Here is a 57,671-nt window from a genome sequence, read left to right as displayed (position 1 = left end):
AATCCATTTTTGCAGCAAAAGTAATGCGCAAGGCTTAATATAGATAGATGAGAACGGCCTGATTATTTTTCCCATTCCTCTGGTAAGTAATGCTTCATTCATTGAGTATGTATATATTTTTTTTGGATGAGGCAGGTTTCCCGACAGGATTTCGAACATACTGTCAACTGAATTTTTGTATGATAAAGGGGGAAGGACTGAAAGTGACTTTTTATGAACATCGCAATACTTAGTTTTACCCCATTGACGTTTTAAATAACCGACACCATGATGATGGTAACTTTCTTCGATACACATATCACAGTACGTGAATGACTCACAACTATTTTGGTAAACATGACAAAACCCTAAATTAAGAAATTCCTTAACCATTTTCAAATCATTGTATGGATGTGAAAATGAAGTTTGCTCATGTTCGTAGTCATTAAGTATTGAGTATAATAGCCCTTCATTAAATCTCTGATATAAGGGCAACAGTTCTTTCTTGGCTTTTAAGTGACTCCTTATCCTGCCTCCAAAAGTAAATAAGTTGGAAAAATCTATGCCGCTATAGAGCAATTGGGTTCTAAACAAAAAACTAAACAGACTTTCATCTTTAAAATACATATCCCCTCCATATCGTATATAGGCATTATAAATGTCATTCTTTTCAAAACATACAGGTTGGATCACTTTTTTGATAACAGAAATTACTATCGATCGTAATTATATCTTAAATATTTATACTTATACTATAAAGCTTAGAAACATTCCGATTTTGGCTAAAGAAGCATAAGTGTAAAACACACGCTCTTTGCACCTAGTTTGACCTGCCCACAGGATTAGATACAGCGCTCAGTTAGTAACGTCGAAATCTTCATTCTCAGAATGACCCTTTCTCCAGCCCGCCGCCAATTCAGACGGCGTCTGATAATTCAGCGCGGAGTGCGGGCGGCACTCGTTATAATCCTGACGCCATTCACTGATGATTTTCATAGCGTAAACGAAATCGCTGAACCAGTGCTCATTCAGACATTCAAGGCGAAATCGTCCGTTAAAGCTCTCAATAAATCCGTTCTGCGCTGGCTTTCCCGGCTGGATTATGCGCAACTCAACACCATGCTCAAAGGCTTATTGCTCCAGTGCGCGGCAGGTGAACTCCGGCCCTTGGTCAATTCTTATAGTCGCCGGATAGCCTCGAAACAGTGCAATGCTGTCCAGAAGACGCGTGACCTGCACGCCTGAAATCCCGAATGCGATAGTAATTGTCAGGCACTTCTTCGTGAAGTCGTCCACACAGGTCAGGCACTTGATCCTGCGACCGGTGGCGAGCGCGTCCATGACAAAATCCATCGACCAGGTCAGGTCGGACGCCGCCGGGCGGAGCAGCGGCAGACGTTCTGTTGCCAGCACTTTACGACGTCGTCTGCGTTTTACGCCCCGCCCTCTCAGATGGTAAAGACGTTAGAAAAGAAGGGGTTTCGTGTGTTGACCAAAGAGATTCTTATCAATCCACTGCCTGGCTCTCCTGCAAAGCGATGAATTACTTCTCTTTGTTTTTCTATAAGGTTCTACATCCGCTGACTGCGATGATACAGTTCGGTAATCCAAGGCGAATGTTTACCTTTTTCATAAACCAAGTGCAGCTCTTTTCGAGGGCGGGTGACGCCTACATAAAAGAGGCGTCGTGCTTCGCGGAGTGCATTACCTGAAGCCATATCTCGCTTACTTGGGAAATCATATTTATTTACTCCAAACATTATGGCTACATCAAATTCTCGACCTTTTGCACTATGAAAAGTACTAAGGGCAATGCGCCCGCTTCCTTCTACTTTCCCAGCGAAAACATCCAGAGACACATCCAATCCCCTGAGGGGATCGGTTCGTTTCAGTAACTCAGCGATGACATCCCATTCCTGCTGAGTGTTCTGTGAGATACCCATCCAGCCGGTGATGATTTCATCATTTAAACGTCTCAGCCACTCGTGAGCACTTTCCGCTTTATCGATTCCGTTTCGTAAAAAAGTGATGAGCTGTACGGTCTGTAATTGTTCTTCAGCACGGCTTGCGCGGCGGCCATAAACAAGAAAGAGCGCCTGACCCAGTAATAGGTTAAATGGCGGAGAGGCTTCTTTCCATCCCCCTGTAACCCACTGACTGCATGCTTCGATGAAACGTGAAAGACGAGAATTACGCTTAATGAGAGCATTACTGTCAGCACGTATTATGGCAATATTTCTGGCCTTGAACTCATCCGCAACTTTATCGCCAAGCCAGGCTGCCCGGTAAAGAACCCCAATGCGTTCAGGCTGAAACCCTCTTTCAAACAACGAGGGAATTAGATCATGAGCGATAAAATGCGCCTGTGCGTCATAATCCCCATTAATCCCATGGAATCCTAACTCTCCCTCTGGATTACCATCGGGGCCAGTATAATCGCGGTCTTCTCCCAAGGCTCCTAATGATGCCCTGATAATTTTAGCGCCAGATCGATAGTTAAAGCGAAGACGGAACGGTCTAACATCTGCCCGTGAAACAAGACTGTCCAGTAGCCCTGGATTTGCACCATTAAATCCGTAAATGGACTGATCTGCATCCCCGACCGCAAATAATCGTATTCCACCGTTAAAGCACAGCAGCAGTACCAGCTCATGAAGAGCGTGCCCCAGATCCTGATATTCATCTACAAACAAGACAGGATAACGCGACCGGATAGCATTACGTACCCATTCATGCTCACTAATAATACGAAAAGCAATGAGTGGCATATCATCGAAGTCAATCAGTCCTAAGCGCCGAAGTTCTGCCTCATAACCTTCAATAAAATCTGCCAGCTCCGGATTGTTATTTCGCCAAGCCGGTAGGAGTCGATTCACATCCCGGCGTCGTTTCTCTTCTGCAAATTTCCACCGTGCATGAGGATCTCCGTCAGTTCCGAATCTAGCCTGGTAAGCCATTTCAACAGCCGCGCGACTCTCATCTCTGGTCGCCACACGAAAATCATCCGGCAGCAAACCCGGTATACATCGTGAGTAGGGGATTAGAACCTGATTTAATGCAAAGCTATGTACGGTACCAATAAAGTTCCGATCATCGCCAATGACCTTAAAGCATGCCAGACGTCCTTCAAGTTCAGAAGCGCATTCATTGTTGTAAGTAATACAGGCCACGCCTCGGGGGTCAGCGACCTCTTCAATCAGGACACGTGCCATGGCGGTCGTAAGTGTTTTGGTTTTCCCGCTGCCTGGCCCAGCAATAACTACGCAGTGGCCAGGGTATGTGGCCGCAGCGTACTGCTCTCTGTTCGGCAATAGCTCATTAAGAGCATCTGAAAGTGCGCGCCAGTCAGACATTCGACACCACATATTGAATAGCTGAAGCAATATACTCCGGCGGCGCAAGCTCAGGTGCCTTTTGCTTCAGCTTGGCAGCCAAACGTCCTTTACCTATGTCTGATATCATCGCGAGAAGTTGCGTCGGGTCTGGAACAATACCAGCACGCCATGAAGCAATCCTTGATGAACGTAACGCACCAAATCCCTGTTCATCGAGGATATCAAGCAGCGCTTCTTTGAGGCCTGTCGTATTGGCCACAGCGACTTCAAATGTCTGATCGTTTAAAAAAATGCCAATCCTTTCAAATACAGCCTTACAAGCTTCATAAGAACTTCTATTCAACCAAATCATATTTTCAGGGGTTAGTTTTTTCAGTTTCGCCGACACATCGCTATATGCCTGCCAGATACTAATTGAACGTGTTTTACCCATCGGTTGTTTCGTACCATCCAGTGGATCCCAGTCGGTTATGACGGAAAAAGGTAGTCCGAGGCTGGCTGCCAGCTTCACGTATGGTTCAAAATTAACTCCCGCTACGTTACATACCGTAATCCCAAGCTGGTCGAGATTGATCCCCATGGCCTGTGCGAAACCTGGAAGTAAAACCTCCTCAGCATCGCCTTCAACAAATATTACTCCATTAGCAAAAAGCAGCTCCGATCTGGTTGCTGTTAAATATCGTTCAATGTCGTCGAGTTCTTCACTGTTTACTGGCAGCTCGGCTAGGGAAAAAGCTCGTGAACGCCCTTTAGGATCCCTGCAAATGCGAACGACAGAACGAAGAGGAGCAATGGTTGCCAAGGTGGGAGAATGGCTCGTTACAATCAAAGACTGATCTTTGTCAGCATTATTGAAAAGTTTGTGAAAAACAGCACGCTGAAGCTGTGGGTGAAGGTGTGCTTCGGGTTCTTCAATACAAAGCAGAGAGAAATTACGTTCATTCTTTTCACGTCGCCATGCAAACTCTGCTAGCTTGAGTGATATCAGAGCCACGTTCGCAGAACCCAGGCTCGCTTCAATAATGCCTCTCTTTCCATCATCGATGAACATAGAGATAGAACGCATCAATCTAAGCGGGTCAGTAGGTGCAAAACGGAGGCGGGCATCTAAATCGTGAGCAGTTCCAGCCAGGTCAAGAATGCCACCACGCAGAGAATTTTCGAGAACCTTAATTGATGGGAACTTCTCCATGGTTTCCGTTGCTGCCTGAAGCTCAGTTGCTACGCGATCCAAATCGGCTCGGCTCAGTGTAGAGAATGCATCTTCCAATAAGGGACGTAGCGGGGAGTTTCGCCAGGAAGCAAGTTGAGCTTCTGCATCGCGTAACGCGTCCAGCATATCAATGGCGATCCGCCGCCTGACGCGTCCAGGAATGGCTCGCGATTCCAGACCTCCGCCAAAAACAATAAACTCACAGTCTTCACCCGAACGTGGAGCCCCATCGACTTCTTCCTTTTTTCGAAAAATGTAGCTCAACCTTGCTACGGTAGGATCCTCTGCGATGCGAAAATCGGTCAACAGAGCTGAGAGGCAAGGGTCACTGTCGAAATCGGCGAATTCAAGGTGCACCTCAATTTGAGGGTTTGATTCAAGGTCGCAGCCATCCCAGAAATCTGACAGCTTAAGCTGCCTGGCTGAATCAGGAAGAGTAGGATCAATAACCAGTCGAATTGCGAAAAGCAGATTACTTTTACCGACACGATTTTCCCCCAATAACACAACATTACCTGCCAGTGGAATGTGAGCAGCCTCAAAGTTTCTAAAATTACGGATTCCAAGTTTTGATAAATACATAAAACTCCCTCTAAATGTATTACAAAGGCTACGGAAATGGGGCCTTCCACCAAAAAAATTAAATACTTTAATAGCGAAGGTTTTAACGATTGTATTTCAAGTTTTTCTTATCATCGTCCGTTAATGGTAAGAGTTCAACACTTGATTTTGAACTTAATGTCGTGAATCCCGCAACGTCAGTTTATGGTACAAAACAGATTGCTATATGACTCACGCTCTACTCGGAGCGAAGAGCGGACGTAGAAAAATTCTGCCCGACAAAGCATTGATGAACATATCCGAAACCCTCTTTGTTAATTTTGGGCTTAATAGAGTTTTACATGAATAGGATGAGTGCTCCGTCAGCAAAGCAACCTTTATCGGGATGATAATTTACTCTGACCTTTTGCCTGCAGTTCTTTTACGATACCTATAAATGCAAGACCGACAGGCACAAGTGCCCCCCACAAGACGGCGTTCCAGCCGTAGAAACTGAGCAGCGCGCCTGAAGAAAATGATCCCACGATCATTACCCCGAACACCACAAAATCGTTCAAAGACTGGACCTGGGTTTTCTCTTCGGGACGGTGATATTCAATGATTTTCGCCGATGCGCCGGTGAAGCCAAAATTCCAGCCAAGGCCCAGTAATATCAGCGACAGCCAGTAATGGAAAATATCGGTTCCGTCGAGACCGGCCAGGACCGCACATGCAGTGATAAGCAGACCCGTCGCGGCGATACGCATGGCACCAAAACGGTTGATTAACTTGCCGGTGAAAAATCCCGGGCCGTACATGGCAATAACGTGCCACTGAATCCCCAGGTTGGACGCCTGCTGAGAAATACCGTGCATGTGCATCGAAAGCGGTGCAGCCGTCATCAGGAAGTTCATCACCATATAGGTGACCGCACCGCTAAATACGGTTCTGGCAAAGCCCGGCTGACGCACTATTTCGCGCAAAGGCCGCCCACCCGCTTTGGCTGCACTGACAGGTTCGGCTGTTTTCACGCCGTTGAGGATAAACGCCGAGATGACGGCCACGAACGCCTGGGCAAGGAAGGTGACAGCGAAGGTGTGAGGTGGCCAGAGGTGCATCGTTGCGGAAACCAGCATCGGGCCCACCACACCGGCGATCACGCCTCCTCCCATCACCAGCGACAAAGCGCGAGCCCGTCGTTCCGGTGTGACGCCATCGGTGGCGGCAAAACGAAAGCTGAGCGCCACGGCTGCATATGCCCCCCCGATAAAAGCGGCAACGCAGAAGAGGATGAATGAACCAACAAGGACGGCTAGGGCAGCTATCAGTCCGGTAATAACCCCCGCCCCGGTGCCGACCATAAAGGCAGCCTTACGGCCATTTTTTCGCGCCAGTGAACCTAACGGCAGGATGCAGGCCGCCATGCCCAGAACAAACATGGTGATGGGCAGCGTAGCCAGAGAACTACTGGGCGCGATAGCGTTACCTACAATGGCCCCCGTGGCATAAAAAACCACCGAGTTAGCACCAGCGAGAGCCTGGGCGGCCGAGAGGCGGATGATATTATTGTTCTGGTCTGCAACAGGCAGGAACTGTTCTGTGGACATGTGATTAATTATCCTGATTCATTGTGAGCACCATCCGGTAGCGTGCATGACCCATCTTCAGCCTGTTGAGCGCCTCATTGGCCTGCTCAAGCGGCAGTTGTTCTGTGACGGGCAACGTCTGAAAGAGGTGACTGAAACGCAGCGCACGTTCGGTTTGAGCGGGTGTGCTGACAAAGGAACCTGACAGCGAGCGTTCCGCGCCAATCATCATGCCCGGCATAATCTGCAGGGGCGTTCGTCCGGTCCCCAACAGGATCGCTTTCCCCTGGGGGGCAAGAGCAGACAGCAGGCCTGAGACCGTTTCTGAATCTGAAGCCGTGGCCAGAATAAAATCCCCCCCGCCGTCAGCTTTCAGGCGCGCTGCTGCGTCTTCACTGAGCGCATCGATGTAGTGATGCGCGCCCAGTTGAAAGGCCGCACGTTCTTTTTCATGACCACGCGCCACTACCGTCACCTCAAAACCCATTTTACGGGCGTACTGAACGGCCATGTGACCCAGTCCCCCCATCCCGAGAACAGCGACTCTGTCGCCTGCCCTGGCGCCGGAATGACGCAGCGCGTTAAAGGTAGCAGTACCGGCGCAGAGGATTGGGGCGGCATGTACGGAAGAGAGTTCTGCGGGAATAGCGATCAGCGCGGTATAACGCATGACAACGTACTCGGCATAGCCGCCATCGCAGCTGAGACCTGGCGTCAGCTGGTTTTCGCAAAGATGAAAAAGCCCGCTGCGACAGGGGTTGCAGTGCTGACAGTAACCGCCCAGACGCCCGACACCGACTCGCTGGCCGGTTTGCCAGATATCGGGCACCCTGCCGCCCTTGCGCGCAATGTATCCGACGATTTCATGTCCCGGGATGCGCCCGGGCTGGCCCTCCTGCGGCGCTTTTTCCGCGTCCCGGAGATCGGCACCGCATACTCCGCATGCTTCAATTTTGATAAGCACCTCATCCGGGCCGGGAACGGGTATCGGTCGCTCTGTCATTTCCAGCACACCGGGGGCAACAATCTGCATAGCGCGATATTTTTTATTCATAAATTGCACCGGTAAAAAGGGGGATTATCAGATGGCAAGGGCGACAAGGAAACGCGACACCATGTTATAGGTCGCGACGGTCGCAACAGCTTCCACGGTCTCTTTTTCACCAAGCCGGCGTTTCAATTCGTCGATGATATTTTCATCCACGAACACTCCTTGTGTTGACTGGTCATTAAGCCTGATGAGCAGGGTTTCGGTTTCATTAAACAGGGATGACACTGAGGCAGGCTCAAGCGCAGCCGCTTTTTCAGCCGTTCCGCCTGCATCCAGATAAGCAGGGTAATGCACGTTCCATTCAAATTCTGCTTTGTTGAGTGAGGCTACACGCAACATGATCAGTTCCCGGTATTCAAGGCTGAGGGAAAATTGCTGACGAACCCGGATCATCAGTTCATTCCAGCCTGTGGCCAGCGGAAAGCTTTTAATCAATATGCGGTCAATGCCAATCAGTTCCCCACCGGGACGTCGGGCTTTCATCGCATTAAGAAGGTCCGCATCGACAGGCTCACCATCCTGCCAGGGGGTAACTCGTGGTGTGGTCATCGTATTTTCTCGAGGAGAAACAGGGTATCCAGACCGCGTCAGATAAGAATTAAATCACCCTCTACCGTCATGTTCTGAGCCAGTAACCACCGGTGAAGGGAGGCGTTAATGACCAGTTGATGGATGCATTCGAACTGATGGGCAGTCCCTTCCCCGCTGACGTGAATGACATACTGCAGCCAGCCAGGCGAAACATCTGTGATTTTTTCACAGAGCCGGGATATTCCCGTCAGGAGTTCACCGCGGGTCTCGATATCAAGATGGGTCAGCGTGATGCCCGCACTAATGGCTTCCTGAACAAAGGCGGCCGTCATGCAGGCGTTAAAAGCTGCCAGCATCAGATCCTGAGGGCCGGGCGCCCGCCCTTCGCCACCCAGCGCGACAGGTTCATCTGAATCGATAACGTGGCTTTGACGCTTGTCCCCCGTCATAGACTGGCAGCGCGTGCGGCTGGCCATGCCCCCCTGCCATGTGGTGACAAGGTCATAGTTTGCGGTCTGGATTTGCATAAGTACTCCAGTGCCGCACGCGGTCGCCCACGTGCGGCAGAGTCATCAGGCGTTACGGCCAGCCATCACGCCACCATCTATATCCCAGATGGCGCCGGTGACCCAGCCAGTCTTGTCAGAAAGCAGGAAGGCAACGGTCTCCGCGATATCGACCGGGGTACCCACACGGCCAATCGGGTGGAAGCTGTCGAAGCTGTTCATCACGTCCTTCACGTCGTCTTTCGGAATGAAGCCTTCGTAAATCGGCGTGTGAACAACGGCCGGAGAAACGGCATTCACGCGGATCCCTTTTTCGCCAAGCTCAATCGCCAGGTTTTTGGTCAGTGCGTGCAGACCGGCTTTCGCCATGGAATAAGCAGCAGAAGGAGTGGCACCGATGGCCTGCTGCGCCCACATTGAACCGATATTAACGATTGAACCTTTAATACCGGCTTCTACCATATTGCGCACCACGTCGCGGGTAATGAAGAAGGTCGCACGGTTAATGTCCATATACATGTCGTAGTCAGACGTTTCATTGTCGACGAAGGGTTTCGGGAAGAACACACCCGCTGCATTCACCAGCAGGCTAATGTCTTTATGTTCAGCGTTGATAGTATTAATAACGTGCTGCATGCCTTCTTCTTTCATCAGGTCAGCAACGATGATGGAGACCTGACCATCAGCAGAAAGCGCCTGACGGGCCTGTTCAGCCTTGTCCTGACGATTGCCAACCAGCACCACGCTGCCACCATTTTTCAGAACCAGTTTCGCCGTTTCGAAACCCATACCACTCGTACCGCCGACCACTAACAGTTTTTTACCGGAGAAAGATGCGTTCATCGCTAACCTCTTTACATTCATTGGATTGTCATTGATGAGAAGGCAGCCCCCTCATCCTGTGAAATCAGAATGCCACCCTCTCCCGGTATTAACGACTGAGAAGAAATTGCGACGCAGGAAAGAAAATCTTTCTCGTTAACTTATACTGAAGAAAATAATGAGTCAGGAAATATGAAATGAGATCGCTAAATCGCCTGAAATGGCTGCATGCTTTTGAAGCTACAGCCCGGCATGGAAGTTTTACTGGCGCGGCACAGGAGCTGGGCGTCACGCCAGCCGCAGTAGGCCAGCTTGTCCGCGCACTGGAAGACTGGGTGGGACATCCGCTTCTTCACCGCACCCGTTCAGGGAAGGAGCGCCTGACGCTGGTTGATGAAGCACAGGAAGCCCTGCTGGACATCACCCAAGGATTGGACAAACTGGAATCTGGACTGAACAAACTACGCGGACGTCGCGCGCGTTCGGTCGTCGTAGTAACCGCCTCTCAGGTACTGATGATGAACTGGCTAATGGAACGACTGAACCGGTTCTCAGAAACCCATGAAAGTATTGACCTGCGGCTTAACGTTACGGAAAAACTAATGGACGTGTCGCACGGGGAGGCGGATATCGGTATCCGTTGTGGACAGGGGGATTGGCCGGGCGTCAATAAAACCTGGCTGATGGATGAAGAAGCCGTACTGGTTTGCAGTCCGCGTCTTGTTCCGGAAGGCAAAATAACCTGTGGCGAGTGGCTCGCCACGCAAAAGCTTATTTATGATGATACCCCTCACCCCGGCGCAGATTTTCCATCGTGGGACGAGGTGCTCCAGACTGTGAATGCCCCCGAGGCACTTGAAAGCGGACTTCATATCAATTCCACCTCAGCGGTGATTCTGTCCGCTCTGAGCGGTCGTGGTGTAGCTATCGTACGATATGCTCTGGTGAAGAAACTTATCGAAACCGGACAGCTTGCGCAGCTGCAGCCCGATTATCGCTGGCCGCTAAAATGGTCGTATTATCTGGTGACCCCGCAGCAGCAGGTTATGCGTAGTGAAGTTAATATTTTTCACGACTGGCTACTTCAGGACGTCCTGTCGGAAAGTGAATAATATCCAGGTACAGGCATTACTCGACCGCGTGATGCCCCTTCCGCTACCAACCTCACGACATAGAATTTCTTCACCGCTTCGCAAGAATATCTGATTTGTTGAAGTTACCGGGCTTTCTGATAATCGTCCCCAGTGAATGATATACACCCTTGCTAATGCGCCAGAGACGTTGGCAAGGGACGTCATTTTTATCTGAAACCTATTCCAACCGGAGCCCAACATGTTTTTAAACTGGAATGAATATCGCAGCGGCCTGCTCGCAACCATCGGTAAATTTGCCAAATTACAGCCAGAATTTATGAAAGGCTTTCAGCAGATGGACAAAGGCGCATCTGAGAATAAACATCTCGATCCCAAGACCCACGAACTGATCGCGCTGGCCGTCGCCGTCACCACGCGCTGCGATGGTTGTCTGGCCGTGCATGTAGATGCTGCGGTTAAGCACGGAGCCACCCGAGAAGAGATTGCAGAGGCACTGGCCGTCGCCATTAACCTGAACACTGGTGCAGCGCTGACATACACTGCACGTGCCCTAGATGTTTACGACAGCCTGCCGAACAAATAACCCCTAAAGGGCACCTGCAAGGGTGCCATATTATGAATATGATGTTACTGAATTCAGATTTTTCACAGCGTGCTGTAATGACGCCTGACCGCTACAAGTGGGTAGCTTCCCCTCAGCCTAGTGTCGAACGAGTGATGCTCGACAGAATCGGCCGCGAGCAGGCCCGCGCGACCAGTCTTGTCAGGTATGCCCCTGACTCTATGTTTCCCGTACACAATCACCCTGGTGGAGAAGAAATTCTTGTCCTGAGCGGCATCTTTACTGAGAACGGGACAAATTATCCGGCAGGCTGGTACCTGCGCAGCCCGGATGGTTCTTCTCACCAACCTTCGAGTCATGGCGGTACGACTATTTTCGTGAAGCTGCGCCAGATGAATCCTGAAGAACGGCAGCCTTTAAGAATCAATACGAAGGATATGTCGAACTGGCACGGTCGTCCGGGAAGACAAGTATGCCCTCTTTTCTCCAGCACATCTGAAACCGTCATGCTACTGAAAATCGCGCCTGGAGAGCGTCTTTTTTGTACTCCCCTGACTGGAGGAGCAGAGCTGATGATACTGGAAGGGACTCTCACAGATCCGCAAGGCGAATATGAGAAAGGTAGTTGGTTACGGCTGCCGCCAAGAGATATGCCCGCATTGCTGGCCGCTGGGACGGATACTCTTCTCTATTTGAAAACGGGACATCTTAGCCCAGAAACCCTGTTCGGAGTCACTTCATGAGCGGCAAAGTTGTTATTATCGGCGCAGGCGTGAGTGGTTTATACGCCGCGACATTACTTCAAAAGGCGGGTGTGGCCTGTACGATACTCGAGGCAAGAGAAAGAACCGGCGGGCGTGTCCTTTCAAGCCAGATGTTAGCAAACACCCCTGACGGACTTCATGTCGATATGGGTGCTACATGGTTCTGGCCTGATATGCAGCCCGAACTCGCGCGCCTTGTTAATGCGCTCGATCTCTCTCTTATCCCGCAGACTCGCCCGGGAGAAATGATGTTTGAACGCCATCGCCATTCTGCACCACAACGTTATCCATCGTATGAAACATCACCACCATCATTCAGGCTAAAAGGCGGTATGCAGGCCCTGACATCTGCGTTGAAAAGTCAGATCCCGTCCGGGAAAATTATGCTCGGCCAGCAGGTTATGGCAGTCTCCAGTAAGGGTGAAGAAGTACTGGTGCATAGCCGAGCGGAAAATGGTAAAAGCATGGCCTACGCCTGTGATCACCTCCTGCTGGCTCTGCCACCCGCACAGGCGGCAAGAATTGACTTCAAACCGGCGTTGCCAGATGGGCTGCTTACAGGCTGGAGTAAGATCCCAACATGGATGGCTCCCCATGCTAAATATGTCGCCTTATATAATAAAGATTTCCTGCAGCAACAAAATCTCTCTGGTGATGCAAGCAGTCAGATTGGGCCTATGGTAGAAATTCACGATGTGTCCGAGCCAGAATCAGGTATCACCGCGATATTTGGTTTTATCGGTGTGCCAGCACAAGCGAGAAGGAAAATCTCTGAAGCTGTACTTATGCAGATGTGCCGGGAACAGCTTGTACGATTGTTTGGCCAGTCTGCGGCAGACCCACTAAGAGAATTTATAAAAGACTGGGCAGCCGATCCTTTTACGGCGACAAAACAGGATTTGCGGCAGGAGTTTGGGCATTCATTACCTGAACAGACGCCAGTGAACGGAGTTTGGGCAGGTAAAATGACGGGGATTGCCAGTGAATGGTCGCCACAATTTTCAGGTTATCTTGCGGGCGCAGTTGATGCTGCATCAGAAGGAGTTAATCATTTACTGCAGCGATTATAAATTATGATAGGCTCCAGTGCCGCCTGACCTCAAGTGCAGCCACAAGGGCTGCCCGTTTCCTAAGCCATGTTCTGGCAATAAAGTTGTATCGAAAAAACTATCTGGCGTAAGCAAGCTCTATCATGGAATCTGTCAGCACTTCGGAAAACGGCGCAGTATCTAACTGTACGAACTCCCAGGACTGTTGATTTTGTAGAACACTTCTGATGAGGAGATTGTTAAGAGCATGACCGGATTTATATGCGGTGAACGCGCCCAAAATGTTATAGCCGCAGACAAAAAGATCTCCTATTGCATCGAGTGTTTTATGTCGGACAAACTCATCTTCGTATCGCAGCCCGTCTTTATTCAGCACCCGGAACTCATCAAGGCCAATTGCATTGTCTAAACTCGCACCCAGACCCAAGCCCTTCGACTGAAGATACTCAACGTCGCGCAAGAAACCGAACGTACGGGCCCGGGAGATTTCAGCGATATAAACTTCAGGATTCAAGGTGGTTGTATATCTTTTATTGTCCGAACTTATCGCTGGATGATTAAAATCAATAGTAAAATCCAGGTGAAAACCGTTAAAGGGGGCTAAGGTTGCCCATTTATCGTCAAGCTCTACACGTATTTCTTCGTTAATTTTTAGGAATTTCTTAGGGGCACTCTGCTCAATGACACCTGCATCATTGAGCAGTAAATATACAAATGGCGCAGAACTTCCATCTACAATGGGAATTTCACCTGCGTTAAGTTCGATCAAAAGATTATCGATTCCTAACCCAGATATTGCCGAGAGTAAATGTTCGATTGTTGAAACTCGTACACCATCATCATTGAAGATAGTAGTAGCAAGCGTCGTTTCATTAATACTTTCGGCACGTAAAGGAATATCGACTGCTGGGTGCAGATCAACACGACGAAAAACGATCCCCGTATTGATTCCTGCAGGAATGACATTCATTTGGACTTTTAATCCACTATGTAACCCTATGCCTGTCATTGAAACAGAGGTTCTGATAGTTTTTTGCTTAATCATATCAAGGCCTGTAATCGAAACTAATTCTCTTTGCAAATGTATTCGAGTAGTAAATTAAATCAATAGCAACGCAGTCAGCGACTCGCTTAGCTCTCGCTGACTGAATCTATTTCCTACAAAGTTGATTTCTCAGGTGCGCGAGTGATGTCTGTGTCGTAAACGATGGGAGCGCCCAAAAAATCCACATGCTCTCTTTTAGGCCCAAAAGGACTCATAAGGAACTGCATGAGCTTCGTCTTTTCTAGTCGCTTCCACCTATAAAATAGCGCAATACCCAGTTTGGTTGAAGGTTGTTCGAGTCGTATAGTCCAGGGTTTTATCGACTGAGCTTGTTGCACATAGGGTCGCATTTTTTGCTCGTACGCTTTGTATGCAGCATGATGATCCTCACTGGTCAACAGTGACTTGGCCAAAATATATGCACCTACGATTGAAAGAGTGGTACCCATACCACTTACAGGCGTCGCGCAATAAGCCGCATCCCCAAGCAATACGACTCTTCCCCTGGACCATGAGTCCATTCGTATCTGCCCAAGATCTTCAAAGAAGATATCGTCAGTTTTATCAAGTTCTTCAAGTATGCGTGGTGCTTCCCAGCCATCGTTCCTGAAAGTGCTTTTTATGAAGCTATTAACGGCACTTCGGCCTGTAAGGTCAATGCCTCGCTTACTGCTTCTGATGTACAGATATGCCCGGGTTGAGCGTCCCTGGTCCGGGCGTAACAGAATAGACTTTCCACCCGTACAATTGCTCCAGCGCACCCATGTCCCATCCTGAGGCTGATAAGGCATCGCAAAATAGGCAGTGTATAGACCAATGTGATGAACAGGAACCTTACCAAAAACGAGTTCGCGCGTGGATGACCGCATACCTTCAGCAATAACCATAAGGTCAAAAGTTCTTTGAGCATGATTTTTGAAGTTAACAATGACTTCAGCTTCATTCTCGTGACAGGAAGTGACGTAATCTCCAAAAATATACTCAACATCATCTTGTGTCGATTTCAGCAGAAGCGTCGATAAGTCGGCTCTGAGTATTTCTATATCTGTAACAAATGACTTCTTCCCACCTGCACTTGGATATTCAGCCTGAATGATATTTTTGCTGTCAACGAAACGCAAACCCTCTTCATTTGTCATTAATTCTGAAATGTCTTTAAGAAGCCCCATGCGCTCAACCACATCACGGCCTTCATCGCGAATGTCTACAGTTTGCCCCGTTAAGCGTAAGCTTGATGCTCGCTCAACGACAGTGACCTTATGCCCTTGCTTAGCTAACCAAAATGCCAGTGTTGGTCCGGCAATACCTGATCCACAAATGAGAATGTTCTTTTTTTGACCTGTCTGTTTCATATTTAAACCATCGTTATCTAATTTTCAATTCCACGCAGAGCGCCAGGAATGATGCAGAGAATGTGTAGACTGCTTCAAACAGAGCTCAGTAAAAACGAGCAAAACCAGCGTTAGCGTTAAAAAAACCATCTGAGCGGCAACGTTTTCTTTGATTTAATGGAGTCAAAACAGAGTGAATAACTGATTTAAATATTACACAGAAACCTGACAGTTGAATTTTCATGAGTATCCTCACATTGCTAATGATTCGACTGAATCATTTAAGGAATGTGCTGAACTATCAGTTCACCTGCACAATAAGTTAATACTATGTTAAGGCTCCATCTTTATTGGGTCAATCACAAATTGAATGCCCAAATAAAGATTGCCAGACATAACCAATTGATTTGGAGCATATTTATCAATTAATTACTTGTGTCGCTGGCGACAATTAAACATATGATGTCGTAAAACCTACATTCTTAAGCGCTAATTTCTCATTTAACGCCTATTGTACTAAGGTGAAACACTCCCTCTTATCATATAAATCCTTCATCTTTCGTTTTAAAGTTCAGCATGGCGAGATAGCAATGTTATTTGTCGCTTTATCAATATTCTCTGCCAGAACAAAATAATACTGTATCCACGATCAAACCGGGGCCACTCCGCCCTGCGATGTGAATAAAAATCACTCTCATTGGCATTCAGGTTGTTTATACCAGGAACAAAATATGTATCGCTCTTCTGTCAACGCGTCTCGCAAAGTATCTGGACTAAGCCCCCTTTTTGTAACCCTGAAAATTGCCTTACTGTCAGCCCTTACAGCAAACACCGTATACGCAGAAGATAGCATTCTGGTCAGCGCTGATGCTGAAAAAAACAGCAGCGAAGACCCCTGGGGAGCAACTCCTGGGCTGGTATCCAAAAAGTCGGCTACGGGTACAAAAACCAGTTCTGATATAAAAAATATCCCCCAGTCCATTTCCGTGATCACGCGAAAAGAAATCGATATTTTGCAGCCTAAATCGTTAAAGGACGCGCTCGGATATACGCCAGGAGTAACCGTATCTGACAGAGGTAGCTCTAACGCTTTTGATATGGTTAAGATTCGTGGTTTTTCATCCGGACAGGGACAAAACAACTATCTGGATGGCCTCAAACTCACTGGCGACAACTGGAACGAGATGTCGACCGAACCCTATTTGCTCGAACGGATTGAGGTACTTCGAGGCCCCGCCTCAGTTCTGTATGGAATGAGTAATCCCGGTGGCATTGTTTCGATGGTAAGCAAGCGCCCGGTCTACACTCCAGTACGCGAAGTGCAGTTTAAAATGGGATCGAATAACCTCATGCAAACTGGTTTCGATTTCGGTGACACGCTGGATGACCTGGGGATTTACGCTTTCAGGATTACAGGGATGGCCCGTTCTTCCGATGAGGAACAAAGCCTTTCAAGGCAGCGGCGTTTCGCAATAGCGCCTTCTTTTACCTGGCGTCCGGACGAAAACACAACGTTTACATTCTTGTCCAACATTCAGAACGAACCTGAGGTGGGATATTATGGATGGATGCCAAGACAAGGTACTTTAGATCCGTTGCCTGACGGGGCTAGACTGCCTGACGATTTTGACGACAGCGCACCCAATAATACCTGGTCACGTTACCAGCGATCCGTAGGATATAGCTTCGAACAGGTATTGTCTGACAACTATACGTTCAGGCAGAACCTGCGTTATTCCAGAGTCAAAACGTCACAGCAAAGTGTCTATGGAAGAGGAATTTGCTCCACGACTGATTGCCCTGATGTACCTTCTGCCGATTTAAATCACACGATCTCGCGCGGGCAATTTATTGATAACGAGCGGATGAATAGTTTCTCTGTGGATACTCAGCTTGAGAGTGATTTTCACACAGCGAATATTGACCACACTCTTTTATCAGGTATCGATTACAGAAATTTAAACAATGACATCAGTAACCTGTATGGTTCTGCGACACCTCTGGATTTGTATAACCCAGAGCAGAATGATTTTGCTTTTGGTGACGCAGAACCTTATGCGCATGACAAGACTCGTCAGACAGGTATTTATGTACAGGATCAAGCGCAGTATGAAAACTGGTTGCTCACGCTGGGGGGACGCTATGACTGGTCACGTCAGGAAACCTATCTTCGCCAGACAAATACCGGTATCTCCCGAAACGATCATCAGTTTACCTGGCGGAGTGGATTAAATTACCTGTTTGATAATGGCATCACACCTTACATCAGCTACAGCCAGTCATTTGAACCTAACAGCTTCGGGTTATCTTCAACTCCTCCGGTCTCCTATGCACCATCACGAGGTGAACAGTACGAAGCGGGCGTGCGCTATGTGCCACATGGACGTTCTGCCATGCTCAGTGCAGCAGTATATCAACTCACCAAAACGCATAATCTGACAACAGACCCAGATAACCCTCTGTTTAAAGTGGCCGCTGGTGAAATTGAAGTCCAGGGTATTGAACTCGAAGCGAAAGCCGGATTAACGGATAATCTGAACTTAATTTCCTCATACAGCTATACACACGCTGAATATACCAAAGACACACAACTGAAGGGAAAGACGCCTGATCAGGTTCCTGAACATCAGGCTTCCCTCTGGCTCGACTACACCTTCAGTCAGGGAGCACTGAATGGGTTGACCCTTGGAAGCGGAGGGCGTTTTATTGGCTCCAGTTGGGGGGATTCAGAGAATACGTTCAAAGTGGGTAGTGTTGCCGTCTGGAACGGACTGGTTAGCTATGAACTTAGCCAGCTCGGACTGAGAGGGGCAAACATTGCTCTTAACGTTACTAATATTCTGGACCGAAAATACGTTTCAAGCTGTTTTGCCGACTATGGCTGTTTCCGTGGCGCTGGGCGCCAGATGACAGCCACTGCCACGTTCCATTTCTGAGGGTAAACGGGCAGGCACCTGCCCGCTTTACAGGGTCTGATGAACAATACGATAAAACATAATGCGCTATTTCTATTGTCAGAAGCAGCATTTCAAATTAACGGACAACAATTATTATATCCATCCTCGGTCACTATCCCAGGCGGGGAATTTAACGCCCTGATAGGACATAATGGCTCGGGTAAATCAACGCTGCTCAGGCTATTTGGCAAACATCTTTCTCCTTCAACGGGTAGTCTTATATTTCAGGGACGTCCTGTCGAGCAATGGGGACATGCTGAATTTGCGCGCGAAGTTGCATACCTACCTCAGCACCTCCCTTCCGCACAGGGCATGACAGTCAGGGAGTTGGTTTCATTAGGACGCTATCCCTGGCATGGCGCACTGGGCCGATTTACCCAATACGATATGCAGAAAGTTGATGAAGCAATCGCTGACACAGGACTGTCACGACTCTCTAAGAGGCTGGTTGACTCTTTGTCCGGCGGTGAAAGGCAAAGAGCATGGATTGCGATGACTCTTGCACAAGACACTAAATGTCTTTTACTTGATGAGCCGACCTCAGCGTTGGATATTGCCCAGCAGTCTGAAATATTGTGTCTGCTAAAAAAATTATGCCATCTAAAGGAAATCACAATCATCGCGGTACTGCACGATATAAATATGGCAGCCCGATATTGCAGTAATCTTCTCGCGCTTAAATCCGGACATTTAATTGCTCTGGGTTCACCCGCTGAGATTGTTACACCGGCGTCATTAAATACTATTTATGGTATTCAGATGGGTACCTTTTCCCATCCGGTTGAAGGGCATCCTGTCTGTTATGTTCAGTAATAACCCCTCCCCTGCAGTGGCAGATTTTAAACGTCGGCAATTTTTAAAGTATCTGGCTGGCTTATCCTTATTCCTGGGGTTACCTGCGGTCGGTAAAAGTCCCGCTCCCTCGCGCGATCTGCAGCGAATAGCAGCCACAGAATGGCTGGCTGTTGAAATGCTTCTGACGCTGGGTGTTATGCCCTTTGCTGTATCAGAAATTGAGAATTACCGATCACTGGTTAAGGAGCCCGTCTTGCCTGATGGCTCCACCGAACTCGGTTTAAGAACAGAGCCAAATACGGAACTTTTAGCAGCGATGCAACCCGATCTTATCGTTTACGCGGAAGGTTACGGCCCTTCACCGTCAGTATATAACTCGATTGCCCCATCCTTTGGTCTTGTATACAGCGATGAAAATGGCAGACCGCTCACAACGTCCTGCCAATCCCTGACGGCGCTCTCTGTCCGATTAGGTCGATACGACAGGGCGAAAGCAATAATTGCTACCATCGAGTCAGAAATCTCTGCACTGAGGCTTAAATATGCTCAAAAGAAAAGAAGACCACTACTTTTAATGTCGCTTGTTGACCAGCGACATGCTCTGGTTTTTGGACAAAATAGCCTGTTTCTTGAGGTTATGAGCAAAGCAGGTATTCCGGGAGGATGGCAGGGAGAGACCAGTTTCTGGGGAAGTGCGGTCGTTGGGATAGAACAACTAATAGGTCTGCAAGAAACCGAGGTTATTTGCTTCACTGAAAATGATGATACAACAATGGCAAACCTTGCAGATACCGCACTCTGGAAGATGATGCCTTTTGTAAAAGAAGAGCGTTTCAGACGGGTGCCCGGTATTTGGTATTACGGAGGTCCAGTCACAGCGCTGCGCTTTTGTCATCTGCTTGATGCAATTCTGGAGGAGATATGATTTCTCTTCGCTTATCCGCCTTACCCGTCGCGCTGATAACGGCCAGTATCTTAGTCATTTTCAACGTAAATCACATTTTACCGATAGAGTTGTGGGCTGCTTACAGTCCTTTTAATACACATTACGCGGTTGAAATAACCTTACTTCAGTACAGTTTTTTACCCCGTTCAGCGATGTCTGTGATGATCGGTGCAGGGCTTGGGCTGGCCGGTCTGCTTTTCCAGCAGGTGCTACGTAATCCTCTGGCAGAACCCTCAACACTAGGTATTGCTAACGGGGCTCAGCTAGGCATGACAATGGCGACTCTCTGGGGTTGTAATATAATTTCTCCAGGTACGGGTTCGCTCCTTGGCGCTGTTTTTATGGGGGCTGTCATCGCGTTTATGACGCGAGGAAAACAGCTTTCTCCGGTAGGGTTGATTCTTATAGGGTTAGTCCTGACCCTTTACTGCAGCGCTGTCAGCCAACTGATTGGTCTGTATTTTCACGAAAGATTACAGAGCGTTCTTCTGTGGGGAACAGGTTCGCTGACGCAAACTGACTGGGCAGTCGTCCTGCGCCTGATTCCGCAATTGTTGATTTCTTTCATCATTATTCTGGCGCTACATCGGCCCCTGACGTTACTTGGCATGGATGAAATGATGTCCAGAAACCTGGGGCTTAAGCTTCAGCTCATACGGCCCTTTGCGCTTCTGGTAGGCATATACCTTACGGCTACTCTGGTGACATCTGTTGGCATCATTGGATTCATCGGGCTATTTGCGCCTCTGATTACAAGGCTACTTGGTGTTAGACGTCTGGTAACGCTGATCTTGACGGTGCCAGTAACCGGCGCGCTGTTGCTTTTCATTTCGGATCAAATCGTCATTTTACTGGCATCTTACTGGAAGGAGATCCCTACTGGCACTGTCACGGCCGTTGTTGGTGCACCAGGGCTCATTTTATTACTTCCCAGGCTCAAAGAGCGTATGTATTCAACAGCCGGGGAATCTGAAAACTATTCAGCTTCCAAAAGAAGCCTGAAAAAATGGCTTTTGTCAGGTGTAATTATACTTTCAGCCCTGACGCTATTAGCATCAGGGCTGGGGAAAAATGCTGACGGCTGGGCCTGGGCTACAGAATCCGTGCTTTCGTTCCGAATCCCCCGGGTACTTGGCGCGTTTTCTGCAGGAATCATGCTCGCCCTTGCTGGTTGTATTATTCAACGCCTGACCGGAAACCCGGTAGCCAGCCCGGAGGTCATGGGCGTAAGTACCGGTGCGGCAGCAGGTATGGTGATTGGAATGCTGGCATTTCCTGGAAACATAACAGCCTGGTATTTTCCTGCAGCCTGTCTGGGTTCAGTGGCTACGCTGATCATTGTTACCACCATAGCTGGTATCAGAGATTTTTCCCCCCAACGTATGATGTTAACCGGGATGGCACTAAACGCTGCATTTCTGGCTTTACTAATGCTTATGATTTCAGGTGGCGATCCCAGAACCTCCATGCTGCTATCGTGGTTTGCGGGTTCAACATATGGTTTAACGGCTGAAAAAGCTATTAGCGTGTCTCTGGCTGCGCTAATGCTTACCTTTTGTATTCCGCTGGTTCATCGATGGCTGTCATTACTTCCATTTGGCGGGGTTGTTGCGCGTTCATTAGGAGTGCCCCTGTCACTGAGCCGTCTCGCGTTAATGTCACTTGCGGCTGTGCTAACCGCCCTTTCCACTTTCATTGTCGGCCCACTAAGTTTTGTCGGCCTTATGGCTCCGCATATTGCCAGATATCTGGGCTTCAGGAGAGTGACGGGACAGTTGGCAATAGCAGGCCTGGCAGGAGCCAGTCTGATGGTCGTATCAGACTGGGTAGGTAGAATGGCTGTGTTTCCATGGCAATTACCTGCGGGCTTAATCGCGGCATTAGTTGGCGTTCCATTCTTTTTATGGCTAATTCGAAGCCGCTGATTCAAATCGGAAATAGCGCGATGGCGTAGTGCCAAACATCGCCCGAAAAGAGGCAATAAAGCTTGAGGATGATTCATAGCCTGCCTCAAGTGCGACTCGGGTGACATTTTCACCGTAAGCCAGCCTTTCGACGGCGAACAGCATACGGTGACGGTGTCTCCATGCGCCAAAAGATAGATGCGTTTCCTTTGAGAAAAGGCGCTCAATCGTACGTGCACTCGCCCCCACTTCGCGAGCGAGCACGTTAAGAGGATCCCGGTTTCCGGGGTCTTTTTTTAAGAGCTCTACCACTCTCAGCGCGCGCTCATCTCTGGGAAGATTCAAATCAAGCGGAGAGAGATCAAGCTTTTTGATCTGGTCGATCAAGACTGCAGAAAGCCTGTATTCAGGCGTATTAGTTTCATAATCCCAGGCATGTTGGGAACAGGTTGCAATCAACTCCCGTACCAGGGCGGTGACCTCAACGACACAACATTGCGCAAAGTTAGTGAATGGATAGATAACTGGGTCAATATAAAGAATATTGATTTCTGCCGGGCGCTTGACCGTAAGTGCATGCTTAGTGCCGCCGCTGATCCATAGCGCACGACTCGGTGGCAAGATCCACTCCCCAACAGCAGTAGACATATGAACCACCCCACGGGTGGCATAAATCAATTGATGCCGCTGATGACTATGTTGTGCCGTTGTGTAAGGTTCACAAATTTCTGTCTGACCTACGATCAGAGCAGCAGCATTATCAGGGTTAGCTGAATTTTGGCGATTTATCGACATATTTCGTCATAACAGATGAATTTTACCAAGCATACAATACGTAGAATCTGTCCTCAATCGAAATGATTATCAGGAACAGAATGATTATGAGTCAAAATGAAAGCAACGTTGATAGCATCAACGACGCTCAGCTTGCTAAAAAGCTGAGTTCCGCGAAATGGTCTACACGTGTAGCATTTTTTATAGCAGGTTTTAGCCTCTCCTGCTGGGCACCTTTAGTACCTTATGCTCAACAACGGATCCATGCTGATTCTGCCATGTTGGGTTCAATTCTTCTTTGCCTGGGACTTGGTGCCGTGGTTGGTATGCCTACTGCGGGTGGGCTCGCAGGTAAAGTCGGCAGCAAAAAAATAATCCTTGCGGGTGCGTGTGGTTTATTTATTGCTTTGCCATTACTTGCAATGGTTTCTACACCAATAGCACTGGGCCTGACCTTGCTTCTTTTCGGAGCGTCGATTGGCGCAACGGACGTCGCAGCTAACATTCATGGCACTGAAGTACAGAATGCAGCTGGCCGTCCAATGATGTCTGGCTTTCACGGCTTCTACAGTATCGGCGGACTTGCGGGCGCAAGCTTTGTTACGTTACTGATTGCTTCAGGACTGGATATCAAAATCGCCGCTGGTGCAGCCGCGCTGGTTGTATTGATTAGTATCTCTTTAGCTGCATCGGGTTTTTTCACCAACCGCTCGACAGAAGATCATCCACTTTTCGTGGTGCCAAAAGGCAAGGTTATTGGGATCGGTGTGCTCGCAATGATTATTTTCCTTGCGGAAGGAGCCATGCTTGACTGGGGAGCTATCTTCCTGATTCAAGTGAAAAACGTGGCAGCTGGTGTGGCAGGAACAGGATATGTGGTGTTTGCAATCGCTATGGCGTTAAGCCGCTTTATCGGCGACCGCGTGGTTACCATTATGGGTGAAAAATCCATGCTCCTTTCTGGAGTGGTATTAACCGCTATTGGTATCTACCTTGCGACTGTTTTCAACACTTACGAGTGGGTTCTTGCTGCAATGGCAGTGGCTGGTTTTGCTGCCGGTAATGTCGTCCCTGTACTGTTTTCTTTGGCTGGGCGTCAAAAATCGATGCCAGCAACACTGGCTATATCAGCAGCAAGTATTCTCGGGTACCTGGGGGTATTGCTTGGGCCAGCGTTGATTGGTTATGCAGCGCATTTTATTGGTCTGACGAATGCTTTCATTTCACTCAGCGTCGTTGTTCTGCTTTCAGCTTCCATAGTTACAGTAGTTATGTCGAAAACAGAAGATAACTAAAAGAGTTTCAAAAACTGATTGTCACAGCCAGACGGCCTGATAGGAATCAGGCCTTCTGGTATTGTCATGTTAAACACCATGCCTCTTCGGAAACATGTTAATGAATTCAAGTAAAACCGTCACTGCCGATCCAGTACACATTCCTAAAATAGCGAAGACGTCATTCAAAATATTGGGGGCAATAAGCGCAGCTCATTTATTGAATGACATGATACAGTCGCTACTCCTGGCTCTGTATCCATTGCTACAGCCTGAGTTTTCACTCAGCTTTGTGCAGATTGGCCTGATTACATTAACGTTTCAGGTCACGTCTTCCCTGTTGCAACCTCTTATTGGCATTTATACTGATAAATATCCACAACCGCGTTCTTTACCTGTCGGGATGGGATTTACACTGGTAGGTCTGATTATGCTCTCATTAGCTCAAACCTATCCTGAAATACTGATTGCGGCTGCTTTAGTAGGTACCGGTTCTTCTGTATTCCATCCCGAATCGTCAAGAGTAGCAAGAATGGCTTCAGGCGGCAGACACGGGCTGGCTCAGTCACTATTCCAGGTCGGGGGTAATCTTGGTAGCGCTTTAGGGCCCTTACTGGCTGCAATAATTATTGCACCGTACGGCAAAGGTCATGTGGCATGGTTTGTGCTGGCAGCCTTGCTAGCTATGATTATTTTAATGCAGGTTAGCCGATGGTACAGGGTACAGACTAAAAACACAGGGCCTGCAAATGCTGCACGTGAAATATCACCTTTCCCGACAAAAACGGTTATCACTGGCATTAGTGTCTTGCTGATATTGATATTTTCCAAGTTTGTATACATGTCAAGCTTAAGTAGTTACTACACCTTCTACCTCATCAACAAATTTAATTTGCCTGTGCAAAAGGCACAGCTCTATCTTTTTGGTTTTCTGTTTGCAGCTGCAGCCGGAACGGTAATTGGAGGGCCACTAGGGGATCGCTTCGGGCGGAAAAAGGTTATATGGTGTTCAATCCTGGGCGCTGCGCCATTTAGTCTTTTCCTGCCATATCTGAACCTGGAAATGACCTGCTTATTTACAATAATAATTGGTCTGGTACTTTCATCTGCATTTTCAGCAATATTAGTATTTGCTCAGGAACTTGTACCTGGCCGCATTGGTATGATCTCGGGTTTGTTCTTTGGGTTTGCATTTGGCATGGGGGGACTTGGTGCTGCAGGGCTAGGTATTATTGCTGATCATTCTGGAATCGACACGGTCTTCCAACTATGTTCTTTCTTGCCTCTGATTGGATTAATGACAGTATTTTTGCCAAAGAAAGAGTGAACTAAAAAATATGAGGCAGTACGTTGACACGTTCTGCTTCATATTCTGACTCTACTTAAGAATTAAAGATATTTCATAATCCAGCATTTTCGCATCAAGCTCAGCGGCAATTTGGCTTATTAAGATATCAAGTCGAGCATCAGTAAGTTCAGTGATCTTTCTTGGATAGATGTAAGAGATATGCTTACTCCTTTTTATTTTTTTGATTTCATAAAAAGCATCGCTAGATAAAGTTAGTACTTTTCTTAGCACTCCTTTATGTACCAGACGCCTGAGTATATTATACACGGTAGACTGCGCTATTTTATTACTTGATTGCAGAGAATTATAAACATCCATGGCTGTTAATTTTTCCTGTCCAGCCATATCGATGGTATTTACAACCGCAACCTCTTGAGCATTTAAATTTCTTAACATAACAACACCTACTGAAAGAATTAATTTTAGCAAATCATAAAATGATACTCAAACCGAATCAACCCACTAAAAGCAAGTGAAAATTAAAATGAAAAATGCGACAATACATGATCAAATGATACTGAAAGTAATCAATGAACTAGATACAGAAGATTTTACCGTTACTGAAATATTCAAATTTTGCTTAGCAAAAGGATATGATATACCACAATCAATGATATACAAAGCGGTCGTAAACCTTGTTAAATTAGGAAATCTACAAAAAATAACAAGTAATGAAAGATCTTGTCGCTACGAAAAGTGTGACGAAGGTAAAAATGTAAAAATAATTTGTACTAAATGTCATAAAGAACTTAAGATTCGTGACAAGCGAATAGATGGGTTGTTACTTACGATAGCAAGTGAAAATGAGAGGAAAGTTGCAGAAAGCAATCTGAAAATATATGTATCCCATATCAGCCACATATGTCAACATGACTAAAGTCATAATGACCACATTCAGACTTGATGACTTGACGCTTAAATCAAAAGAACCTTATTATTTAAATCAAAGCAATGGAAAATTATATAATGAATGGATACTGGCTCAAAGGAGCCAGTATCCATGAGTATCATCGTATTAAGTGAAGAGAATGGTTTATTCTATCCATAACCTCTACAAGTACCTCTCTGGGACATGCAGGATTGATGCGTATAAAATTGGCACAGTTTTCCCCGTACTCTGAGCCAGCAGAAACTAATACATTAGCATTCTCAAGGAAATATGATTTGAGATCAGAACCTTTTATTTTGGTTTGACTGCAATCGATCCAGATAAGGTATGTACCTTCAGGATAAATTACGTTCATCTCAGGTATGTTACTTTCGATATATTTAATAACAAAATCTACGTTCCCCTTGATATATTCAAGAGTATTATCCAGCCACTCTTCTCCCTTTTCGTATGCAGCTTTGAAACCAACGTTAGCAAAAATATTTGGTCGTTTACTGTCACGAGAAAGTAGTTCTTTGGCAAATTTGGCACGTAGATTTTCATTAGAAATCACATTAACAGATGTTTGCAAACCTGCCATATTAAAAGTTTTTGTTGGCGAAAGGCAGGTTACCGTTATATCTGCAATTTCCTGGCTTAAGGACGCAATAGGGATATGTTTATGTGGCTGATAAACCATGTCGCAATGCACCTCATCGGATACAATCAGGACATCATTTTTCAAACAAATATCTGCAATCTTTGTCAACTCTTCCTTAGTGTAAACCCGGCAAGAAGGGTTTTGAGGATTACAAAGCATAAAAATTTTGGCTTTAGGATGTTTAGCTTTTTCCTTTAAATCATCAAAATCAATATGATATTTACCATCTTTCAAAACCAGAGGGTTGCTAACTGGAATTCTATCGTTTGTTACAGTCAGTTCATTTAATAAATAAAACGCCGGCGTCTGGAAAATAACATGATCTCCGACTTCGGAAAATGCTCTTACCGCTCCCCCCATACCCGCGATAACCCCAGGGGTATAGCTAAGCCATTCCTCTTTAACTTGCCAGTTATAACGCTTATTACACCAACGAATGAACGAACTGTAATAACCTTCCTGAATAATAGAGTAACCAAACACCCCTTTTTCTGCCACTTTTTTTACTTCAGCAACTACAGCGTCGGAGGTCATGAAATCCATATCTGCAACCCCTACAGCTATGGTTTCACCATCTTTAATACCAGCCCATTTCATAGAAGACGTATTTTTACGATCTATTTTTTTATCGTAGGTAGATAACATATTCTTAATCCTATTAAATGAGGTCACGTTATCCTTCCCAAATCAATTATGAAGACGAATAAAATAACCTCTTAGTTGAATTTAAATGATTGCGATTAGTTCTACTTCGCATTTTACATTTTTAGGAAGTGTTCTAACGGCAACGCATGAACGGGCAGGTTTACTTATAAAATACTCAGCATAAATTTCATTAAATTTAGCAAAATCATCCATATCAGCTAAAAAACATGTAGTTTTAAAGACCTTTTCAAACGAACTACCAGCTTCCTTTAGAATTGCAGAAAGATTTCGCATCACCTGAAGAGTTTGCTCTTCAATACCGCCTTCAACAATTTCACCTTTAATAGGATCAAGTGGAATCTGGCCTGATGTATGCAGGCAGTCATTTACAATCACTGCTTGGGAATAAGGACCAATAGCTAAAGGAGCAAGGTCCGTATGTAAGTGTTTGATAATATTCATTGAATGAGCCTCATGTGTTCACCTAAAGAACAAACTACAGCATTAAAAAAGTTTAGTCAATGAAGTAAAGTATCGTAACGTCACATTTCTAACATGTTTTATAACGGCTGCGAGACACGCCGAAATCCAGAGTGAATGCCCCTTTGAAATCCGAGGCATGCTCATATAAAGAAATATTTACTGGGCTTGCTTGCTACAACTTCTTATGTGTAAATATACAGTATTTTTAGATATTTTGAGATCGCTGGCAATGATGTGAACGGCATCTTTCAATTCGAATATACCTCTTTCATAAAGAAGAGATATTATAGTTTTATTATGATTTGAAGCTGTAATTTTATCATTATTATGGACTTCAGCTTTAGCGACATCCAGTGCTGATGTAATTAGGTACTCTGAATTAGTTGCATAGTTTTCATTTATAGGCTTGATTGTTTTCTCATCAAAAATATTAAAAAATCCACTCAAAAAATCATGCAGCGGGATACTTAAATGAAAGTTAATACAAAGTAGACCTATAATTTTGCCGTTAGAACCGGTGATTGGTAAAGTCGCTGATTTTATTGGGCTCCTACAGTTTTGATTATTGACATAAACCATGTTTTTATTGTTATCGCCACTTTTCTTTATTTCCTTGAGTAATTGCATTGCTACATCAGTAATGGGGGCCCCCTCTGCCCTGTTTGAAAATTGTCCGTTCACAACTTTGATTGCAGATCTATCAAGATCTTCCAAACTGTGTAATACAAATTCAAATCCGTCACCTAAAAACAAAGACAAACCATCTAAAATAGACTTATAAGAATTAAGTATGGAATGGTCGTTATGGTCAAACTTCACATTATTTTTCATAGCATAACCTTTGAGGGAAATATTTTACGTGAGATTTTAATATTCAAAGGATGACATTGCAATTTTACTTTTTTCCTTCAAATTTGAAAAATGGGATAGGCATCACACAAGGTGAACTTTTCTTCATTGACTAAACAAAAGTAACGTGAGATGGTTTTCACATGCTCCAGATAATCGAAGGAATATGTGTTCAGAATCTTTTAGCCTCGAGCTTACAAATGAATCCCTACTATCGATGAGTTACGTTCATATATAATTCCAGGAGTACGCATGATGATAACCATCAACAAAAAAAAGAAAAAGCCTACGCTGGGCTATGCCCTTTTCACGCTCGGTGCATTAGTTATATATATAATAGCTGCACTGGCAGTGTTCAAAATCCCTATTATTATTGCGCTATTCGCATCATGGCTAGTGCTAACCCCATTTGCGTTAAGATTAGGTTATACTATTGCTGAAGTAGAGGGGACTGTTTATGAAATGTTGAAGTCCGGAGTGTCTGTTTTCGCGCTCCTTCTGTCAATTGGTTGTATGGTCGCTGTTTGGCTATGTGCCGGAACTATACCTACATTAACATATTGGGGGCTAAGTCTGGTTACTCCTCAAATGTTTTTAGTTATTGCATTTTTATTTTGCACTATAGTTTCTATTGCAACTGGCAGCTCATGGGGTACGATGAGTACTGCAGGTGTAGCCATGTTAGGTGTAGGTCTAGGCCTTGGTATTCACCCTGCTATAGTCGTTGGTGCTGCCGTATCTGGTGCACATGTTGGCAACTCATTATCACCAACTGCTGATAACTGTTTGCTTGCAGCCAGCACTTCAAAAGTTGATTTAATGGTTTTAGTAAAACAGAATGCCAAGATCATTATTCCTGCAGTAGTAATGACAACTATTTTATATATGTTTTACGGCTTCACCTATATTGATACTGCGTTACAGCCAGATACGATAAACAGCATCATGGGTGACCTGAATCATTTAATGAAATTATCTCCAATCACATTACTGCCATTGATCGTCATTGTTGGTTTATTGATCTTTAAACAACCTGCTTTGACTTCAATTCTTGTGGGAAACCTGGTCGGCTTATTGATCGCAGTTCTGTACCAAGGATTCTCCGTAGCAGATGTTGGAAAATTTATGGCTGACGGTTTTGTGATCGCCACAGGTAACCAGTACCTGGATCCAATACTTAACCGTGGTGGTATTAGCAGCATGCTATCTTTAGTCAGCATGATTATCGCCTCGCTCGGTATGGGAGGAATACTGAAAGGTACTCAGATACTTGATGTTATCGTAGAATCTTTCAGCAAAGTTATAACTTCACGCTTTGGACTTACTACTGCGACTACCATGGGTTGCGTGTTATGTTTGGCGGTAGTTTCAACTAACTATTTCTCAATTATCCTCAATTGTACGCTCCTAACTCCTTTATTTGTAAAATTAGGATATAAACCTGAAAATGCGACCCGTATCATTAATAATCTTAGTGCCTGTCTGGCTCCTTTTGTGCCATGGGGTTTAGCGGGTTTGTTTGTAACAGCCACATTTAATATAAACGTTATTTCAGTAATACCTTTCATGTTCTTTAATATCATTGCATCTGTATTGTCCGTTTTATATGGGTATTTTGGGATAACAATGACCAAAATTGAAGCAAGCGATGGAGCTAATATTAATTTGCATGATGTTTCAACTGATGCTAATGCTCAAAAATAATTAAATCATTGCACTGGCAGACATCTGCCAGTGTCATGCTATTGATTATCAATTTAAATCACGATCCGCAAAGTACCTCCCTGGTGGTTTGCCTGCTAATTTTTTGAACATTGTGATAAAAGCATTTACTGAATCATAACCCAAATCATTGGCAACTCTTTGAACAGTGTCTCCCCTGGATAGATTTCTCATAGCAATATTTAAATGTAATTGCCGATGCCATTTCCCGAAAGTTAATCCTGTTTCTTTAACTACTAATCTGGATAATGTTCTGCTGCTCATACTAAGAAATTTGCTCCACTCAGTCAAAGTTCTTCTGTCTGAGGGATCTGCGAGCCATGCATCTATTATCTTCGTTAACCTCGGTTCTTTAGAAATAGGCAAACAGAAATTTTCAATAGGCATTTTATTCAGTTCTTCAAGGAGGACGGAAGCTTTAAGAAACGTCAAGCTACCCTTTACATAGTCTGATGACTGTTCAGTGATATCTAAAATTAGTTCACGCACCAATGGAGAAACGGAGATAGTGCAACAGTTAAGAGGTAATTCCGCAGTATACACTGGATCAATAAAGAGCATACATAGTCTGACATCTGTAGTAGCACGAATACTGTGTGGCATATCACCAGGGATCCAGACACAACACTGAGGCGGAACCATCCAGAGTTGATTTACAACCTCGCAAGTTACAGCGCCTGAGAGTGACATCACAAGCTGACCATGTCTATGCACATGAAAAGGCAGTATTTCATCCATGGATATACCAATTTTCATGCCTGCGACAGGACCCAGGCAATCATTTCCATCAAAATCCCATAGTTCAGGTGTTCTTGCTGGTTTCATAAACTTGTCCATTTATAGGTATAGAAAGTCATTATATCTATATTGTCTCACTGTAGAAATTGTTACCTTAGGCCAACTTTTATACATGTAGAGACTATTCATGAAACAAAATCGTCTGGCGGCGCAAGTTAACAAGCCAGCTTTGATATTTATCAGCTTGTTGGCAATTGCAACGACTCTTAGAGCCCCAATACTGGGTGTAGGCCCTCTTGTGCAAACACTCCAGTCAGAATTATCATTAACAAGTACTATGGCAGGTTTCATAACGGCATTCCCTCTCATAGCGTTAGGACTGATTGCTCCTTTCGCAGGAAAACTGTCCCGATACATTGGTTTTGAAAAATCAATTGTGATAGCGCTGCTTATTATGATCGTTGGCGTTTGCGTGCGCTCTGCAGGACAGGAATGGCAATTATACTTTGGGACAGTGTTGATCGGCGTTAGTATCGCGATTGGTAACGTTCTGCTCCCCGGAATGGTGAAACGTGATTTTCCTAACAAAATTGCTAAAGTTACCGGCAATTATGGAATGGCTATCGGGCTTTCAGCTGCTTTAACATCAGCAACAGCTGTGCCTCTGATGAACTATTTTGGATGGCAGACCGCGCTGGCATGCTCGTTGATTTTCCCTGGCATTGCGCTACTTCTAGTGACCTTAAGAATAGGCCGGGAAGGTAATCAATCTCCCGTAACAACTTCCCTTGGGAAGAGCAACAAAAACGTTTGGTCCTCGATCCTAGGGTGGCAAGTGACCTTATTCATGTCACTGAACTCCATAATATTTTATGCAATTGTGACCTGGTTACCTTCTATTTTAACGGACGCAGGTAACACCAGAGAAGCGGCAGGATCTATACATGGCTTTATGCAACTTGCCTCAATCGTGCCTGGGTTAGTCCTTGGTCCAATTGTTGCCAGAATGAAGGATCAACGTATTGCTGCGGCTCTTCTGAGCATTCTTCAGTTAGTGGCGCTGGGCGGATTTATTTATCAGCCATCTTTTGCGTTTCTTTGGGCTTTTATGTTTGGAATGGGAAGTGGGGGAGCATTGATCCTTTCACTGATGTTCATCGGTCTCAGAACATCCAGCCCACAAGAAGCCGCATCACTATCAGGTATGGCTCAGTGTGTGAACTTCCTGATTGGAGCATTTGGACCTGCCCTGGCTGGTAAAATGTTTGCACTATCAGGAAGTTGGCTCTCAACGTTGTACGCAGGGATTTTATTGGCTGCAATTATGGCACTAGTTGGTATCTTTGCAGGTAGAAATAAGACAATCTGAAACGCTCACCTTAACCCCGCTCGTTTGAGCGGGGTTTACTCCATCAGGCTTCATGGTACCGCCTACAGCAACCAGAAGGCTCAACCATCTACTCTTTTAAATCACATTTTGGGAACCAGCGTTTCTCCGTTACTGCGAATAACATCACGGTACCAATAAAAACTTGCCTTGCGGTAACGAGCAAGATCACCATGTCCTTTATCATCGCGATTAACATAGATAAATCCGTAACGTTTACCTAGTTCTGCCGTGGAGTTGCTGACTAGATCAATAGGGCCCCAAGATGTGTACCCCATGACGTCGACACCGTCTTCTATTGCTTCGTATACCTGGTACAGGTGGTTGTTCAAATATGAAATACGGTAATCATCATCTATAGTGAAGTCATCTTTAAGAGTGTCTTTTGCCCCCAGACCATTCTCGACGATAAATAATGGTTTTTGATAACGATCCCACAGGATATTTAGCAAGATCCGCATCCCCGTCGCATCAATAGTCCATCCCCATTCAGAGGATGGAAGTAAAGGGTTTGAAATCATGCTAAGTATATTCCCACGCGATTTTTCAATAATCTCGTCATCCGTGCTGGCACAACCACTGTTATAATAGCTAAAGGAGATAAAATCGACCGTATTCGTCTTAAGATGCTCACGATCTTGTTCTGTTATATCCAGTTCAATCATGTTTTCACGGAAAAAACGCAGCATATAACCGGGGTAGCAACCCCTACTCTGAACATCACCAAAGAACAACCAACCGCGATTTTCTTCCATAGCTTTAAGAACGTCGTCCGGGCTACAGGTAAGCGGATACAATAGTCCTCCCAGCAGCATGTTACCGATTTTTGCATCGCTAATAATTTCATGGCATTTTCCTACCACGATAGCGCTGGCCACCAGTTGATGATGGATCGCCTGATATATTTCAGACTGACTGCTGCCTTCCGGTAATCCAACACCAGTCAAAGGTGCGTGCAGAGACATATTTATCTCATTGAATGTTAACCATAACTTAACTTTATCTTTATAGCGCTCAAACACTGTCTCTGCATATTTGACAAAAAGGTCAATAAGAAGCCGGTTTCCCCAGCCATGGTAACGCGTGACTAAATTCCACGGCATCTCGTAGTGAGATAGCGTCACCATAGGGGTAATCCCATGGCTAAGTAACTCATCGAACAACCGATCATAATGAGCGAGACCGGCTTCGTTTGGAGTTTGTTCATCGCCATCAGGGAAAATCCTCGCCCATGCAATGGACACTCGCAGACAGGTAAACCCCATTTCGGCAAATAGCTTTATATCTTCCGGATACCGGTGATAAAAGTCGATGGCAACATCTTTGATACTGCTAACGTTTTCTTTACGCGCTATCACTCCACCAAAAATACCTTTAGGCTGAACATCGGAGGTTGAGAGTCCTTTTCCGTCCTGATTCCATGCCCCTTCGACTTGGTTTGCAGCGATGGCACCACCCCAGTAAAAATTATCCGGAAATCTTTTCATTTTATCCTCCATCATTTATTGGCGCTCATTAAGAATGCGTTACAGGTCACTTTATCTTCTTCCGTCAGACGTATCGCGTTGTAACTATCACTATTGTTAATCAATACTGGTGTATCCAATAAATATCCTGCCTTCTGAATAAAATCGATATCGAATTCAAGCAAAAGCTCTCCAGCTTTGACGCTATCGCCAGATTTAACATGAGCAATAAACCCTTCACCATTCAACCTGACCGTATTTATACCGACATGAATTAATAATTCGACACCATCATAACTAACCATGTTGATTGCATGTTTAGAACTGAACAGGGATGAAATTACGCCATCAAATGGCGCAACAACTTTACCTGATGTTGGAATAATCCCTACACCTTGACCTAATAATCCACTGGAAAAAGTGGGGTCATTAACCTCGGAGATGTTGATAATTTTCCCAGTTAACGGGGATTGAATAATTATTTCACTATTGTCATTTTTATCTATCATGACCTGTTCTGCCTTTGGCAAACCAAAAAACAGCGTCAGGACAGTGGAAAGTATCAGCGATACAAGCGTACCGATAATAGCTCCCCATACCGTCATATCCATACCGGTAGGCGGGATCATTTGTGCAAGGGTAAAGAAGCTGGTCAGTCCAAAAGAGTAAATACTGCCGTGGAAGCTGCCGACTATCATCCCACCAATAGCGCCAGCAATACATCCGAAAATAAATGGTTTTCTGTTCGGTAGGTTGACACCGTATACAGCTGGTTCTGTAATGCCGAATATAGCTGCACTCACTGCTGAACCTGAGAGCGTTTTTAGCTTCGGATCCTTTGTTTTGAGAAACACACCTAAAGCTGCACCCAATTGTCCTACAACAGCAGGCACCAGCAATGGCTGCATAATGTCATGACCCAACACAGTGACATTGTTGAGCATCACGGGTACAAGACCCCAGTGCAGGCCAAACATAACGCAGACCTGCCACAACGCCCCCATTATGATACCCGCAACAGCTGGCGCAAACTCATATGCAGCCAGGAAGGCTTTCGCCATTGACTCGCTAAGCCAGGTAGCAATGGGACCGATGAGTAAAAAAGAGAATGGTACGACAACGGCTAGTGCAATAAACGGTGTAAATAAATTTTTTACAGCTGACGGCAGTATTTTATTACAATTCTTCTCGACAAGACTGCTGAGCCAGGATGCGAAAATAACGGGTATAACTGAACCAGCATAATTAATGTATGTAATTGGGATACCAAAAAAGGTGTCTGACGTCCCCCCCAACTGTAGCTGAGCATCAAAAGCCGAAATCATGCTTGGATGCATTAAAGCGCCACCAATCACCATGGAAAGGAACGGAGAACCACCGAATCTTTTACCCGCCGTATAACCCAGCACCAGAGGAAAGAAATAGAACAAAGCGTCCCCGGCAGCTGAGAAAATCTTAAAGGCTCCACTTGATTCAGACATTACTCCACAGACCACTGAAAGGGCTAGTAGACCTTTCAGTATACCTGAGGCAGCAAGTACACCCAAAAAAGGCGTAAAAATGCCAGAAACTACGTTAACTAGGCGGCTGAATAAGTTTTCTTTTGATTTATCACCATTGTCCTCAACATTATCAGGAAGTAACTTGTCCGTGGCCCCTAAAGCCTCAATTGCCTGAAACACCTCGGAAACATTGTTACCGATGACAATCTGTAGTTGGCCACCACTTTCAACAACCATAATTACATCTGCATGATCATGAAGCTCTTTTTTATTAGCATTTGTGTTGCTTATCAATTCAAAACGAAGTCTTGTTGCACAATGGCTAACACTTTTAATGTTTTCACGCCCACCAACACCATTAATTATGAACTCTGCAAGTGACTGATATTTCATAGGAGTTTTACCTTTCAGAAAACAAAAAAAACCCACCCAAACCAGTTAGAACTGGTTCGAAGTAGGTTTTGCCTGCATATGCAGTAACAATCCAATCTGTCACAAAAAAATAAGTTTAAGGAATGCCTTTAAAGTTTTCACTTTTAGGAAACTTATTATTTCTGTCAAATAGTTTATATACCAGTTGTTATTTAAAAAAAAGGTAACAAACTTAAGTTGTCGTATTATCACTATATAACGTCGATTTATAAATACTTACCTGAAACACGATAAGGAATGCAGTGAACCATGCTCTGCTCGATTTTCACATGAAAGAAAAGCTAACTTAGCTCAAGGTATGTAGCGGACTAAAACGGAAGTTCGCGACCCAACAACTACAGGACTAACATTGAGATGTCCTCAACGACAGTAATCAGGTCACCCCACCAAGGCTTAGCGGCAGATGCTCCTTTCCTTACATACTTGCAGTGGTATCTCCCTTATTAAAAACTTAAGTAACTCGGCAGCGATAGACATTTTTCCTACCATCTGTATTGCCCCGCTTCCCCATCTAAGAAGTACCATTCATGGCGTTCTCTGGCGTCAGGTTAGCTTATCTATTTTCAACACCCTATGATGTGTTAATCTACTTTAACAGCTCATAGGGTGTATTTTAAAAAAACAGCTTATAGGGTGTATCAATTCTTACTAAAGCGATCATTTGCATGATGACAAACGTTTACCCTGTTAAGACACTCAGTCACTTACGTCCATTTCTCATAGGTTTTCGCAAATCGCGAGGACTGACACAACGAGCAGTTGCTGAACAGTTAGGCGTGTCACAACAGACATATGCTCGTCTTGAAGCCAACCCTGCCAGCGTAAGTTTTACACGCCTGTTCAGGGTATTTACTGTACTTGGAGTAGAACTAACTCTCTCCTCGGAGCCATGTTACACAAGGATAAGTCACTCAAAAACAAAAAGTGATTTTAAAAATTCGCCTGCCAGAAAGGAGAAATGGTAACGATATGAACCGAGCAAAGTAGTATTAACGTGATGCCTGAATGGCGTACAAGCAAGGCGTTATCCCTCATTCAGCGAATGCGGGCTTGTATTGCGTACGCTCAAGCCCTTTATACTCACAAATGCACACTTAGCCCGCACTTAACCTTTGTGAAATCTTGCTGCGATTAGAGTGCTTTCAGAAGTGCGTCCGGCGAACCTAATACAAAAAAAACCATAACAATCAATAGATAAAAAAAATAGTCGCATAACTTAGTTATGAACATTTCGATTAGTTACATAACTTTAATATGACATAACAGACGCTTTTCGAAAGAATTGTGTGAAACGGGAGAGATGCGCGGTGCAAAGTGCAACAGACCGGATAGCGTTAATGCTTCTCCGGCCTGTGCTTTATATCTGAGGGTAAATTACTGCTGATTCAATTGATTACGGCGATATTCGCCCTGGCGCTCCAGCATCCAGCCGGGGTATTCGGCTGGCAGCGCGCTGACGGCATCAAGCTGTTTAAGCTCCTCGTCACTCAACGTAACGGCGGTTGCAGCGAGGTTATCGTCCAGCTGCTCCGGGCGTTTCGCACCGATTATCACGCTGGTCACCGCCTGCTGGTGCAGCAGCCAGGCGAGCGCGATTTGCGCCACGCTGACGCCTTTGCTGTCGGCGATAGCGCGCATCACATCCACGCAGTCAAAAGCGCGATCTTTATTCACCGGCGGGAAGTCAAACTCCACCCGGCGACCGCCCGCTTCGGCTTTGCCATCGCGGCCATATTTGCCGCTCAGCAGGCCACCCGCCAGCGGGCTCCAGACCATCAGGCCGACATTTTCGCTCTGCATCATCGGCACCAGCTCGCGCTCCAGATCGCGTCCGGCAATCGTGTAGTAGGCCTGTAACGAAGCAAACCGCGCGAGGCCCAGGCGCTCAGAGATGCCCAGTGCTTTGGCAATCTGCCACGCCGCCCAGTTGGAGACGCCGATATAGCGCACATGCCCGTGCTGCACCAGCGTATCGAGAGCGTAGAGCGTCTCCTCCATTGGCGTCGCCGGATCAAACCCGTGCAGCTGGTAGAGATCGATATGATCGAGTTGCAGGCGCTTGAGGCTCGCTTTCACGCTCTGCATAATGTGAAAGCGCGAACTGCCGCGCGAGTTGACGCCTGCGGTGCCGGTTTCACCAAACACTTTCGTTGCCACCACCACATTCTCGCGCGGCACCTTCAGGTTTTTTAACGCCTGGCCGGTGATCTCTTCCGAGCGTCCCCCGGAGTAAACATCGGCAGTATCAATAAAGTTGATCCCGGCATCGAGGGCGCGGCCAACCAGCTCTTCAGCCTGTGCCTGCTGTAGCTGGCCGATTTTGCCCCACATATCCTCCTGACCGCCGAAGGTCATGGTGCCGAGGCAGAGTTCAGAAACAAACAGTCCGGTATTGCCCAGTTTTTTGTAGCGCATGGTAGCGTCTCCTCATCGGTTGTTTGACGCAATCAGTTATACGCTCCGTGCCTGCGCGGCGAATGTGGGGATCCTGCCTGTTTCTTGCCCAATCCTCTGATTATCCGCGCGGCGCGTCGCCAAAGACGTTGTAATCCGGCATCTGCACATTCTGGTACGGCTCCCAGCCGCCGCCGAGGGCTTTATAGAGCGCGACGAGATCGAGGCTGCTCTGCACCCGCGCCTGCTCACGCTGCTGGCTCGCCTGCGCCAGCTGACGCTGGGCGTCGAGCACATCAAGGAAGCTGGCAATCCCTTTGCGGTAGCTGTCGCTGGCGAGCGAGAAGGCGTTTTGCAGCGCCTCCAGCGTCTTATCGAGGCTCGCTTCACGCTGCTGATCGGCGCGGTAGCTGACCAGCGCATTCTCGACGTCATTCAGCGCACTGAGCACCGTCTGGCGATAATTGAGCACTGCAGCACCCTGCTGCGCGCGCGCCAGCTTGACGCTCGACACCAGCCGTCCGCCCTGGAAAATAGGGATCGAGACCTGCGGACCGAAGCTGTAGAAGTGGCTGCTCCAGTCCGTCAGCCAGTTGGTTTCGCTATTGCGCAGACCAAACTGGCCGCTGAGCGTCAGGCTCGGGAAGAGCTGCGCGACGGAGACGCCGATTTGCGCGGTTGCCGCGTGCAGCGTCGCTTCCGCTTCGCGCACGTCCGGGCGACGGCGCGCTAAGGTAGATGGAATGCCGGTTGGCACCACGTCCGGCAACGCCGGAAGCGGCTGCGTGCCGCGCAGTTCGCTATCCAGCGCGCCCGGTGTTTTGCCGAGCAGCACCGCCAGCGCGTTCATCGCCTGGCGCTCCTGCGCCTGGTACTGCGGCAGCTGCGCTTCGAGGTTCGCCGCCTGGGCGCGGGCATTCTCCACATCCAGCTGTGGCGATAACCCGCCCTGCTGGCGGTTTTGCGTCAGGGTCAAAGTCTCCTGCGCACTCTGAATCTGCGTATTGAGCGAGGCGATGATGCTCTGCGCGCCGCGCAGTTGCAGCCAGGCGCGCGCCACTTCCGCTTCCAGCGACACCAGCGCGTCGTTGCGCTGCTCAATCGCCTGCTGCTGCTGGGCGGTGGTGGCCTCGACCTGGCGGCGCACTTTGCCCCACAGATCCAGCTCCCACTGGGCATCAAAGCTGCCCTGGTAGAGATTGACCGGCTGGGTTAACGCGCCGAGCGCACCGCTGACCGCCGGGTCAGCATTCTCCAGTTGGCCGTAAACATCATGGGATTTCAGCTCCCCTTCCAGCCCCAGCTGCTGGCGCGTTGCCTGTAGCGAGCCATTCACCGCCGGCAGAAATGCGCCGCCTGCCTGGTTGATCTGCTCACGGGCACCGGCGATGCGCAGCACCGTTTGTTGCAGGGATAGATTCCCGGCAATCGCCCGTTCAATCAGGCTATTAAGCTGCGGCGAGTTAAACGTAGTCCACCAGCGTGGGTTAACCGCCTGCGGCGTCGCCCGGGATTTCACCGACGCATCACCCGGATCGTTCCAGCGCGCCGGGGTTTGTGGCTGCGCGGGCTGGTAATCCGGCCCGACCGCGCACCCGGCAAGGCACAGTGACAGAAAGGTAACGGGAAAATGACGCCATGCCATATTAATGTGCTCCTGCGCTGCCTTCGCTCTTGATTGGCGAAAGCAATAGACAAAATGGGATCAACAGAACCGCCACCACGCTCAGGATGGTGAAGACATCGATGTAGGCCAGAATGCGCGACTGGGCGACCATCGCTTTGTACATCTGTCCGGTGGCGTTAGAGAAGGGATCGCCTGCCAGGCTAGTGAAGTTGCGCACCGCTTCCGCCATTGAGCGCAGCGCCAGCTGGAACTGCTCATTAAAGGGCGAAGTGTGTTCGGAGAGGTGCGACATGTGCGCCTGCGAACGCTCGGTGATCGCCGCCGTTGAGAGCGAGATGCCGATCGATCCCGCCACGTTACGGAACATAGTAAACAGCGCCGCCGCATCGGCATTGAGTTGCCGCGGAATGGTGATAAAGGCGATGGTGGTGAGCGGCACAAACAGGAAGCCTAACCCAATCGACTGCGCGCTGCGGAACAGCACCAGCGTTTCAAAATCGACATCCGGCGTCAGCGAGCGCGTCCACCAGAAGGAGGCCGCCAGGCAGAAGAAGCCGAAGGCGATGATCCAGCGCGTCTGCACCACCGGCATCAGCTTCAACACCAGTGGGATGGTTAACACAATCAATATGGCACCCGGCGAGAGCACCAGCCCCGACCAGGTAGCGGTGTAACCGAGATCCTGCTGCGCGAGCTGCGGGATCACCACCGAGCTACCATAAAGAATCATCGCCATCCCGGCCATTAGCAGGCTCGAGACAACAAAGTTTTTATCAGACATGCAGCGCAGATCGACCACCGGCTTTTTGGCGTACATCAGCCAGTAGATCGCGCCGACAATGCCTACCGCTGTCAGCACGGCAAAGATGCGGGTGAAGTCGGAGTTGAACCAATCCTCATCTTCTCCACGGTCGAGCATTACCTGCAGACAGCCAAGACCGAGGGCGATCAGGCCGATGCCCGGCCAGTCGATAGAGAGCTTCTGTTTTGATTTACGCTCCCACGGTGGATCTTCCAGCAGTTGGTAGATCGCCAGCACCGTGATAATGCCCACCGGGATATTGATAAAGAAGACCCAGCGCCAGGAGTAGTTATCGGTGATCCAGCCGCCGAGCGTCGGGCCAAGCACCGGCGCGACAATAATGGCGATAGAGGAGAGACCAAACGCTTTGCCGCGATCTTCTGGTTTAAAGTAGTCCAGCAGCACCGACTGCTGCGTCGGTTGCAGGCCACCGCCGAAGAAGCCCTGCAAAATACGAAACAGGATGATCTCCCACAGCTCCGTGGCGATACCGCATAAGAAAGAGCAGACGGTAAACATCACGATGCAGATAAGGAAAAACTGTTTGCGGCCAAAAGTACGGCTAAGAAATGCAGAGATGGGCAGCACGATACCGTTCGCCACCAGGTAGCTGGTCAGCACCCAAGTGGATTCGTCATAACTGGCGGAGAGCGACCCGGCGACGTGCGGTAGCGCCACGTTGACGATGGTGGTGTCGAGGATCTCCATAAACACCGCGAGGGTGACAACCCACGCCACCGCCCACGGGTTACTGGCCGGACGCCAGTTTTCATGACTGTGGTCAGTCATTCCAGCGTAACCTTCGGTTCAACAGAGAGGCCGAGCGGCAGCGGTTTGTTCGGGTCCAGCCCCTTATCGATAACGATCTTCACCGGCACGCGCTGAACAATCTTCACAAAGTTACCGGTGGCGTTTTCCGACGGGAAGGCGGCGAACTTCGAGCCACTCCCCTGCTGGATACTGTCGACATGCCCTTCCAGCTCGAGATCCGGCCAGGCATCGACGGTCACCGTCACTTTATTGCCCGGACGCATGCGCTCCAGCTGCGACTCTTTAAAGTTCGCCGTCACCCATACCTCCTGGGAGACCAGCGAAAAGAGCGCGGTTCCCGCCTGCACCAGCGTACCGTTTTGCACGTTACGCTTGGTGACATAGCCATCGAACGGCGCGCGGACGTTAGTCCACGAAAGGTTAAGATTGGCAGTTTCCAGCTGGGCTTTCGCCTGGGCGACCTGCTGCTCGCGCGCCTCGACGTTGGTCTCCTGCTGGCGGATCTGCAACTGCACCTGCTCGGCCACTTCCAGCTGCGCCTGCGCGCTGGCAAGCTGCGCCTGGGCACTGCGCAACTGCGCATTAGCGGTATCAATATTTTGTTGGGTGGTCGCGCGGGGATCGACACCACGTTGACGTCTATAAGAGGCTTCAGCGTTGGCCAGATCGGCTTTCGCTTTCAGTACCTGCGCGCGGGCTTCATCCCGCTGCGCCGGATACTGCACTTTAGAGAGCGCGAGCTGCGCCTGCGCCTGGTGAAGCTGCGCGGTCGCCAGCCCGAGCTGGGCCTGGGCCTGATCGCGCTGGGCGGTGGCATCGCGCGGGTCGATCACCACCAGCAGATCGCCCTTTTTCACCCGCTGGTTATCTTTCACTCGCAGATCGGTAACGTAGCCTGCCACTTTCGGCGCAATGGTTACCGCATCACCGTCGGTGAAGGCGTCATCGGTGGTCTCCTGGTTGCGGGTCATTAACCACCACACCAGCGCGACCACCACCATCACCACGACGACAATGCCGAGAATAATCAGCGGCTTCTTTCCGGGGCGTTTGCGGGGTTTGTCGTCTTGCTGCTCTTTTTCGTCGTCCTGAGCGTCGTCAGGTTGAGTTCTCTTTTCTGCCATAATCTCGCAACGTTCCTGTCAGGTAACGGCGCCGAGGGTGCGCCGTTTACTAAACTTAGGCGGTTGCTATACATTTGCCAGGATAAACTGACAAATCAGCACTATATGACTAAGAGTAATCCGTATCCCACCAGCGCAGCCCACACCAGCAGCGGCATAGAGTAGAGATGGAAGCGCCACCAGATACGGCGATTATTTGCCATGCGCAGGGCAATAAGGTTCGCCAGCGATCCCGGCAGCAGGCCAAAACCACCGACATTGACCGCCCAGGCGAGCAGCGTATCGGGCGGAACATAGTTAAGCAGCAGAATGGTCGCCGGCACATTACTGATAAACTGCGACAGGCCAATGGCGGTCAGCCATAAACCCGGTTGAGAGAGCTGGCCGGTGCTGGCAAGCGTCGAGTGCAGGGCCGGCAGTTGAGTCAGCAGATGGACATCAATAAACATGGCGATAAAGACCAGCAGCAGTGTCCAGTCGACGCTGAACACCACTCGCCGCGCCAGGAAAAGGAAACCGACAGCGATAATCACCAGCCCCCACAGCTCCTGCTTCAGCTCCAGTGCGGTGATAAAGACCAGGTAAAAGCCGAGGCAGCTCCAGACCAGCTTCGGTTTCCACTCGCTCGAACTCTGCCCGCTATGGTAGGTCAGCGCTTTAGCAGAGAAGCAGAACCAGCAGAGCACCAGCAATGTTACCATCATCGCCAGCGCCAGCGGTGCCATCTGCCAGATAAATGCCGGGAAAGAGAGCCCCGAACGACCCCAAATCAGGATGTTCTGCGGGTTACCTATAGGTGTTAAAAGCGAACCGGCGTTGACCGCCAGCGCTTCGAAGATGATCAGCCGGTTCACCGGGATTTCGCACAGCTTCTTCAGCGTGATGGTTAGCGGCACGACAATAAAGAGCGCGACATCGTTAGTCAGAAAGGTGGAGAGCACCGCTGCCGCCAGCACGAGGAAGATCGCCAGCTGACGTTCATGCTGAAAACGGCGCACCATGCGTCGACCAATCACATCAAAATAGCCGCTCAGCTCCACCCCTTTGGTCAGCAGCATTAACCCACTGAGGGTAATAATGGTGTGCCAGTCGATGGCGCCCGGCCACGTCTTTGGCGCAAAGGGCACAAAGAAGCATAAGGCGACGCCGATTAACAGTAACAGGTGGAGAAAGCGGTCACGCGCCAGGGCGCGAAGAAAAGGGAGGTTCATTCAGAGGGCGTCTCGTGTTGCTGCGTGAAACGACGGAAACATTCAAGGGTCTCTTCGCTGACGTGGTGCTCCATCCCTTCCGCATCGCGCCGGGCGATATCCGGGCTGACGCCTAACACCAGCAGGAAACTCTCAACGATTTGATGGCGTTCGCGGCTCTCCTGCGCCAGCTTCTCCCCTTCGGCGGTGAGAAAGACGCCGCGCCACGGGATCTGCTCAATCAGACCGACCGAAGCGAGTCTTTTTAACATTTTTGCCACCGTGGGCTGCGACACGCCAAGGCGCGCGGCCATATCCACCTGGCGGGCTTCCCCTACTTCGCGGATCAGATCGGAGATGAGTTCAACATAGTCATCAATCAGTTCACGGCGGTGCGCTTCGCGGACCTGGCGGAAACCTTCGACATGCTCTTCGACATTAACCAGCGTCACTTTTTTTATTGTTTGCTTACCTGCGCGACGGTTCATAGTGCTTCCCCTGACGGTGAGACGCTGTGCAGCATCATATAAGAGAGGCGCATTGTAAACCATCCGTGAATCAGTACAAAAAATTAACGTATTAGCCGTAGCTATGTAATATAGCCTGTGCTATATCTGTATGTAATGCGTTCACCTTTCATGGATCGAAGGGGTCCTAATCATCAGGAGGTGACAATGAATGAGTTCAAGAGGTGTATGCGCGTGTTTAGCCACTCTCCCTTTAAAGTGCGTTTAATGCTGCTCACTATGTTGTGCGATATCGTCAACGGTAAGCCGCAGCAGAACGAAGATAAACCCACCCACTGATGCGGCGTCGCGGTACGCCGCTTCATATTTCTGTCATCTTATCGCTTCATACTGACCTGTTTTCCCCAAAATCCGCGTAATTTTGCTGGATTTGCAATCACTCTCGCAAAACAATCTCTTAGCTGCTGTTGACCTGGAACCCGCCGCGCTTTATCTTTGCGCAGCCCTGCACTCAATGCGCACCGCAGACGCGGATCCCCTCCCCCTCTCAGCGCGCTGTCCGGCAGGTTTTGACCCTTACGCCAGGGTGAGCACATGGCGTTTCACGAAATCATCTATGAGCGTAATCCTTAAAGAGTCCGTTGCCCTGCGCGGTCAGTCGATCAATCCGTGGATTGGTTTCTATTTCCTGCACTCCCTGTTAATTAACTTTGCCCTCGGCTACGAATTCAGCGTGCTGTATGCGGTGGTCTCCACCTGCGCGCTCTGCGTGCTCTGGCGTCATGCGCCGCGCGCGCAAAAAATCTTTCTGACCATCACCACGCTGGTCGCCGCCAGCTACTTTCCGTTTGGTCAGGCTTATGGAGCCCCCAACTTCAACACCCTGCTGGCGCTGCGGTCGACCAATATTGAAGAGTCGTCGGAAATTCTGACCATCTTCCCGTGGTATCACTACGTTATTAGCGTTGGCATCCTCGCACTGGGCGTGATTGCGCTGCGCCGGCGGGTAGTGGTGCCTGCAACGCCGTGGCTGAAGTGGGACACGCTGGGTGTGCTGTTTTGCGTCGCTTCCTACTTTATCGGCCCGGTGCAGAATCACCTTCGCGGCTTTGAGTTCCGCCTGATCGATACCGGCATACCGGTGCTGCGCTTTGTGCGCGATGTCGCCTATAACTACCACGAAGTGAAGGTGGAAGAGGAGAACATGGCGCAGCTCTCCGGGATGAAAGATACCTGGACGGTCACCGCCGTAAATCCGAAGTATCGCCTCTATGTGGTGGTGATTGGTGAGAGCGCGCGCCGCGATGCGCTGGGTGCCTTTGGCGGACACTGGAACAACACACCGTTTGCCAGCCAGGTGAATGGCGATCTCTTTACCGACTACATTGCCGCCAGCGGATCGACACAGAAATCCCTCGGCCTGACCTTAAACCGCGTGGTCAACGGCAAGCCGCAGTATCAGGATAACTTTGTCACGCTGGCGAGTCGCGCCGGTTTCCAGACCTGGTGGTTCTCGAACCAGGGGCAGATTGGCGAATATGACACCGCGATCGCCAGTATTGCGAAGCGCGCCGATGAAGTGCAGTTTTTGAAACGGGGCGACTTTGAAGCGGATAAGAACACCCGCGATGAGGATCTGTTAAAGCTTACTAACCAGGTGCTGAGCGTGCGGCGTAATCAACCGCAGCTGATTGTGCTGCATCTGATGGGCTCGCATCCGCAGGCGTGCGATCGCACCGGCGGTAAGTACAACGAGTTTGTGCAGTCGAAAGAGACCTCCTGCTACCTCTACTCCATCACCCAGACGGACGACCTGCTGGGCAAGATCTACTCCCAGTTGCGCAACAGCGGCGAGAGCTTCTCGATGGTCTACTTCTCCGATCATGGTCTGGCGTTTAAAGAGCGCGGTAAAGAGGTGCAGTACCTGGCGCATGACGACCATTTTCAGCAGAACTTCCAGGTGCCGTTTATGGTGGTCTCCAGCGATGCGACAAAACATCGTCTGATCAAAGCGCGCCGCTCCGCCAACGACTTTTTGAGCTTCTTTTCGCAGTGGACCGGGATTACCGCCACGCAGATCAAAAATTCCTACCCCTTTATCTCGGGGAAAAAAGCGGGGCCGGTCTACGTGACCAACTTTAAGTTACAGAAAGTGGACTACAACCATCTCGGCACAGATCTGTTCGACACGCGCAGTACGCGTTAACGGACTATGCTTTTTGCAGGCAAAAAAAATCCGCCCATCAGGCGGATTTTTATTATCGCAAAAGCGATTAGAAGCGGTAACCAACACCGGCAATCCAGGTGCCAACGTCAACGCTACGGATACGGCTCTGCTCGTAGGAGAAGTCCAGAGCAACGTTTTCCATCGGGTTGAACTGCAGACCAGCACCGTAGGAGAAGCCGTAGTCGCTGGTGTCAGACACTTTAGCAACGTCAGCAGTCTGCTGGAATTTACCGTAACCAACACCCACTACACCGTAGATGCTCGCCCAGTCGTTGATGCGGAAAGCCGGACCAGCAGTGATGCCGTAGTACTGAGCTTTGTTATAAACGCCTTCACCGGTAGTACGATCTTTTTCGGTGTAGGTGAAGGAACCGATAACGCCCAGCGGGTTGTTATCCTGCTCGTAACGGTATTTCAGGTTGAAACCGTTGGTTTTGTTAGCAATACCCTGAGCGTCGCTCTGAGCATAACCGCCGGAAACAGTAGAAGTCGCTGCTACTGCGGAACCTGCAGAAACCGCCAGAAGAGCGGCCAGTGCTGAAAGACATGCAATTTTTTTCATAATCCACCTCAAATGTGCTTCAAGAAATCCTGGGTACTACGCATTTAAATATATCAAAAATTATAAGGAAACTCTTTGAGAGAAATAGAGTCTAAAGCGCTCTTTCATGTAACAGAAAGTTTCCGCTCATTAACAACTCATTCATTAAAAAGCACTTTTCTCAAGAGTCGGACTATTATGGTACCTGTTCTGGAATTCGTTCATCCAGATTATTCTTAAATAAACAGGCCAAAAATCGACCGCCCGACGACCATTATACGGATTTTTTCAGCCTTTTTTACAACCAACCATCAACCGTCTGAATACTATTTCAAGTAGACTGTCGGCTCTGCTTCACCAGACACTTAACGGAGAAAGGATGCCTGTTTTGCCGCGTAAATTGCCGGTGTGGGTACCGGTTATCATTCTGCTTATTGCCATGACCTCGATTCAGGGAGGGGCGTCGCTGGCGAAATCGCTCTTTCCTCTGGTTGGCGCGCCCGGCGTTACCGCGCTGCGACTTGCCCTCGGCACGCTTATCCTGGTGATCGTCTTTAAACCCTGGCGTTTGCGTTTCACCCGCGAACAGCGTCTGCCGCTGCTCTTTTATGGCCTGTCGCTCGGCGCGATGAACTACATGTTCTATCTGGCGATCCAGACCGTGCCGCTCGGCGTAGCCGTGGCGCTGGAGTTCACCGGTCCGCTGGCCGTCGCCCTCTTCGGCTCCCGCCGGGCGGTCGATTTTATCTGGGTGATCCTTGCCGTGCTGGGGCTGTGGTATCTGCTGCCGCTCGGCCAGGATGTGGCACACGTTGATTTAACCGGGGCGGCGTTTGCGCTCGGCGCAGGAGCCTGCTGGGCTATCTATATTATCAGCGGGCAGCGCGCCGGCGAGGATCACGGCCCGGCGACGGTTGCACTCGGCTCGCTGATTGCCGCTATCGTCTTTGTTCCTCTTGGCGCGTTTCAGGCGGGCGACGTATTGTGGCACTGGTCAATTTTACCGCTCGGTATTGCGGTAGCGATTCTGTCGACCGCACTGCCCTACTCCCTTGAGATGATCGCCCTCACCCGTTTGCCGACGCGCACCTTCGGTACGCTGATGAGCATGGAGCCAGCACTTGCTGCCGTCTCGGGGATGATCTTCCTCGGCGAGACGCTTGCGCTCCAGCAGGTGCTGGCCTTGATGGCAATTGTTATTGCTTCAATGGGGTCAACATTAACCCTGCGGCGTGAGACCACAATAAAAGAAGTGGATATTGGTAAATAATAATTATTCAGCATGAGATTTCGCTCATGCTGAATATTCATTCAGAGCTTTGACATTATTTTTTACGCTTTAAGTAAATTCTTTATTAATTAGAATTATTCTTATCTTCACCCTGTTTCTTTATTAGAATTATCTTACATTTCATTCGATTAGTTGCGCGTTTTCGAAATCATGACCTATATTTAAATCACGCTATCGAACTGATAGGCATAGCCAAAACCGACGACGGTTAATCTGGTGCTATACTTAGTTCCGGTAATTACCTGGGACACAAACATCAAGAGGATATGGATTATGAGTACCGCTAAACTGGTAAAAACGAAAGCGTCTAATCTGCTTTATACCCGTAACGATGTATCGGACAGCGACAAACAAGCGACCATTGAGCTGCTGAATCGCCAGGTGATCCACTTCACTGACCTGTCTCTGATCACCAAGCAGGCCCACTGGAACATGCGCGGCGCGAACTTCATTGGCGTGCACGAAATGCTGGATCAGTTCCGTACTTCGCTGGTAACGCACCTCGATACCATGGCAGAGCGCGCGGTTCAGCTGGGCGGTGTTGCACTGGGTACCACTCAGGTGATCAACAGCAAAACGGCGCTGAAAAGCTACCCGCTGGATATTCACAGCGTGCAGGATCACCTGAAAGAGCTGGCCGATCGTTACGCGGTTGTCGCGAACGACCTGCGCAAAGCCATTACCGAAGCGAAAGATGAAGATACCGCTGATATCTTTACCGCCGCTTCCCGCGATCTGGACCAGTATCTTTGGTTCATCGAAGCGAACATCGAATAAGCCAGATCTTTTCGTTATCGCTCTGACCCCTGCGCCCCGGCGTGGGGGTTTGCACTTTTATGGTGCAAAACTTTTCCCACCGCCCGCCTTAAAGTTACCGCTTCGTAATTATCTCATCACAAAATTGTTAATAAGTGATTGTTTCTCGCCCACGTTGTGCGCTAAATAGCAGCACTGCCGACAATCGCGCACGCGCGCACCAAAAGAGTGACTCAAAATGGTGCATTGCGGTGACATTGCTACACTTATTGTGCAACCGGTTAAAGCTTCGCCTTTACAAAACAATAGGTTGTAAACCTGGCATGATTTTTTCATACTGCGTTCATTCTCGCAGGGGCTCGCTCCCCCGATACAAAAGGAAACACTATGAAGTCTGTATTGAAATTCTCCCTTGCCGCACTCGCTCTCGCCTTTGCTGTTTCTTCTCAGGCTGCTGATAAAAAACTGGTTGTGGCTACCGATACTGCATTCGTTCCTTTCGAATTCAAAAAAGGCAATGAGTACGTTGGTTTTGACATCGACCTGTGGGCTGCCGTGGCGAAAGAGCTGAAGCTCGATTATGAACTGAAGCCGATGGACTTCAGCGGCATTATCCCTGCGCTGCAAACCAAAAACGTGGATGTTGCACTAGCGGGCATCACCATTACTGAAGAGCGCAAAAAAGCGATCGACTTCTCCGACGGCTACTACAAAAGCGGCCTGCTGGTGATGGTGAAAGCCGACAACAACGATGTGAAGAGCGCGAAAGACCTCGACGGTAAAGTGATCGCAGTGAAGAGCGGCACTGGCTCCGTGGATTACGCGAAAGCAAACATCAAAACCAAAGATCTGCGCCAGTTCCCGAATATCGATAACGCCTATATGGAGCTGGGTACCGGCCGCGCTGACGCGGTTCTGCACGACACGCCAAACATCCTTTACTTCATCAAAACCGCCGGTAACGGTCGCTTTAAAGCGGTAGGCGACTCTCTGGAAGCGCAGCAGTACGGCATCGCCTTCCCGAAAGGTAGCGACGATCTGCGTGAGAAAGTGAACGGCGCGCTGAAAACCCTGCGCGAGAACGGCACCTACAACGAAATCTACAAAAAATGGTTCGGTTCTGAGCCTAAATAATTATTAAAAAGTAACAGGTTAAACGTCGGGGACGGCTTTCGTCCCCGCGCTATTTGTCTCTTCTACGGTATACAGGAATTAATCACATGCAGTTTGACTGGAGCGCCATCTGGCCCGCCATTCCGCTTCTACTGGACGGGGCCAAAATGACCTTGTGGATCTCGATCCTCGGTCTGGCTGGCGGTATCGTTATCGGCCTGTTGGCTGGTTTAGCCCGTACCTACGGCGGGTGGATCTCAAACCACGTCGCCCTCGTTTTTATCGAAATTGTCCGCGGCACGCCGATTGTCGTGCAGGTGATGTATATCTACTTCGCCCTGCCAATGGCGCTGCCGGATCTGCGCATCGACACCTTCACCGCTGCGGTGGTGACGATCATGATCAACTCCGGCGCCTATATTGCCGAGATCACCCGTGGTTCGGTGCTGTCGATCCATAAAGGCTTTAGCGAAGCGGGCATGGCGCTCGGTCTGTCGCGCCGCGAAACCATTCGCCACGTCATTATGCCGCTGGCGCTGCGCCGCATGCTGCCGCCGCTCGGCAACCAGCTGATCATCAGCATCAAAGATACCTCGCTGTTTATTGTTATCGGCGCGGCTGAATTGACCCGCCAGGGCCAGGAGATCATCGCCGGGAACTTCCGCGCGCTGGAGATCTGGACCGCCGTTGGGGTTATCTATCTCATCATTACCCAGGCACTCAACATTGTGCTTCGCCGTCTTGAAAAAAGGATGAAAATCCTGTGATTGAATTTAAAAACGTTTCCAAGCACTTCGGCAAAACCCAGGTGCTGCATGATATCGACCTCAACATTAACCAGGGCGAAGTGGTGGTGATTATCGGACCGTCCGGCTCCGGTAAATCGACCCTGCTGCGCTGCATCAACAAGCTGGAAGAGATCACCAAAGGCGATCTGATTGTTGATGGTCTGAAGGTCAACGACCCGAAAGTGGATGAGCGCCTGATCCGCCAGGAAGCGGGCATGGTGTTTCAGCAGTTTTACCTCTTCCCGCACCTGACGGCGCTGGAGAACGTGATGTTTGGCCCGCTGCGCGTGCGCGGCACCAACAAAGCGGAAGCGGAAAAGCAGGCGAAAGCGCTGCTGGCGAAAGTGGGTCTCGCTGAACGCGCCCATCACTACCCGTCAGAGCTCTCCGGCGGCCAGCAGCAGCGTGTGGCGATTGCCCGCGCGCTGGCGGTTAAACCGAAGATGATGCTGTTTGATGAGCCGACCTCAGCGCTCGATCCGGAGCTGCGTCACGAAGTGCTGAAAGTGATGCAGGATCTGGCCGAAGAGGGGATGACGATGGTGATCGTCACCCATGAAATCGGCTTTGCCGAAAAAGTGGCCTCGCGTCTGATTTTCATTGATAAGGGCCGCATTGCCGAAGATGGCAACCCGCAGCAGCTGATTGAGAATCCGCCCAGCCAGCGTTTGCAGGAGTTCCTGCAACACGTCTCCTGACAGCCAACCCCTCCAGCCGGAGGGGTTTTTCTTTTGCGGATTGTGCGCATTTTTCTCCCCCCCTCCCCCGGCACCTATACTTATCCCTTTGCGGGATTTTCTCACCGGAGGAGCTATGCCGTGGATTTTATTACTGATTAGCCTGCTGTGCGCGCCGCTTCAGGCCGCGACGATACCCGGCGTTACCGCCGCAACCACTACTCCCACTTCTGCGCAAACCAGCGAACCTAATGTTGAACAGAAAAAAGCGGCCTACGGCGCGCTGGCCGATGTGCTGGAGAATGAGGAATCACGCAAAGAGCTGATCGACCAGCTGCGTAAAGTCGCCACGACGCCGCCCCAGGAGCCGGTGCCGGTCATCTCGCCGCCCGCCATTGAAGAGCAGAAAACGGTGCTGGAGAAGGTTACCGACGTGGCGGATTACTATGGCGAGGCGCTCTCGAGCCGTTTTGCCCAGCTGTGGCGCAATATTACCGGCTCGCCGCACAAAGCTTTCAACCCGCAAACCTTCACCAATGCCGCCAGCCACTTCATGCTGCTCGCGGTGCTGGTCTTCGCTTTCTGGTGGACCGTACGTTTCTGCGTCTCGCCGGTCTACCGCCGAATGGGTGCCTGGGGGCGGCGCAAAAACCGTGACAGCAGCAACTGGCTACAGCTGCCGTCGATGATCGTCGGGGCTTTTATTATCGACATCATGCTGCTGGCGCTGACGCTGTTTGTCGGCCAGGTGTTGCGCGCCAATCTCACCGGTGGTAACAGCACGATAGCCTTTCAGCAGAGCCTGTTTCTTAACGCCTTCGCGCTGATTGAGTTTTTCAAAGCGATCCTGCGGCTTATCTTCTGCCCGCACATTCCCGATCTGCGCCCGTTTCATATTCGTGATGAGACGGCGCGCTACTGGCATCTGCGCCTGAGCGCGCTCAGCAGCCTGATTGGCTACGGGCTGCTGGTGGCGGTGCCGATTATCTCCAACCAGGTCAATATTCAGTTTGGCGCGCTCGCCAACGTGGTGATCATGCTCTGCATTACTCTCTGGGCGCTCTACCTTATTTTTCATAACAAGCGCGAGATCCAGCACAACCTGATCCTGCTGGCAGACCGCTCGCTGGCCTTCTTCAGCCTCTTTATCCGCGCCTTTGCGCTGGTGTGGCACTGGCTCGCCAGAGCCTACTTCATTGTGCTCTTCTTCTTCTCGCTGTTCGATCCGGGCAACAGCCTGAAGTTTATGATGGGCGCGTCGTTGAGCAGCCTGGCGATCCTCAGCGTCTCCGCGTTTATCTCCGGGGTGCTGTCGCGCTGGCTCGATAAAACTATCACCCTGTCGCCGCAGGTGCAGCGCAACTACCCTGAGCTGCAAAAGCGACTTAACGGCTGGTTATCCGCCTCAATGAAGACCGCCCGCTTTCTGGTGGTCTGCACGACCATTCTGCTGCTGTTAAGCGCGTGGGGGCTGTTCGATTTCTGGCACTGGCTCAAGTATGGTGCCGGGGAGAAAGCGGTCGATATTCTGATCCGCATCGCGCTGATCCTCTTCTTCTCTGCCGTCGGCTGGACGCTGCTGGCGACGATTATCGAGAACCGGCTGACATCGGATATTCATGGTCGCCCGCTACCCAGCGCACGCACACGTACGTTGCTGACGCTGTTTCGTAACGCGCTGGCGGTGGTGATCAGTACCATTACGGTGATGATTGTGCTCTCAGAGATTGGGGTGAATATCGCGCCACTGCTGGCGGGTGCCGGGGCGCTGGGGCTGGCGATCTCGTTCGGTTCGCAAACTCTGGTGAAAGATATTATCACCGGCATATTTATTCAGTTTGAAAATGGAATGAACACTGGCGATCTGGTGACCATCGGCCCGCTTACCGGCACGGTGGAGCGGATGACTATTCGTTCCGTCGGCGTACGCCAGGATACCGGCGCGTACCACATTATCCCGTGGTCATCGATCACCACCTTCGCCAACTTTGTGCGCGGGATTGGCTCAGTGGTGGCGAACTACGATGTTGATCGTCATGAGGATACAGACAAGGCCAATCAGGCGCTGAAAGATGCGGTGGCGGAGCTGATGGCGCAGGAGGAGATTCGCGGTTTGATTATTGGCGAGCCGAACTTTGCCGGGCTGGTCGGGCTGACTAACACCGCCTTTACGCTGCGTGTCACCTTCACCACTCTGCCGCTAAAGCAGTGGACGGTGCGTTTCGCCCTCGACACGATGGTGAAAAAGCATTTCGACCTCGCCCACGTGCGCCCGCCGGTGCAGACCTACCAGATGGTGTCAGCACCGGCAGGGATCGGGCAAGCGCAACCGGCGGCGAACGCGGATACGCCGCCGCCCGCACAACCTACCCTTTAAAGCGACTCTGCGCCCAGCGTTTACGCTGGGCCTCGTCGAGGAAGCTCCAGGCAATAAAGCGGCTCTGCTTCTGCCCCTGCGCCATCTCTTTTTTCACCACTTTAACTGCGCCGACCTGGGTCAGTGCGCGGTAGAGCTCCGGCAGATTATCGCCGCGTGACACCAGTGAGGTGAACCACAGCACCTGGCGGGCAAACTGTTTACTTTCGGCAATCATCGTTTTGATAAAGGCCACTTCGCCGCCTTCACACCACAGCTCCTGCTGCTGGCCGCCGAAGTTGGCCGCGTCCGTGACAGACTGGCCGAGGTTACGCCGCTTGCGCTCGCTGCCCGCCTGTGCGCTCTGCGCCGAATCATGGAAAGGTGGGTTACAGATCACGGCATCATAGGACTCATTTTTATGAATGATGCCGGTGAGGATCGCCGTCATATCTTTCTGGCGACGCAGGCGCACCGCACGGGTCAGACCAGGGTTGGCGGCAATGATTGCCTGCGCGCTGGCAAAGGCTTCGGCGTTGACTTCGCTACCGGTAAAGCGCCAGCCATATTGATGAGCGCCAATTAGCGGATAGATGCAGTTCGCGCCGGTGCCGATATCAAGCACGCTGGCCTGCGCCGGAATGGTGCCGTTATCGCTCTCCGCCAGCAGATCGGCAAGATGGTGCAGATAGTCCGCGCGGCCCGGCACCGGCGGGCAGAGAAAGCCGTCCGGGATATCCCACTCGCGCACACCGTAGAAATGGGCCAGTAGCGCCTTATTCAGCGCTTTCACCGCCTGCGGATCGGCAAAATTAACGGTCTCTTCCCCGTTCGGATTGCGCGTGATAAAGGCGCGCAGCGACGGGTTGACGGCGCAGAGGGCGTCGAGGTCGTAGCGGCTGTGGTGGCGGTTACGCGGGTGCAGACCCGGCTTCTGGGCATTCATGGCATTCTCCTGTTAATAGCGGCGTAAGATACCCGTTGACGCCAGCCGGGTAAATAAGGGAGCCTGAAGAAACTTTTTGTCATCAGGAGACGCTATGTATTTTTATGAGCCCGCGAAAGGTCATGGCCTGCCGCACGACCCGCTGAATGCCATTGTCGGCCCGCGCCCTATCGGCTGGATCGCCTCGCTGGACGGGCAAGGCCGCCGCAACCTTGCGCCCTATAGCTTCTTCAACTGTTTTAACTACCGTCCGCCGATTATTGGTTTCGCCAGCAGCGGCTGGAAAGATAGCGTGCAGAATATTGTCGAGAGTAAAGAGTTTGTCTGGAATTTAACCACCCGCGATTTGGCGGTACAGATGAATGAGACCTCCGCATCGCTGGCGCACGGCGAAGATGAGTTCGCCCGCGCCGGGCTGACGCCGGCCGAGAGCCGCCTGGTGCGCGCCCCGCGCGTGGCGGAAAGCCCGGTTAACTTTGAGTGCCGCCTTTCGCAGTGCATTCAGCTCACCGCCGCCGACGGCAGCCCAATTGAGAGCTGGCTGGTACTGGGAGAAGTGGTGGCGGTGCATATTGATGAGTCGCTGCTCGAAGCGGGTATCTACCAGACGGCGAAGGCGCAGCCGGTGCTGCGTGCCGGAGGGCCTTCCGCTTATTACGGTATTAGCGAGGATCAGCGCTTCGATTTGGTTCGGCCGGATAATCGTTAAAACCACGCCGCCAGACTCTTATCAGCGGCACTTCTACCTCATGCCCTATAAAACGAATATTCCTGAAACGGCGTAGGCCGGATAAGCGGTACGCGCCATCCGGCGATGGGGTTGCATATGTCTTTGGTGGCATTGTTCCGTTCACCAGGCATTGGGGAGTTTCATTAACCACCTATGCGGTGAACGGGATAAGGGAAGCGGCCGCGCTCCCCTTATCAATCCCCGCGGCCCCGCAAGGAAATCGGTGCTGCGCACTGCGCTCACCTCCCGCGTGCCTGACTGCGGCCGGCTCGACTCGGCTTGCTCGCCCCTACGGGACTCGCTCCATGCCTCGGTTCGCCTCTGTCCGCCATCCATGGCGTCCAGACCTTGTCATTCCCGCTCCGGTTCGCCGATTTCAGCGGGGACACAACCCCCTCGCTGTGAAATCGCAGGTAAAAGCAACGAAGGTGTCGCTGTAGGCTCGTTTTGGTAGGCCGGATAAGGCGCAGCCGCCATCCGGCAGTGTATGCCGCGGCGAGAATGCCAGATGGCGCGTTACACGCTTATCCGGCCTACGCCGTTCCGCCTTATCCGGCCGACAACCTCGTGCCCCTTTATAGCGTCTATACTTAATGACTACAGAGGAGGAGATTATGGCTTCAGGTTGGGCAAACGACGATGCGGTACAGCAGCAGATCGACAGCACCATTGAAGATGCAGTCGCCCGCGCGCGCCGGGATATCCCCGGTGGCGAGAGCCTTACAGAGTGTGAAGAGTGCGGTGATAAGATCCCGGAAGCGCGGCGAAAAGCGATTCCCGGTGTGCGGCTGTGCGTGAAATGTCAGCAGGAGAAAGATTTACATAACTCAACATATTCAGGATATAATCGCAGAGGTTCGAAGGATAGCCAGCTACGCTGACTTTTCCTGACGCTTCCCGGCAGGATAAGCACTTACCTTTACCTTCATACTTTTCCGCTTCGCTTGTCGCAAAATGTGCCGCTTATTTTCACCCCGCGATGCAATACACCTCTTTGCCGCTTTTTTATCTTTTTAACCTTTAATTTTCAAAAACTTAACTATTGTTCAATTTTTTAGAACAAGGCTTTCAATTCTCTTCGATTTTCTCGCTGATAAAAAACTGTGATACTTATCACATCGACGGAACATAGTCCCAAATTCAGTATAACCTGCGAGAGAAACCCCATGAACGCCATTAAATATGCTGTTGCTGCTGTCGCATTATCTACACTCTCTTTCGGTGCTTTTGCGGCGCAACCCGTTAACCCTGCTCAGGCAGGCGATCTGAATAAAATTGGTGTGGTCTCCGCCCATGGCGCAACCACGCTGGACGGCCTTGAAGCACGCCTGGCAGAAAAAGCGAAAGCGGCAGGCGCTTCCGGCTACAGTATCCAGTCCACCAGCGGTAACAACAAGCTGAGCGGTACTGCGGTTATCTATAAGTAACCAGACCCGCGTTTTACCCCGGCATTCTAACCCTCTGCCGGATGCACCACCCTCATTGACCCTTATTGCCCTTTGCATGGCCCGTCCAGGATTGTGACGGGCTTTTTTTTATCCAAATGTCGCCGCGACGCGCGCCATTCCCTCTTCCAGCGTTTGCGCTTCGCCGCTCGCCACCAGGCAGCAGGCCAGCTGCACTTTTAATGACTCCGGTACCGCTTCGCGTCCGCTCAGGCAGTGCTCGATCCAGCGCGCGGTGCTGTCTGCATCTTTCGCCGCACCGCCGGA

Annotated in this window: 52 protein-coding genes and 1 pseudogene (2 of these 53 running past the window's edge); 25 read left to right on the top strand and 28 right to left on the bottom strand. The window is 49.4% G+C overall.

Annotated features, from left to right (window positions below; all coding sequences use genetic code 11):
• The 9 genes and pseudogenes from HF650_RS07955 to HF650_RS07915 form a co-directional block, all read right to left on the bottom strand.
• A protein-coding gene (locus HF650_RS07955; protein WP_130053476.1) for a hypothetical protein crosses the window boundary here: on the bottom strand, positions 1-606 show its 5' portion. It extends 318 nt beyond the left edge of the window; only the first 606 of its 924 coding nucleotides appear in the window; it begins with the start codon at positions 604-606; the stop codon falls past the left edge of the window.
• A gap of 228 nt (positions 607-834) precedes the next feature.
• Positions 835-1,443: pseudogene (locus HF650_RS07950) on the bottom strand (integrase core domain-containing protein); the annotation flags it as partial.
• Positions 1,444-1,550: 107 nt separating this feature from the next.
• Positions 1,551-3,332: an ATP-dependent helicase gene (locus HF650_RS07945; protein WP_130053475.1), complete on the bottom strand. Its 1,782-nt coding sequence runs from the start codon at positions 3,330-3,332 to the stop codon at positions 1,551-1,553.
• A complete protein-coding gene (locus HF650_RS07940) occupies positions 3,325-5,109 on the bottom strand; it encodes an AAA family ATPase (RefSeq protein ID WP_130053474.1) in 1,785 nt (594 codons plus the stop codon). Before HF650_RS07940 ends, HF650_RS07945 begins: the two co-directional genes overlap by 8 nt.
• 356 nt (positions 5,110-5,465) lie before the next feature.
• Complete coding sequence (locus HF650_RS07935; protein WP_130053473.1) at positions 5,466-6,674, bottom strand: MFS transporter; 1,209 nt, start codon at positions 6,672-6,674, stop codon at positions 5,466-5,468.
• A gap of 4 nt (positions 6,675-6,678) precedes the next feature.
• Positions 6,679-7,707, bottom strand: a complete 1,029-nt coding sequence (locus tag HF650_RS07930) for an alcohol dehydrogenase catalytic domain-containing protein (protein ID WP_057521444.1) — start codon at positions 7,705-7,707, stop codon at positions 6,679-6,681.
• 27 nt (positions 7,708-7,734) lie between these two features.
• Positions 7,735-8,253: a carboxymuconolactone decarboxylase family protein gene (locus HF650_RS07925; RefSeq protein ID WP_130053472.1), complete on the bottom strand. Its 519-nt coding sequence runs from the start codon at positions 8,251-8,253 to the stop codon at positions 7,735-7,737.
• 38 nt (positions 8,254-8,291) lie between these two features.
• Positions 8,292-8,762, bottom strand: coding sequence for an OsmC family protein (locus tag HF650_RS07920; protein ID WP_057521446.1), 471 nt, complete (start codon positions 8,760-8,762; stop codon positions 8,292-8,294).
• A 45-nt stretch (positions 8,763-8,807) separates the two neighbouring features.
• Positions 8,808-9,584: an SDR family oxidoreductase gene (locus HF650_RS07915; protein WP_087053304.1), complete on the bottom strand. Its 777-nt coding sequence runs from the start codon at positions 9,582-9,584 to the stop codon at positions 8,808-8,810.
• 176 nt (positions 9,585-9,760) lie between these two features.
• Here HF650_RS07915 and HF650_RS07910 point away from each other — a divergent pair, with 176 nt between their 5' ends.
• The 4 genes from HF650_RS07910 to HF650_RS07895 all read left to right on the top strand — a co-directional run bounded on the left by HF650_RS07910 (position 9,761) and on the right by HF650_RS07895 (position 13,053).
• Positions 9,761-10,675 carry a LysR substrate-binding domain-containing protein gene (locus tag HF650_RS07910; RefSeq protein ID WP_087053305.1) on the top strand — a complete coding sequence of 305 codons (915 nt, stop codon included), beginning with the start codon at positions 9,761-9,763 and terminating at the stop codon, positions 10,673-10,675.
• Between the two features lie 220 nt (positions 10,676-10,895).
• Positions 10,896-11,240, top strand: coding sequence for a carboxymuconolactone decarboxylase family protein (locus HF650_RS07905; protein WP_057521449.1), 345 nt, complete (start codon positions 10,896-10,898; stop codon positions 11,238-11,240).
• A gap of 32 nt (positions 11,241-11,272) precedes the next feature.
• Positions 11,273-11,962 (top strand): cupin domain-containing protein, encoded by a 690-nt coding sequence (locus HF650_RS07900; RefSeq protein WP_223284284.1) that lies wholly within the window; start codon positions 11,273-11,275, stop codon positions 11,960-11,962.
• The gene (locus HF650_RS07895) at positions 11,959-13,053 is read left to right on the top strand and encodes an FAD-dependent oxidoreductase (protein WP_130053471.1); all 1,095 of its coding nucleotides are present in this window, start codon (positions 11,959-11,961) and stop codon (positions 13,051-13,053) included. The genes HF650_RS07900 and HF650_RS07895 overlap by 4 nt, the downstream gene beginning before the upstream one ends.
• A 97-nt stretch (positions 13,054-13,150) precedes the next feature.
• On the opposite strand, the gene lpxC is transcribed toward HF650_RS07895, so the two are convergent.
• Positions 13,151-14,077, bottom strand: a complete 927-nt coding sequence (gene lpxC, locus HF650_RS07890; protein ID WP_087053307.1) for a UDP-3-O-acyl-N-acetylglucosamine deacetylase — start codon at positions 14,075-14,077, stop codon at positions 13,151-13,153.
• A gap of 113 nt (positions 14,078-14,190) precedes the next feature.
• Complete coding sequence (locus HF650_RS07885) at positions 14,191-15,429, bottom strand: FAD-dependent monooxygenase (protein ID WP_130053503.1); 1,239 nt, start codon at positions 15,427-15,429, stop codon at positions 14,191-14,193.
• Between the two features lie 710 nt (positions 15,430-16,139).
• Between HF650_RS07885 and fhuA the strand changes: the two genes are divergently transcribed.
• Genes fhuA through fhuB form a run of 4 tightly spaced genes read left to right on the top strand, consistent with a single transcriptional unit; the run spans position 16,140 to position 22,031 of the window.
• A complete protein-coding gene (gene fhuA / locus HF650_RS07880; protein ID WP_130053504.1) occupies positions 16,140-18,344 on the top strand; it encodes a ferrichrome porin FhuA in 2,205 nt (734 codons plus the stop codon).
• A gap of 39 nt (positions 18,345-18,383) precedes the next feature.
• On the top strand, positions 18,384-19,178 hold the full coding sequence (locus HF650_RS07875) for an ATP-binding cassette domain-containing protein (RefSeq protein ID WP_057521453.1): 795 nt from the start codon (positions 18,384-18,386) through the stop codon (positions 19,176-19,178).
• Positions 19,168-20,085, top strand: a complete 918-nt coding sequence (gene fhuD, locus HF650_RS07870; RefSeq protein ID WP_057521454.1) for a Fe(3+)-hydroxamate ABC transporter substrate-binding protein FhuD — start codon at positions 19,168-19,170, stop codon at positions 20,083-20,085. The genes HF650_RS07875 and fhuD overlap by 11 nt, the downstream gene beginning before the upstream one ends.
• Positions 20,082-22,031 (top strand): Fe(3+)-hydroxamate ABC transporter permease FhuB, encoded by a 1,950-nt coding sequence (gene fhuB, locus HF650_RS07865; protein WP_057521455.1) that lies wholly within the window; start codon positions 20,082-20,084, stop codon positions 22,029-22,031. The genes fhuD and fhuB overlap by 4 nt, the downstream gene beginning before the upstream one ends.
• Here fhuB and HF650_RS07860 read toward each other — a convergent pair.
• On the bottom strand, positions 22,014-22,805 hold the full coding sequence (locus HF650_RS07860) for a helix-turn-helix transcriptional regulator (RefSeq protein WP_140212131.1): 792 nt from the start codon (positions 22,803-22,805) through the stop codon (positions 22,014-22,016). The genes fhuB and HF650_RS07860 overlap by 18 nt on opposite strands.
• 86 nt (positions 22,806-22,891) lie before the next feature.
• Between HF650_RS07860 and HF650_RS07855 the strand changes: the two genes are divergently transcribed.
• Both HF650_RS07855 and HF650_RS07850 read left to right on the top strand, forming a co-directional pair.
• Positions 22,892-24,079: an MFS transporter gene (locus HF650_RS07855; protein ID WP_159420237.1), complete on the top strand. Its 1,188-nt coding sequence runs from the start codon at positions 22,892-22,894 to the stop codon at positions 24,077-24,079.
• A 100-nt stretch (positions 24,080-24,179) separates the two neighbouring features.
• On the top strand, positions 24,180-25,385 hold the full coding sequence (locus tag HF650_RS07850; protein WP_057521467.1) for an MFS transporter: 1,206 nt from the start codon (positions 24,180-24,182) through the stop codon (positions 25,383-25,385).
• A 51-nt stretch (positions 25,386-25,436) separates the two neighbouring features.
• On the opposite strand, the gene HF650_RS07845 is transcribed toward HF650_RS07850, so the two are convergent.
• Complete coding sequence (locus HF650_RS07845; protein ID WP_057521458.1) at positions 25,437-25,802, bottom strand: transcriptional repressor; 366 nt, start codon at positions 25,800-25,802, stop codon at positions 25,437-25,439.
• Between the two features lie 88 nt (positions 25,803-25,890).
• Here HF650_RS07845 and HF650_RS07840 point away from each other — a divergent pair, with 88 nt between their 5' ends.
• A complete protein-coding gene (locus tag HF650_RS07840) occupies positions 25,891-26,283 on the top strand; it encodes a transcriptional repressor (protein ID WP_140212130.1) in 393 nt (130 codons plus the stop codon).
• A gap of 130 nt (positions 26,284-26,413) precedes the next feature.
• Here HF650_RS07840 and HF650_RS07835 read toward each other — a convergent pair whose 3' ends face one another.
• The 3 genes from HF650_RS07835 to HF650_RS07825 form a co-directional block, all read right to left on the bottom strand.
• Positions 26,414-27,580 (bottom strand): MalY/PatB family protein, encoded by a 1,167-nt coding sequence (locus HF650_RS07835; RefSeq protein WP_187801881.1) that lies wholly within the window; start codon positions 27,578-27,580, stop codon positions 26,414-26,416.
• Between the two features lie 81 nt (positions 27,581-27,661).
• Positions 27,662-28,042 carry a RidA family protein gene (locus HF650_RS07830; RefSeq protein WP_202979823.1) on the bottom strand — a complete coding sequence of 127 codons (381 nt, stop codon included), beginning with the start codon at positions 28,040-28,042 and terminating at the stop codon, positions 27,662-27,664.
• A gap of 177 nt (positions 28,043-28,219) precedes the next feature.
• Complete coding sequence (locus HF650_RS07825; RefSeq protein ID WP_140212128.1) at positions 28,220-28,894, bottom strand: PAS domain-containing protein; 675 nt, start codon at positions 28,892-28,894, stop codon at positions 28,220-28,222.
• 270 nt (positions 28,895-29,164) lie between these two features.
• Between HF650_RS07825 and HF650_RS07820 the strand changes: the two genes are divergently transcribed.
• Complete coding sequence (locus tag HF650_RS07820) at positions 29,165-30,616, top strand: Na+/H+ antiporter NhaC family protein (protein ID WP_140212127.1); 1,452 nt, start codon at positions 29,165-29,167, stop codon at positions 30,614-30,616.
• A gap of 48 nt (positions 30,617-30,664) precedes the next feature.
• On the opposite strand, the gene HF650_RS07815 is transcribed toward HF650_RS07820, so the two are convergent.
• On the bottom strand, positions 30,665-31,459 hold the full coding sequence (locus HF650_RS07815) for a helix-turn-helix transcriptional regulator (protein WP_057521463.1): 795 nt from the start codon (positions 31,457-31,459) through the stop codon (positions 30,665-30,667).
• A 100-nt stretch (positions 31,460-31,559) separates the two neighbouring features.
• Here HF650_RS07815 and HF650_RS07810 point away from each other — a divergent pair, with 100 nt between their 5' ends.
• On the top strand, positions 31,560-32,741 hold the full coding sequence (locus HF650_RS07810) for an MFS transporter (protein ID WP_057521464.1): 1,182 nt from the start codon (positions 31,560-31,562) through the stop codon (positions 32,739-32,741).
• 101 nt (positions 32,742-32,842) lie between these two features.
• On the opposite strand, the gene HF650_RS07805 is transcribed toward HF650_RS07810, so the two are convergent.
• Together HF650_RS07805 and HF650_RS07800 are read right to left on the bottom strand one after the other, a co-directional pair.
• Positions 32,843-34,246 carry a glycoside hydrolase family 1 protein gene (locus tag HF650_RS07805; protein WP_140212126.1) on the bottom strand — a complete coding sequence of 468 codons (1,404 nt, stop codon included), beginning with the start codon at positions 34,244-34,246 and terminating at the stop codon, positions 32,843-32,845.
• Positions 34,247-34,257: 11 nt separating this feature from the next.
• Positions 34,258-36,120: a beta-glucoside-specific PTS transporter subunit IIABC gene (locus tag HF650_RS07800; protein WP_187801880.1), complete on the bottom strand. Its 1,863-nt coding sequence runs from the start codon at positions 36,118-36,120 to the stop codon at positions 34,258-34,260.
• Positions 36,121-36,827: 707 nt separating this feature from the next.
• Here HF650_RS07800 and HF650_RS07795 point away from each other — a divergent pair.
• Positions 36,828-37,124 (top strand): helix-turn-helix transcriptional regulator, encoded by a 297-nt coding sequence (locus HF650_RS07795; RefSeq protein WP_130053515.1) that lies wholly within the window; start codon positions 36,828-36,830, stop codon positions 37,122-37,124.
• Between the two features lie 409 nt (positions 37,125-37,533).
• On the opposite strand, the gene HF650_RS07790 is transcribed toward HF650_RS07795, so the two are convergent.
• The 6 genes from HF650_RS07790 to mntR all read right to left on the bottom strand — a co-directional run bounded on the left by HF650_RS07790 (position 37,534) and on the right by mntR (position 44,555).
• Positions 37,534-38,574: an aldo/keto reductase gene (locus HF650_RS07790; protein ID WP_187801879.1), complete on the bottom strand. Its 1,041-nt coding sequence runs from the start codon at positions 38,572-38,574 to the stop codon at positions 37,534-37,536.
• Between the two features lie 100 nt (positions 38,575-38,674).
• Positions 38,675-40,198: an efflux transporter outer membrane subunit gene (locus HF650_RS07785; RefSeq protein WP_187801878.1), complete on the bottom strand. Its 1,524-nt coding sequence runs from the start codon at positions 40,196-40,198 to the stop codon at positions 38,675-38,677.
• Position 40,199: 1 nt separating this feature from the next.
• Positions 40,200-41,771, bottom strand: a complete 1,572-nt coding sequence (locus tag HF650_RS07780) for a DHA2 family efflux MFS transporter permease subunit (RefSeq protein WP_187801877.1) — start codon at positions 41,769-41,771, stop codon at positions 40,200-40,202.
• Positions 41,768-42,877, bottom strand: coding sequence for an HlyD family secretion protein (locus HF650_RS07775; protein ID WP_187801876.1), 1,110 nt, complete (start codon positions 42,875-42,877; stop codon positions 41,768-41,770). Before HF650_RS07775 ends, HF650_RS07780 begins: the two co-directional genes overlap by 4 nt.
• A 101-nt stretch (positions 42,878-42,978) precedes the next feature.
• Positions 42,979-44,088, bottom strand: coding sequence for an anion transporter (locus tag HF650_RS07770; RefSeq protein WP_187801875.1), 1,110 nt, complete (start codon positions 44,086-44,088; stop codon positions 42,979-42,981).
• Complete coding sequence (mntR, locus tag HF650_RS07765) at positions 44,085-44,555, bottom strand: manganese-binding transcriptional regulator MntR (RefSeq protein WP_187801874.1); 471 nt, start codon at positions 44,553-44,555, stop codon at positions 44,085-44,087. The genes HF650_RS07770 and mntR overlap by 4 nt, the downstream gene beginning before the upstream one ends.
• Positions 44,556-44,741: 186 nt before the next feature.
• On the opposite strand from mntR, the gene mntS reads away from it, so the two are divergent.
• Both mntS and HF650_RS07755 read left to right on the top strand, forming a co-directional pair.
• Positions 44,742-44,873: a manganase accumulation protein MntS gene (mntS, locus tag HF650_RS07760; RefSeq protein WP_187801873.1), complete on the top strand. Its 132-nt coding sequence runs from the start codon at positions 44,742-44,744 to the stop codon at positions 44,871-44,873.
• 277 nt (positions 44,874-45,150) lie between these two features.
• Complete coding sequence (locus HF650_RS07755; RefSeq protein ID WP_187801872.1) at positions 45,151-46,740, top strand: phosphoethanolamine transferase; 1,590 nt, start codon at positions 45,151-45,153, stop codon at positions 46,738-46,740.
• 67 nt (positions 46,741-46,807) lie between these two features.
• Here HF650_RS07755 and ompX read toward each other — a convergent pair whose 3' ends face one another.
• Positions 46,808-47,323 (bottom strand): outer membrane protein OmpX, encoded by a 516-nt coding sequence (ompX, locus tag HF650_RS07750; protein ID WP_187801871.1) that lies wholly within the window; start codon positions 47,321-47,323, stop codon positions 46,808-46,810.
• 358 nt (positions 47,324-47,681) lie between these two features.
• Here ompX and rhtA point away from each other — a divergent pair, with 358 nt between their 5' ends.
• The 6 genes from rhtA to ybiO all read left to right on the top strand — a co-directional run bounded on the left by rhtA (position 47,682) and on the right by ybiO (position 54,304).
• The gene (gene rhtA, locus HF650_RS07745) at positions 47,682-48,572 is read left to right on the top strand and encodes a threonine/homoserine exporter RhtA (RefSeq protein ID WP_187801870.1); all 891 of its coding nucleotides are present in this window, start codon (positions 47,682-47,684) and stop codon (positions 48,570-48,572) included.
• Positions 48,573-48,866: 294 nt separating this feature from the next.
• Positions 48,867-49,370: a DNA starvation/stationary phase protection protein Dps gene (dps, locus tag HF650_RS07740; protein WP_023481476.1), complete on the top strand. Its 504-nt coding sequence runs from the start codon at positions 48,867-48,869 to the stop codon at positions 49,368-49,370.
• Between the two features lie 366 nt (positions 49,371-49,736).
• Positions 49,737-50,483 carry a glutamine ABC transporter substrate-binding protein GlnH gene (gene glnH / locus HF650_RS07735; RefSeq protein WP_187801869.1) on the top strand — a complete coding sequence of 249 codons (747 nt, stop codon included), beginning with the start codon at positions 49,737-49,739 and terminating at the stop codon, positions 50,481-50,483.
• An 86-nt stretch (positions 50,484-50,569) separates the two neighbouring features.
• A complete protein-coding gene (glnP, locus tag HF650_RS07730) occupies positions 50,570-51,229 on the top strand; it encodes a glutamine ABC transporter permease GlnP (protein WP_187801868.1) in 660 nt (219 codons plus the stop codon).
• Entirely contained in the window at positions 51,226-51,948 is a 723-nt protein-coding gene (glnQ, locus tag HF650_RS07725) for a glutamine ABC transporter ATP-binding protein GlnQ (protein ID WP_187801867.1), read from the top strand. The genes glnP and glnQ overlap by 4 nt, the downstream gene beginning before the upstream one ends.
• A gap of 115 nt (positions 51,949-52,063) precedes the next feature.
• Positions 52,064-54,304, top strand: coding sequence for a mechanosensitive channel protein (gene ybiO / locus HF650_RS07720; protein WP_187801866.1), 2,241 nt, complete (start codon positions 52,064-52,066; stop codon positions 54,302-54,304).
• Here the strand turns inward: ybiO and rlmF are convergent.
• On the bottom strand, positions 54,294-55,229 hold the full coding sequence (rlmF, locus tag HF650_RS07715; protein ID WP_187801865.1) for a 23S rRNA (adenine(1618)-N(6))-methyltransferase RlmF: 936 nt from the start codon (positions 55,227-55,229) through the stop codon (positions 54,294-54,296). The two genes, ybiO and rlmF, sit on opposite strands and share 11 nt — an antisense overlap.
• Before the next feature lie 94 nt (positions 55,230-55,323).
• Here rlmF and HF650_RS07710 point away from each other — a divergent pair, with 94 nt between their 5' ends.
• The 3 genes from HF650_RS07710 (at position 55,324) to ybiJ (ending at position 57,386) form a co-directional block, all read left to right on the top strand.
• A complete protein-coding gene (locus tag HF650_RS07710) occupies positions 55,324-55,938 on the top strand; it encodes a flavin reductase family protein (RefSeq protein WP_187801864.1) in 615 nt (204 codons plus the stop codon).
• 635 nt (positions 55,939-56,573) lie between these two features.
• The gene (locus HF650_RS07705) at positions 56,574-56,840 is read left to right on the top strand and encodes a DksA/TraR family C4-type zinc finger protein (protein ID WP_187801863.1); all 267 of its coding nucleotides are present in this window, start codon (positions 56,574-56,576) and stop codon (positions 56,838-56,840) included.
• Between the two features lie 285 nt (positions 56,841-57,125).
• Positions 57,126-57,386 carry a DUF1471 family protein YbiJ gene (gene ybiJ, locus HF650_RS07700; RefSeq protein WP_187801862.1) on the top strand — a complete coding sequence of 87 codons (261 nt, stop codon included), beginning with the start codon at positions 57,126-57,128 and terminating at the stop codon, positions 57,384-57,386.
• 108 nt (positions 57,387-57,494) lie between these two features.
• Here ybiJ and ybiB read toward each other — a convergent pair whose 3' ends face one another.
• On the bottom strand, positions 57,495-57,671 hold the 3' portion of the coding sequence (ybiB, locus tag HF650_RS07695; protein ID WP_187801861.1) for a DNA-binding protein YbiB. 792 nt of this gene lie beyond the right edge of the window; the window shows 177 of its 969 coding nt (coding positions 793-969); its start codon lies beyond the right edge, outside the window; the stop codon is at positions 57,495-57,497.

The sequence above is a fragment of the Kosakonia sp. SMBL-WEM22 genome, from assembly GCF_014490785.1.
Classification (GTDB): Bacteria; Pseudomonadota; Gammaproteobacteria; order Enterobacterales; family Enterobacteriaceae; genus Kosakonia.
Note: the sequence above shows the minus strand (reverse complement) of the source record. Positions and strands in the feature narration are given on the sequence as shown.

Excerpts from the sequence above, each read along its gene's own strand:
- HF650_RS07945 (WP_130053475.1), bottom strand. The coding sequence starts at position 3,332 with ATGTCTGACTGGCGCGCACTTTCAGATGCTCTTAATGAGCTATTGCCG.
- HF650_RS07940 (WP_130053474.1), bottom strand. The coding sequence starts at position 5,109 with ATGTATTTATCAAAACTTGGAATCCGTAATTTTAGAAACTTTGAGGCT.
- HF650_RS07935 (WP_130053473.1), bottom strand. The coding sequence starts at position 6,674 with ATGTCCACAGAACAGTTCCTGCCTGTTGCAGACCAGAACAATAATATC.
- HF650_RS07930 (WP_057521444.1), bottom strand. The coding sequence starts at position 7,707 with ATGAATAAAAAATATCGCGCTATGCAGATTGTTGCCCCCGGTGTGCTG.
- HF650_RS07925 (WP_130053472.1), bottom strand. The coding sequence starts at position 8,253 with ATGACCACACCACGAGTTACCCCCTGGCAGGATGGTGAGCCTGTCGAT.
- HF650_RS07920 (WP_057521446.1), bottom strand. The coding sequence starts at position 8,762 with ATGCAAATCCAGACCGCAAACTATGACCTTGTCACCACATGGCAGGGG.
- HF650_RS07915 (WP_087053304.1), bottom strand. The coding sequence starts at position 9,584 with ATGAACGCATCTTTCTCCGGTAAAAAACTGTTAGTGGTCGGCGGTACG.
- HF650_RS07910 (WP_087053305.1), top strand. The coding sequence starts at position 9,761 with ATGAGATCGCTAAATCGCCTGAAATGGCTGCATGCTTTTGAAGCTACA.
- HF650_RS07905 (WP_057521449.1), top strand. The coding sequence starts at position 10,896 with ATGTTTTTAAACTGGAATGAATATCGCAGCGGCCTGCTCGCAACCATC.
- HF650_RS07900 (WP_223284284.1), top strand. The coding sequence starts at position 11,273 with ATGAATATGATGTTACTGAATTCAGATTTTTCACAGCGTGCTGTAATG.
- HF650_RS07895 (WP_130053471.1), top strand. The coding sequence starts at position 11,959 with ATGAGCGGCAAAGTTGTTATTATCGGCGCAGGCGTGAGTGGTTTATAC.
- lpxC (WP_087053307.1), bottom strand. The coding sequence starts at position 14,077 with ATGATTAAGCAAAAAACTATCAGAACCTCTGTTTCAATGACAGGCATA.
- HF650_RS07885 (WP_130053503.1), bottom strand. The coding sequence starts at position 15,429 with ATGAAACAGACAGGTCAAAAAAAGAACATTCTCATTTGTGGATCAGGT.
- fhuA (WP_130053504.1), top strand. The coding sequence starts at position 16,140 with ATGTATCGCTCTTCTGTCAACGCGTCTCGCAAAGTATCTGGACTAAGC.
- HF650_RS07875 (WP_057521453.1), top strand. The coding sequence starts at position 18,384 with ATGAACAATACGATAAAACATAATGCGCTATTTCTATTGTCAGAAGCA.
- fhuD (WP_057521454.1), top strand. The coding sequence starts at position 19,168 with ATGTTCAGTAATAACCCCTCCCCTGCAGTGGCAGATTTTAAACGTCGG.
- fhuB (WP_057521455.1), top strand. The coding sequence starts at position 20,082 with ATGATTTCTCTTCGCTTATCCGCCTTACCCGTCGCGCTGATAACGGCC.
- HF650_RS07860 (WP_140212131.1), bottom strand. The coding sequence starts at position 22,805 with ATGTCGATAAATCGCCAAAATTCAGCTAACCCTGATAATGCTGCTGCT.
- HF650_RS07855 (WP_159420237.1), top strand. The coding sequence starts at position 22,892 with ATGAGTCAAAATGAAAGCAACGTTGATAGCATCAACGACGCTCAGCTT.
- HF650_RS07850 (WP_057521467.1), top strand. The coding sequence starts at position 24,180 with ATGAATTCAAGTAAAACCGTCACTGCCGATCCAGTACACATTCCTAAA.
- HF650_RS07845 (WP_057521458.1), bottom strand. The coding sequence starts at position 25,802 with ATGTTAAGAAATTTAAATGCTCAAGAGGTTGCGGTTGTAAATACCATC.
- HF650_RS07840 (WP_140212130.1), top strand. The coding sequence starts at position 25,891 with ATGAAAAATGCGACAATACATGATCAAATGATACTGAAAGTAATCAAT.
- HF650_RS07835 (WP_187801881.1), bottom strand. The coding sequence starts at position 27,580 with ATGTTATCTACCTACGATAAAAAAATAGATCGTAAAAATACGTCTTCT.
- HF650_RS07830 (WP_202979823.1), bottom strand. The coding sequence starts at position 28,042 with ATGAATATTATCAAACACTTACATACGGACCTTGCTCCTTTAGCTATT.
- HF650_RS07825 (WP_140212128.1), bottom strand. The coding sequence starts at position 28,894 with ATGAAAAATAATGTGAAGTTTGACCATAACGACCATTCCATACTTAAT.
- HF650_RS07820 (WP_140212127.1), top strand. The coding sequence starts at position 29,165 with ATGATGATAACCATCAACAAAAAAAAGAAAAAGCCTACGCTGGGCTAT.
- HF650_RS07815 (WP_057521463.1), bottom strand. The coding sequence starts at position 31,459 with ATGAAACCAGCAAGAACACCTGAACTATGGGATTTTGATGGAAATGAT.
- HF650_RS07810 (WP_057521464.1), top strand. The coding sequence starts at position 31,560 with ATGAAACAAAATCGTCTGGCGGCGCAAGTTAACAAGCCAGCTTTGATA.
- HF650_RS07805 (WP_140212126.1), bottom strand. The coding sequence starts at position 34,246 with ATGAAAAGATTTCCGGATAATTTTTACTGGGGTGGTGCCATCGCTGCA.
- HF650_RS07800 (WP_187801880.1), bottom strand. The coding sequence starts at position 36,120 with ATGAAATATCAGTCACTTGCAGAGTTCATAATTAATGGTGTTGGTGGG.
- HF650_RS07795 (WP_130053515.1), top strand. The coding sequence starts at position 36,828 with ATGACAAACGTTTACCCTGTTAAGACACTCAGTCACTTACGTCCATTT.
- HF650_RS07790 (WP_187801879.1), bottom strand. The coding sequence starts at position 38,574 with ATGCGCTACAAAAAACTGGGCAATACCGGACTGTTTGTTTCTGAACTC.
- HF650_RS07785 (WP_187801878.1), bottom strand. The coding sequence starts at position 40,198 with ATGGCATGGCGTCATTTTCCCGTTACCTTTCTGTCACTGTGCCTTGCC.
- HF650_RS07780 (WP_187801877.1), bottom strand. The coding sequence starts at position 41,771 with ATGACTGACCACAGTCATGAAAACTGGCGTCCGGCCAGTAACCCGTGG.
- HF650_RS07775 (WP_187801876.1), bottom strand. The coding sequence starts at position 42,877 with ATGGCAGAAAAGAGAACTCAACCTGACGACGCTCAGGACGACGAAAAA.
- HF650_RS07770 (WP_187801875.1), bottom strand. The coding sequence starts at position 44,088 with ATGAACCTCCCTTTTCTTCGCGCCCTGGCGCGTGACCGCTTTCTCCAC.
- mntR (WP_187801874.1), bottom strand. The coding sequence starts at position 44,555 with ATGAACCGTCGCGCAGGTAAGCAAACAATAAAAAAAGTGACGCTGGTT.
- mntS (WP_187801873.1), top strand. The coding sequence starts at position 44,742 with ATGAATGAGTTCAAGAGGTGTATGCGCGTGTTTAGCCACTCTCCCTTT.
- HF650_RS07755 (WP_187801872.1), top strand. The coding sequence starts at position 45,151 with ATGAGCGTAATCCTTAAAGAGTCCGTTGCCCTGCGCGGTCAGTCGATC.
- ompX (WP_187801871.1), bottom strand. The coding sequence starts at position 47,323 with ATGAAAAAAATTGCATGTCTTTCAGCACTGGCCGCTCTTCTGGCGGTT.
- rhtA (WP_187801870.1), top strand. The coding sequence starts at position 47,682 with ATGCCTGTTTTGCCGCGTAAATTGCCGGTGTGGGTACCGGTTATCATT.
- dps (WP_023481476.1), top strand. The coding sequence starts at position 48,867 with ATGAGTACCGCTAAACTGGTAAAAACGAAAGCGTCTAATCTGCTTTAT.
- glnH (WP_187801869.1), top strand. The coding sequence starts at position 49,737 with ATGAAGTCTGTATTGAAATTCTCCCTTGCCGCACTCGCTCTCGCCTTT.
- glnP (WP_187801868.1), top strand. The coding sequence starts at position 50,570 with ATGCAGTTTGACTGGAGCGCCATCTGGCCCGCCATTCCGCTTCTACTG.
- ybiO (WP_187801866.1), top strand. The coding sequence starts at position 52,064 with ATGCCGTGGATTTTATTACTGATTAGCCTGCTGTGCGCGCCGCTTCAG.
- rlmF (WP_187801865.1), bottom strand. The coding sequence starts at position 55,229 with ATGAATGCCCAGAAGCCGGGTCTGCACCCGCGTAACCGCCACCACAGC.
- HF650_RS07710 (WP_187801864.1), top strand. The coding sequence starts at position 55,324 with ATGTATTTTTATGAGCCCGCGAAAGGTCATGGCCTGCCGCACGACCCG.
- HF650_RS07705 (WP_187801863.1), top strand. The coding sequence starts at position 56,574 with ATGGCTTCAGGTTGGGCAAACGACGATGCGGTACAGCAGCAGATCGAC.
- ybiJ (WP_187801862.1), top strand. The coding sequence starts at position 57,126 with ATGAACGCCATTAAATATGCTGTTGCTGCTGTCGCATTATCTACACTC.